58 protein-coding genes and 1 tRNA gene (2 of these 59 cut by a window edge) are annotated in these 54,578 nt (G+C 71.1%); 31 read left to right on the plus strand and 28 right to left on the minus strand.

The features are described 5' to 3' along the window. The 7 genes from eno to KE274_RS05330 all read left to right on the plus strand — a co-directional run. Positions 1-263, plus strand: partial view of a phosphopyruvate hydratase gene (gene eno / locus KE274_RS05300; protein WP_211541586.1) — the 3' end only. 1,018 nt of this gene lie to the left of the window's left edge; only the last 263 of its 1,281 coding nucleotides appear in the window; the start codon falls outside the window, past its left edge; the stop codon is at positions 261-263. A gap of 218 nt (positions 264-481) precedes the next feature. After that, positions 482-910, plus strand: coding sequence for an FtsB family cell division protein (locus tag KE274_RS05305; RefSeq protein ID WP_307872153.1), 429 nt, complete (start codon positions 482-484; stop codon positions 908-910). Between the two features lie 47 nt (positions 911-957). Then, positions 958-1,497, plus strand: a complete 540-nt coding sequence (locus tag KE274_RS05310; RefSeq protein ID WP_211541587.1) for a DUF501 domain-containing protein — start codon at positions 958-960, stop codon at positions 1,495-1,497. Beyond that, the gene (locus tag KE274_RS05315) at positions 1,494-2,810 is read left to right on the plus strand and encodes a S8 family serine peptidase (RefSeq protein ID WP_211541588.1); all 1,317 of its coding nucleotides are present in this window, start codon (positions 1,494-1,496) and stop codon (positions 2,808-2,810) included. The genes KE274_RS05310 and KE274_RS05315 overlap by 4 nt, the downstream gene beginning before the upstream one ends. 25 nt (positions 2,811-2,835) lie before the next feature. After that, positions 2,836-4,350, plus strand: coding sequence for an NAD(P)/FAD-dependent oxidoreductase (locus KE274_RS05320; protein ID WP_211541589.1), 1,515 nt, complete (start codon positions 2,836-2,838; stop codon positions 4,348-4,350). Between the two features lie 183 nt (positions 4,351-4,533). Continuing rightward, positions 4,534-5,607, plus strand: a complete 1,074-nt coding sequence (locus KE274_RS05325) for a hypothetical protein (protein WP_211541590.1) — start codon at positions 4,534-4,536, stop codon at positions 5,605-5,607. A gap of 224 nt (positions 5,608-5,831) precedes the next feature. Further along, positions 5,832-6,719 carry a cation-transporting ATPase gene (locus KE274_RS05330; protein ID WP_211541591.1) on the plus strand — a complete coding sequence of 296 codons (888 nt, stop codon included), beginning with the start codon at positions 5,832-5,834 and terminating at the stop codon, positions 6,717-6,719. Between the two features lie 12 nt (positions 6,720-6,731). Here KE274_RS05330 and KE274_RS05335 read toward each other — a convergent pair. After that, a tRNA-Leu gene (locus KE274_RS05335) sits at positions 6,732-6,804 on the minus strand. Positions 6,805-6,908: 104 nt separating this feature from the next. Here KE274_RS05335 and KE274_RS05340 point away from each other — a divergent pair. The 3 genes from KE274_RS05340 (at position 6,909) to KE274_RS05350 (ending at position 10,116) form a co-directional block, all read left to right on the plus strand. Continuing rightward, positions 6,909-8,156, plus strand: coding sequence for an alanine racemase (locus KE274_RS05340; protein WP_211541592.1), 1,248 nt, complete (start codon positions 6,909-6,911; stop codon positions 8,154-8,156). Next, positions 8,153-9,466 carry a D-arabinono-1,4-lactone oxidase gene (locus KE274_RS05345; RefSeq protein WP_211541593.1) on the plus strand — a complete coding sequence of 438 codons (1,314 nt, stop codon included), beginning with the start codon at positions 8,153-8,155 and terminating at the stop codon, positions 9,464-9,466. The genes KE274_RS05340 and KE274_RS05345 overlap by 4 nt, the downstream gene beginning before the upstream one ends. A gap of 83 nt (positions 9,467-9,549) precedes the next feature. Beyond that, a complete protein-coding gene (locus KE274_RS05350) occupies positions 9,550-10,116 on the plus strand; it encodes a LemA family protein (protein ID WP_211541594.1) in 567 nt (188 codons plus the stop codon). A gap of 9 nt (positions 10,117-10,125) precedes the next feature. Here KE274_RS05350 and KE274_RS05355 read toward each other — a convergent pair whose 3' ends face one another. Both KE274_RS05355 and KE274_RS05360 read right to left on the minus strand, forming a co-directional pair. Next, complete coding sequence (locus KE274_RS05355) at positions 10,126-11,025, minus strand: hypothetical protein (RefSeq protein ID WP_211541595.1); 900 nt, start codon at positions 11,023-11,025, stop codon at positions 10,126-10,128. Beyond that, positions 11,022-12,281, minus strand: coding sequence for a winged helix-turn-helix domain-containing protein (locus KE274_RS05360; RefSeq protein ID WP_211541596.1), 1,260 nt, complete (start codon positions 12,279-12,281; stop codon positions 11,022-11,024). The genes KE274_RS05355 and KE274_RS05360 overlap by 4 nt, the downstream gene beginning before the upstream one ends. A gap of 85 nt (positions 12,282-12,366) precedes the next feature. Here KE274_RS05360 and KE274_RS05365 point away from each other — a divergent pair, with 85 nt between their 5' ends. After that, entirely contained in the window at positions 12,367-13,563 is a 1,197-nt protein-coding gene (locus KE274_RS05365) for an AI-2E family transporter (protein WP_211541597.1), read from the plus strand. Further along, complete coding sequence (gene ilvA, locus KE274_RS05370) at positions 13,560-14,789, plus strand: threonine ammonia-lyase (RefSeq protein ID WP_211541598.1); 1,230 nt, start codon at positions 13,560-13,562, stop codon at positions 14,787-14,789. The genes KE274_RS05365 and ilvA overlap by 4 nt, the downstream gene beginning before the upstream one ends. Positions 14,790-14,851: 62 nt before the next feature. On the opposite strand, the gene greA is transcribed toward ilvA, so the two are convergent. Both greA and KE274_RS05380 read right to left on the minus strand, forming a co-directional pair. Next, a complete protein-coding gene (gene greA, locus KE274_RS05375; RefSeq protein WP_136033456.1) occupies positions 14,852-15,340 on the minus strand; it encodes a transcription elongation factor GreA in 489 nt (162 codons plus the stop codon). A gap of 96 nt (positions 15,341-15,436) precedes the next feature. Beyond that, positions 15,437-15,823, minus strand: coding sequence for a DUF4307 domain-containing protein (locus tag KE274_RS05380; protein ID WP_211541599.1), 387 nt, complete (start codon positions 15,821-15,823; stop codon positions 15,437-15,439). A gap of 92 nt (positions 15,824-15,915) precedes the next feature. Between KE274_RS05380 and KE274_RS05385 the strand changes: the two genes are divergently transcribed. Next, positions 15,916-16,185 carry a hypothetical protein gene (locus KE274_RS05385; protein WP_307872154.1) on the plus strand — a complete coding sequence of 90 codons (270 nt, stop codon included), beginning with the start codon at positions 15,916-15,918 and terminating at the stop codon, positions 16,183-16,185. A 4-nt stretch (positions 16,186-16,189) separates the two neighbouring features. On the opposite strand, the gene trhA is transcribed toward KE274_RS05385, so the two are convergent. Then, positions 16,190-16,921, minus strand: coding sequence for a PAQR family membrane homeostasis protein TrhA (gene trhA, locus KE274_RS05390; protein ID WP_211541601.1), 732 nt, complete (start codon positions 16,919-16,921; stop codon positions 16,190-16,192). A 98-nt stretch (positions 16,922-17,019) separates the two neighbouring features. Between trhA and KE274_RS05395 the strand changes: the two genes are divergently transcribed. The 3 genes from KE274_RS05395 (at position 17,020) to KE274_RS05405 (ending at position 20,504) form a co-directional block, all read left to right on the plus strand. Next, positions 17,020-17,799 (plus strand): isoprenyl transferase, encoded by a 780-nt coding sequence (locus KE274_RS05395; RefSeq protein WP_211541715.1) that lies wholly within the window; start codon positions 17,020-17,022, stop codon positions 17,797-17,799. A 33-nt stretch (positions 17,800-17,832) separates the two neighbouring features. Then, positions 17,833-18,963: an aminotransferase class V-fold PLP-dependent enzyme gene (locus KE274_RS05400; RefSeq protein ID WP_211541602.1), complete on the plus strand. Its 1,131-nt coding sequence runs from the start codon at positions 17,833-17,835 to the stop codon at positions 18,961-18,963. Between the two features lie 158 nt (positions 18,964-19,121). Continuing rightward, entirely contained in the window at positions 19,122-20,504 is a 1,383-nt protein-coding gene (locus KE274_RS05405; RefSeq protein ID WP_211541603.1) for a PhoH family protein, read from the plus strand. A gap of 69 nt (positions 20,505-20,573) precedes the next feature. Here KE274_RS05405 and KE274_RS05410 read toward each other — a convergent pair whose 3' ends face one another. The 5 genes from KE274_RS05410 to xseA are packed head-to-tail and all read right to left on the minus strand — an operon-like array spanning position 20,574 to position 24,830. Further along, on the minus strand, positions 20,574-21,968 hold the full coding sequence (locus KE274_RS05410; protein ID WP_211541604.1) for a class II fumarate hydratase: 1,395 nt from the start codon (positions 21,966-21,968) through the stop codon (positions 20,574-20,576). Beyond that, positions 21,965-22,639, minus strand: a complete 675-nt coding sequence (locus tag KE274_RS05415; RefSeq protein ID WP_211541605.1) for a carbonic anhydrase — start codon at positions 22,637-22,639, stop codon at positions 21,965-21,967. The genes KE274_RS05410 and KE274_RS05415 overlap by 4 nt, the downstream gene beginning before the upstream one ends. Continuing rightward, entirely contained in the window at positions 22,636-23,280 is a 645-nt protein-coding gene (locus KE274_RS05420) for a DUF4245 family protein (RefSeq protein WP_211541606.1), read from the minus strand. The genes KE274_RS05415 and KE274_RS05420 overlap by 4 nt, the downstream gene beginning before the upstream one ends. After that, positions 23,277-23,516: an exodeoxyribonuclease VII small subunit gene (locus tag KE274_RS05425; protein ID WP_211541607.1), complete on the minus strand. Its 240-nt coding sequence runs from the start codon at positions 23,514-23,516 to the stop codon at positions 23,277-23,279. The genes KE274_RS05420 and KE274_RS05425 overlap by 4 nt, the downstream gene beginning before the upstream one ends. Positions 23,517-23,552: 36 nt before the next feature. Further along, complete coding sequence (gene xseA / locus KE274_RS05430) at positions 23,553-24,830, minus strand: exodeoxyribonuclease VII large subunit (protein WP_211541608.1); 1,278 nt, start codon at positions 24,828-24,830, stop codon at positions 23,553-23,555. Positions 24,831-24,894: 64 nt separating this feature from the next. Here xseA and KE274_RS05435 point away from each other — a divergent pair, with 64 nt between their 5' ends. From KE274_RS05435 to KE274_RS05445, 3 genes are all read left to right on the plus strand, one after another. Further along, positions 24,895-25,977, plus strand: a complete 1,083-nt coding sequence (locus KE274_RS05435; RefSeq protein ID WP_211541609.1) for a 4-hydroxy-3-methylbut-2-enyl diphosphate reductase — start codon at positions 24,895-24,897, stop codon at positions 25,975-25,977. Positions 25,978-25,979: 2 nt separating this feature from the next. After that, positions 25,980-26,768, plus strand: a complete 789-nt coding sequence (locus KE274_RS05440; protein WP_211541610.1) for an IclR family transcriptional regulator — start codon at positions 25,980-25,982, stop codon at positions 26,766-26,768. Positions 26,769-27,003: 235 nt separating this feature from the next. After that, positions 27,004-27,543: a DUF6264 family protein gene (locus KE274_RS05445; RefSeq protein ID WP_211541611.1), complete on the plus strand. Its 540-nt coding sequence runs from the start codon at positions 27,004-27,006 to the stop codon at positions 27,541-27,543. A 64-nt stretch (positions 27,544-27,607) separates the two neighbouring features. Here the strand turns inward: KE274_RS05445 and fbaA are convergent, their stop codons facing one another. Next, on the minus strand, positions 27,608-28,636 hold the full coding sequence (gene fbaA, locus KE274_RS05450; RefSeq protein ID WP_211541612.1) for a class II fructose-bisphosphate aldolase: 1,029 nt from the start codon (positions 28,634-28,636) through the stop codon (positions 27,608-27,610). A 184-nt stretch (positions 28,637-28,820) separates the two neighbouring features. On the opposite strand from fbaA, the gene glpX reads away from it, so the two are divergent. Then, a complete protein-coding gene (gene glpX / locus KE274_RS05455; protein ID WP_211541613.1) occupies positions 28,821-29,807 on the plus strand; it encodes a class II fructose-bisphosphatase in 987 nt (328 codons plus the stop codon). A 193-nt stretch (positions 29,808-30,000) separates the two neighbouring features. Next, positions 30,001-30,288, plus strand: coding sequence for a hypothetical protein (locus KE274_RS05460; protein WP_211541614.1), 288 nt, complete (start codon positions 30,001-30,003; stop codon positions 30,286-30,288). A 31-nt stretch (positions 30,289-30,319) separates the two neighbouring features. Here KE274_RS05460 and KE274_RS05465 read toward each other — a convergent pair whose 3' ends face one another. Both KE274_RS05465 and KE274_RS05470 read right to left on the minus strand, forming a co-directional pair. Next, positions 30,320-31,579, minus strand: coding sequence for a DNA recombination protein RmuC (locus tag KE274_RS05465; protein WP_211541615.1), 1,260 nt, complete (start codon positions 31,577-31,579; stop codon positions 30,320-30,322). 51 nt (positions 31,580-31,630) lie between these two features. Further along, positions 31,631-32,224 carry a 3'-5' exonuclease gene (locus KE274_RS05470; RefSeq protein WP_211541616.1) on the minus strand — a complete coding sequence of 198 codons (594 nt, stop codon included), beginning with the start codon at positions 32,222-32,224 and terminating at the stop codon, positions 31,631-31,633. Between the two features lie 59 nt (positions 32,225-32,283). Here KE274_RS05470 and KE274_RS05475 point away from each other — a divergent pair, with 59 nt between their 5' ends. The 4 genes from KE274_RS05475 to KE274_RS05490 all read left to right on the plus strand — a co-directional run bounded on the left by KE274_RS05475 (position 32,284) and on the right by KE274_RS05490 (position 34,953). Next, positions 32,284-33,048: a class I SAM-dependent methyltransferase gene (locus tag KE274_RS05475; RefSeq protein WP_211541617.1), complete on the plus strand. Its 765-nt coding sequence runs from the start codon at positions 32,284-32,286 to the stop codon at positions 33,046-33,048. Then, a complete protein-coding gene (locus KE274_RS05480) occupies positions 33,045-33,440 on the plus strand; it encodes a hypothetical protein (protein ID WP_211541618.1) in 396 nt (131 codons plus the stop codon). The genes KE274_RS05475 and KE274_RS05480 overlap by 4 nt, the downstream gene beginning before the upstream one ends. A gap of 68 nt (positions 33,441-33,508) precedes the next feature. Further along, positions 33,509-34,582 carry a redox-regulated ATPase YchF gene (gene ychF, locus KE274_RS05485; RefSeq protein WP_211541619.1) on the plus strand — a complete coding sequence of 358 codons (1,074 nt, stop codon included), beginning with the start codon at positions 33,509-33,511 and terminating at the stop codon, positions 34,580-34,582. A gap of 62 nt (positions 34,583-34,644) precedes the next feature. After that, positions 34,645-34,953, plus strand: a complete 309-nt coding sequence (locus KE274_RS05490) for a DUF7882 family protein (RefSeq protein WP_211541620.1) — start codon at positions 34,645-34,647, stop codon at positions 34,951-34,953. 18 nt (positions 34,954-34,971) lie between these two features. Here KE274_RS05490 and KE274_RS05495 read toward each other — a convergent pair whose 3' ends face one another. Together KE274_RS05495 and KE274_RS05500 are read right to left on the minus strand one after the other, a co-directional pair. Beyond that, complete coding sequence (locus tag KE274_RS05495) at positions 34,972-37,329, minus strand: glycoside hydrolase family 65 protein (protein ID WP_211541621.1); 2,358 nt, start codon at positions 37,327-37,329, stop codon at positions 34,972-34,974. Positions 37,330-37,529: 200 nt separating this feature from the next. After that, positions 37,530-38,411, minus strand: a complete 882-nt coding sequence (locus KE274_RS05500; RefSeq protein WP_211541622.1) for a manganese catalase family protein — start codon at positions 38,409-38,411, stop codon at positions 37,530-37,532. A 194-nt stretch (positions 38,412-38,605) separates the two neighbouring features. Here KE274_RS05500 and KE274_RS05505 point away from each other — a divergent pair, with 194 nt between their 5' ends. Together KE274_RS05505 and KE274_RS05510 are read left to right on the plus strand one after the other, a co-directional pair. After that, positions 38,606-39,997, plus strand: a complete 1,392-nt coding sequence (locus KE274_RS05505; protein WP_211541623.1) for a M20/M25/M40 family metallo-hydrolase — start codon at positions 38,606-38,608, stop codon at positions 39,995-39,997. 143 nt (positions 39,998-40,140) lie between these two features. Continuing rightward, complete coding sequence (locus tag KE274_RS05510; protein WP_211541624.1) at positions 40,141-40,710, plus strand: alpha/beta fold hydrolase; 570 nt, start codon at positions 40,141-40,143, stop codon at positions 40,708-40,710. 49 nt (positions 40,711-40,759) lie between these two features. Here KE274_RS05510 and KE274_RS05515 read toward each other — a convergent pair whose 3' ends face one another. Both KE274_RS05515 and KE274_RS05520 read right to left on the minus strand, forming a co-directional pair. Next, the gene (locus KE274_RS05515) at positions 40,760-41,059 is read right to left on the minus strand and encodes a Fe-S cluster assembly protein HesB (RefSeq protein ID WP_211541625.1); all 300 of its coding nucleotides are present in this window, start codon (positions 41,057-41,059) and stop codon (positions 40,760-40,762) included. A gap of 105 nt (positions 41,060-41,164) precedes the next feature. Then, positions 41,165-41,653, minus strand: coding sequence for a GNAT family N-acetyltransferase (locus tag KE274_RS05520; protein WP_211541626.1), 489 nt, complete (start codon positions 41,651-41,653; stop codon positions 41,165-41,167). A gap of 120 nt (positions 41,654-41,773) precedes the next feature. On the opposite strand from KE274_RS05520, the gene KE274_RS05525 reads away from it, so the two are divergent. Then, a complete protein-coding gene (locus KE274_RS05525; RefSeq protein ID WP_211541627.1) occupies positions 41,774-42,322 on the plus strand; it encodes a Dps family protein in 549 nt (182 codons plus the stop codon). Positions 42,323-42,375: 53 nt separating this feature from the next. Here the strand turns inward: KE274_RS05525 and KE274_RS05530 are convergent, their stop codons facing one another. After that, a complete protein-coding gene (locus tag KE274_RS05530; protein ID WP_211541628.1) occupies positions 42,376-42,888 on the minus strand; it encodes a DUF6328 family protein in 513 nt (170 codons plus the stop codon). Positions 42,889-42,969: 81 nt separating this feature from the next. Between KE274_RS05530 and KE274_RS05535 the strand changes: the two genes are divergently transcribed. Further along, the gene (locus tag KE274_RS05535; RefSeq protein WP_211541629.1) at positions 42,970-43,173 is read left to right on the plus strand and encodes a hypothetical protein; all 204 of its coding nucleotides are present in this window, start codon (positions 42,970-42,972) and stop codon (positions 43,171-43,173) included. A gap of 22 nt (positions 43,174-43,195) precedes the next feature. Here KE274_RS05535 and KE274_RS05540 read toward each other — a convergent pair whose 3' ends face one another. Together KE274_RS05540 and KE274_RS05545 are read right to left on the minus strand one after the other, a co-directional pair. Continuing rightward, the gene (locus KE274_RS05540) at positions 43,196-43,771 is read right to left on the minus strand and encodes a 1-acyl-sn-glycerol-3-phosphate acyltransferase (protein WP_211541630.1); all 576 of its coding nucleotides are present in this window, start codon (positions 43,769-43,771) and stop codon (positions 43,196-43,198) included. Between the two features lie 23 nt (positions 43,772-43,794). Continuing rightward, positions 43,795-44,391, minus strand: a complete 597-nt coding sequence (locus KE274_RS05545) for a carboxymuconolactone decarboxylase family protein (RefSeq protein ID WP_211541631.1) — start codon at positions 44,389-44,391, stop codon at positions 43,795-43,797. A 128-nt stretch (positions 44,392-44,519) separates the two neighbouring features. Here KE274_RS05545 and KE274_RS05550 point away from each other — a divergent pair, with 128 nt between their 5' ends. Then, positions 44,520-44,666, plus strand: coding sequence for a hypothetical protein (locus KE274_RS05550; protein ID WP_211541632.1), 147 nt, complete (start codon positions 44,520-44,522; stop codon positions 44,664-44,666). 31 nt (positions 44,667-44,697) lie between these two features. On the opposite strand, the gene KE274_RS05555 is transcribed toward KE274_RS05550, so the two are convergent. Next, positions 44,698-46,173 carry an MDR family MFS transporter gene (locus KE274_RS05555; protein WP_211541633.1) on the minus strand — a complete coding sequence of 492 codons (1,476 nt, stop codon included), beginning with the start codon at positions 46,171-46,173 and terminating at the stop codon, positions 44,698-44,700. Between the two features lie 166 nt (positions 46,174-46,339). Between KE274_RS05555 and KE274_RS05560 the strand changes: the two genes are divergently transcribed. Further along, complete coding sequence (locus KE274_RS05560) at positions 46,340-48,439, plus strand: ABC transporter ATP-binding protein (RefSeq protein WP_211541717.1); 2,100 nt, start codon at positions 46,340-46,342, stop codon at positions 48,437-48,439. A 33-nt stretch (positions 48,440-48,472) separates the two neighbouring features. On the opposite strand, the gene KE274_RS05565 is transcribed toward KE274_RS05560, so the two are convergent. The 6 genes in view from KE274_RS05565 to nadA are tightly spaced (at most 28 nt apart) and all read right to left on the minus strand, a layout consistent with a single transcriptional unit that may run on beyond the window. Beyond that, complete coding sequence (locus tag KE274_RS05565; protein WP_211541634.1) at positions 48,473-49,246, minus strand: SDR family NAD(P)-dependent oxidoreductase; 774 nt, start codon at positions 49,244-49,246, stop codon at positions 48,473-48,475. Positions 49,247-49,274: 28 nt separating this feature from the next. Then, entirely contained in the window at positions 49,275-50,219 is a 945-nt protein-coding gene (locus KE274_RS05570) for a glycosyltransferase family 2 protein (protein ID WP_211541635.1), read from the minus strand. Positions 50,220-50,241: 22 nt separating this feature from the next. Then, complete coding sequence (locus KE274_RS05575; protein WP_211541636.1) at positions 50,242-51,378, minus strand: cysteine desulfurase family protein; 1,137 nt, start codon at positions 51,376-51,378, stop codon at positions 50,242-50,244. A 3-nt stretch (positions 51,379-51,381) separates the two neighbouring features. Further along, the gene (nadC, locus tag KE274_RS05580; RefSeq protein WP_211541637.1) at positions 51,382-52,233 is read right to left on the minus strand and encodes a carboxylating nicotinate-nucleotide diphosphorylase; all 852 of its coding nucleotides are present in this window, start codon (positions 52,231-52,233) and stop codon (positions 51,382-51,384) included. Further along, positions 52,233-53,759, minus strand: coding sequence for an L-aspartate oxidase (nadB, locus tag KE274_RS05585; RefSeq protein WP_211541638.1), 1,527 nt, complete (start codon positions 53,757-53,759; stop codon positions 52,233-52,235). The genes nadC and nadB overlap by 1 nt, the downstream gene beginning before the upstream one ends. Beyond that, a protein-coding gene (gene nadA / locus KE274_RS05590) for a quinolinate synthase NadA (protein ID WP_211541639.1) crosses the window boundary here: on the minus strand, positions 53,756-54,578 show its 3' portion. 512 nt of this gene lie beyond the right edge of the window; 823 of the gene's 1,335 nt are visible here — the last part of the coding sequence; the start codon falls outside the window, past its right edge — the gene reads right to left on this strand; the stop codon is at positions 53,756-53,758. The genes nadB and nadA overlap by 4 nt, the downstream gene beginning before the upstream one ends.

The following is a 54,578-nucleotide window of genomic DNA, read 5'->3' on the forward strand; positions in this document are numbered from 1 at the left end:
GCACGCTCACCGAGACCTTCGACGCGGTCAGCCTGGCGCAGCGCTCCGGCTACACGGCCATGCTGTCGCACCGCTCGGGCGAGACGGAAGACACCACGATCGCCGACCTCGTGGTCGCGACGAACGCGGGTCAGATCAAGGCGGGCGCCCCGGCGCGCAGCGAGCGCGTCGCGAAGTACAACCAGCTGCTGCGCATCGAGGAAGAGCTCGGCGACGCCGCGGTCTTCGCCGGCCGTTCCGCGTTCCCGCGCTACAAGGCCTGAGCGCACACACGCAGAGACAACGCCGCGCGAGCCGCGGCAGGACGACGCCGCCGAGGCGGCATGACGGAGGAGGAGCCGTGGTACGACGACCGGCTCCTCCTTCGCCGTCTTCGAGCGCGTCCGCACGACCCTCCGGCGCGAGTGCGGCGTCGCGGTCCGCGTCGTCTCCGAAGCCGGGTCGTCGTGCGCCGCGAGCGTCGCGGGAAGCGGCACCGCGCGTGGACGTGCGCGAGTGGGCGTCGGGAATCCGGCTGTCGGCGTTCTCGGCGATCATGCTCTCTCTCGTCGTGCTCGGCGCGTGGGTGCTGGTGCCCACACTCGGCACGTTCATCGACCAGCGCCAGAAGATCGCTGCGCTGGAGGCGTCGGTGAAGGTGAGCGAGGCCGAGATCGCCGCGCTGTCCGCCGAACGCGACCGGTGGGACGACCCGGCGTACATCACGACGCAGGCCAGGGAGCGCCTCTACTACGTCAAGCCCGGCGAGGTCGTGTATCTGATCGACAACGACCTCGACCCGTCCGCGCTTCCTCGGGAGCAGGAGCCGGTGAGCGACACGCTGGAGGAGCGTCCGGCGGACTGGATGCCGCAGCTGTTGCGCACGCTGGTGTCGGCGGGGCTCAGCGACACCGTCGCGGTCAGCCGCTGAGGCGGCCCTCTGAGCATCCTCCCGGTCACCTCCCCTACGCTGGTGGGGTGACGACGCCCCCGTTCCCTGCCCCCACGCCCGCCGAACTCGCTGTCGTGTCCGCGCAGCTCGGCCGTCCCGCGCGGGGTGTGGTGGGGATCGCGGCGCGCTGCTCGTGCGGCAACCCGACCGTGGTCGCCACGACGCCGCGCCTGCCGGATGGCACGCCGTTCCCCACGTTCTACTACCTCACGCATCCCGCGGCGACCGCGGCCATGTCGACGCTCGAGGCCACGCACGTGATGCCGGAGCTCGCGGCTCTGCTCGACGATGACCCGGAGGTCGCCGCGGCGTATCGCGCGGCCCACGAGGCGTATCTGGCTGACCGGGCGCAGTTCGGCGACGTCTCGGAGATCGACGGCATCTCGGCGGGGGGCATGCCCACGCGCGTGAAGTGCCTGCACGCACTGGCCGGGCACGCCCTTGCGGCGGGGCCCGGTGTGAATCCGATCGGTGACGCGGCGCTCGAGCGCTCGTCCTGGTCGCCCGACGTGTGCCGCTGCGAAGATCCCGGCGCGGCCGTCCGTGAGGCGGCGCGCTCGGCATGAGCCGTCGGCGGATGCTGCGCAGCGTCGTCGCCGCCGCCGCGGTGGCGACGACGGTGCTGCTGCTCGGCTCGAGCGCGACCACGGCGACGCCGCCGCCGATCCCTGACGATCCCGCCGATCCGGTCCGCGCGGCGGAGTACTGGCTCGACGGCGCGCGCATCCGGGAGGCGTGGCAGACGACGCGCGGCGAGGGCGTGACCATCGCCGTGATCGACACGGGCATCGGCAAGGTCCCGCAGACCTTCGGCGACGCGGTCGTTGGCGGCACGGACGTCTCGGGCACGGGGACGCCGGACGGACGAACGCCGCTCGGCGCGATCGATGGCAACCACGGGTCCTGGGTGGCCTCGCTGGCCGCGGGGCGCGGTGCCCCCGACGGCACGGGCATGATCGGGGTCGCTCCCGAGGCCAAGCTGCTCTCGGTCTCGGTGGGCTTCGGCGCGGCGGCCGCGGTGCCGTTCACGGAGCAGGTCGCCAAGGGGATGCGCTGGGCGGTCGACAACGGCGCCGACATCATCAACCTCTCCTTCACCACGAACACGCTCGACTGGGACGAGAGCTGGGACGACGCGTTCCTGTACGCGTTCGAGCACGATGTCGTGGTGGTGGTCGCCGCGGGCAACCGGGGCAACGGCACGAACATCATCGGAGCTCCCGCCACGATCCCCGGCGTGCTGACGGTCGGCGGCGTCGACCAGACGGGTACCGCGAGCCTCGAGGCATCGACGCAGGGCATCACGATCGGCATCTCGGCGCCGAGCGAGGGCTTGCTCGGAGTCTCGGCCGACGGCGAGGTCGTGGGGTGGAGCGGCACCAGCGGTGCGGCGCCGATCGTGGCCGGCGTGGCTGCGCTGATCCGGTCGGCGCACCCCGACATCTCGGCGAACGACGTGATCAACCGCATCATCAAGACGGCTATGCCGGTGCCGGATGCGCAGAAGCCGCGCGATCCGCTCTACGGTTTCGGCCTGGTGGATGCCGCCGCAGCGGTCTCCGCGAACATCCCGTCGGTCGACAAGAACCCGATGGGCGACCTCGCGGAATGGATCCGTCTGTTCCGCCGAGCCGACAGCGAGCCGATGCCGCAGCCCACCGTGACCCCGGTCGCGCTGCCGCCACTTCCGGACGCGGACCAGCCGAGCGAGGCCGGTTCACCGCTGCTTCCCAGCGCCGAATCGCTGCGCTACGGTACCCTGCCGCTCATCGCACTCACCGTGCCTGGTATCCTGATAGCGCTTGGCGTCACCGCAGCTGCCCGGCGCATCCGATCGGCGCGCGTTCCCGTACGCCACAATCCCGACTCCGAGGAGTAGTTCTTCTGTGCCTCAGAACAGCACTGTGCCCAAGATTCTGATCGTCGGCGGGGGCTACGCAGGTTTCTACACCGCGTGGAAGCTCGAGAAGCACCTGCGCAAGGGCGAGGCCGACGTGACCATGGTGGACCCGCTGCCGTACATGACGTACCAGCCGTTCCTTCCCGAGGTCGCCGCCGGTTCGATCGAGGCACGCCACTCCGTGGTCGCTCACCGCCGCCACCTCAAGCGCACCAACGTCGTCACCGCCAAGGTGACCAACATCAACCACGCGCAGAAGGTCGCGACGATCACGCCTCCCGTTGGCGAGCCGTACGAGTTCGCCTACGACCAGATCGTGGTCACGGCCGGTGCCGTCTCGCGCACCTTCCCGATCCCGGGCATCGCCGACAACGCGATCGGCCTCAAGACGATCGAGGAGGCCGTCGCGATCCGCGACAAGGTCATGTCGAACTTCGACAAGGCCGCCTCTCTTCCCGCCGGTCCCGAGCGCGACCGTCTGCTGACGGTGGTCGTGGTGGGTGGTGGCTTCGCGGGCATCGAGGTGTTCGCCGAGCTGCGCTCTCTCGCGTCCTCGCTCGTGAGCAAGTACCCCCAGATCCACTTCGAGGACACGCACTTCCACCTGATCGAGGCGATGGGGCGCATCATGCCCGAGGTCTCGCTCAAGACGAGCGAGTGGGTGCTGAAGGACCTGGCCAAGCGCGGTGCCAACGTGCACCTCGACACGCAGGTCACCGGGGCGATCGACGGCAACGTGGAGCTCTCCACGGGCGAGGTCATCCCGACCGACGTGATCGTCTGGACCGCGGGCGTCATGGCGAACCCGACCGTCGTGCGCGGCGGCGACCTGCCGGTGGAGGAGCGCGGCCGCATCCAGACCCGCGCCGACCTGCGCGTGGGTACCCCGGAGGCGTTCGTCGAGGGCGCCTGGGCCGCGGGTGACGTCTCGGCCGTTCCCGACCTGTCGGGCGGTGGTGTCGGTGGCTTCTGCGTGCCCAACGCGCAGCACGCCGTGCGCCAGGCCAAGCTGCTCGCGAAGAACCTGGTCGCCGTGCTCCGTGGCGAGAAGCCCAAGGACTACTTCCACAAGAACCTCGGCGCCGTGGCGGGTCTCGGCCTGTACAACGGTGTCTTCCAGTCCGGAAAGATCGCGCTCAAGGGCTTCATCGCGTGGCTCGCCCACCGCGGTTACCACGGTCTGGCGATGCCGACGTGGGAGCGCAAGTGGCGCGTGCTGTGGGGCTGGTGGAACAACCTGTGGCTGGGTCGCGACCTGGTGAACCTCGAGACCGTGCAGAACCCGCGCTACGTGTTCGAGGAGTTCGCGGCGCGCCCGCGTCCGGCGGCGCCGGCAGATGCGGCCCCGGCAGCCGCACCGGCGAAGACGGCTCCGTCCGCGACGGCTGCTCCTGCGGCTGAGACCCCGGCTGACGTGAAGGCGGCGGCGGAGAAGCCCGCGGCCAAGAAGCCCGCGGCGAAGAAGCCGGCAGCCAAGAAGGCTGCGCCCGCGTCGGCGGAGACTGCCGCCGTCAAGTGACGTCGACGACGAACGGCCCCGCACGCGAAAGCGTGCGGGGCCGTTCTCGTTACGTGCCGCACTTGCGAGGGCGCGAGGATGCGACAGAAGTTGGCGACGTAACATGTCACATTGTACGCTCTTCACAGTCGCAGGCAAGTGACGGTGCGGCCGGGCTGATCGTCCACGATGCGAGGAGAACAGGTGACGACGCAGAGCGGGGAGCCGACACCGACCCTGAGCGTTTCGGTCCGGGCGCTGCCCGGCGGGGCGTCACGGGCTGTCGCGCTGGCGGAAGCGCTCCGTCCTTTCCCGGTGCGAGTCGTCGCCGACGCCGTGGAGGAGCCGGAGCGTCGTGGCACTCCACGGCCCGCATGGCGCCCGTGGAGCCCCGGCGCGAGTCACCACCTGGTGCTGTCGGGGAGCGCGACGGTGCACCCGGCGTTCCTCGCGCAGATGCGGGATGCGGTAGCCCGTCAGCCCGATGCGCTGCTGAGCTTCTTCACGGCATGGGACAGTTACGCGTCCCACGCTGTGCGGATCGCCGCGTTCGCCGGTCGTGCGTGGGTCACGCCGCCGGGAAAGACGCTGTCGGCGGTCGCGACCGTGCTGCCCGTCGCGATGGCTGCGGAGTTCGCCGAGGGTGATGCACGCAGTCCCGCATCGGAGGGAGAAGCACTGTTCCGCTTCGCGCGGTCCCGGGGCCTGGCGTCGTACGCCAGCAATCCGAGCCTGGTGGAGTTCTGCTCCGCGTCCACGACGTCTCCCGAGCCGGAGCGGGCGACGGCCTTCCTTGCCGACACAGAGGCTCCGGCGTCCTGGTGGGGCCGGGACCCCCTGTCGGTCCCCACGCAGATTCCGGCGATCCATGTGCGCGACGGCGAACCGGTGTCCTACGAAGCGCCCAGGGAAGGCGACGACCGGTGGCGGATCCGCTCGCGCCGTCCGATCCCTGCGCCGCACTCACGTCGCCTGACCCGCATCGTCCGAGATCGTCTGCTGTGCACCGAGGTGGCGCGCAGCGATCTTCGGGCGGCGGCGTCCCTGCTGGGCGCGGCGTCGGTGCTGTGCGACCAACTCGTGCTCGCGGCGCGGATCGGGCCGCCGCCCGAAGGCTTCGGAGAGCTGAGTGCTCGTGAGGCGGCGGCATCGCTGCCGCTCGGCACCCTGTATCGAGTCATCGAGCAGCTGTCCCGTGAGGACGCGCGGGCAGAGGTCCGCACGGCGTTCATCGCGATCCGCGACGACGTGCTCGATGTGCTCGACGATCTCCTCTGAGTGAGTGACGGAGAGCCGATCCATAGGTGGCCCCGGTAAGCTCACGAGGGCAAGGGGAGTACTCCCGTCTGCAGCGGCGTCGTCATTACGGACACGAGATCGTGTCCCGGCCCGCTGGCCCCGTGGGGCGGAGGAGACCTTGGCACCTGCTCGCGGGTTGCCGGGATTCCCTGCCGACGTTGGACGTCGATCAGTCCGGTGGCCCGCCTCACGAAGGGACCACCATGGGAAAGCTCTCCCGACTGATCCGTCTCGCCTCCGATGCGCTCGACACCAACGGCGCCAGCGGCTCTCGACGCTCCGGCGAGGACGGCCGCGGCTCGACCGACTGGAGCGGCATGATCCGCGGAGCCGTGGAGTCCGTGCGCGGCGCGGGCGCCCCGTCCGAGTCGAGGGGAGCCCCTGCGTCATCGACGCCCCCGCCTGCGCCACACCGCGCCGCGCGCCCGCGCCCGGCGTCCGCATCCGGCGGGCCGTACAGCCCGCCCCCGGCGCCCGGCGGCGTCGGTGCGTCCGCGGTCGATCCGCGGGACCGCGCGGCGATCGCGCGCTACGACTACCTGATGCAGACCGCCGATCCTCACCGCATCGAGCAGATCCACCGTGAGGCGTTCGCGTCCCTCACCCCGCAGCAGCGCGAGCTGCTCGCGGCGCGCATGCGGCAGGAGCTGCCCGCGGGTGAGCGGCCGCGTTCGGCATCCGCGGACGACCTGGCCCGAGCCGCTGGGCGGGCCGAGGCGATGCGGCCCGGGCGCATGCGGGGGCTGCTGTCGAGGACTCGCGGAGTGGGCGGTGGGGCTGCTCTTGCGGCGGGCGGGGCAGCGTTCGGCCTGCTCGGCGTCGTGGCCGGTGGCGCCGTCGTGAGCGCTGTCGCGGCACCGCTGCTCGACCAGGCCGCGTCGCTCGGGGTCGACTTCGGGGCGCTCGCCGAGGGGCTGGACGTCGAGGCGCTGGCGTCGGGCGTCGACGTGGAGGCACTGACGGGCGGGGCCGGGGAGCTGCTCGGATCCGCGGGGGAGGCGGTGTCTGGTCTCGGTGAGACCGCGACCGGCTGGGGCGAGCGGCTGGGCGACCTGGGGGTTCCCGGGATCGGCGACCTGTTCGGACGCTGAGTCCGTGGCGGGTGCCCCCGCTGGGACTCGAACCCAGACTGAAGCGATTTTAAGTCGCCTGCCTCTGCCATTGGGCTACGGGGGCCGCGTCGCCAGCCTAGCGGCGGACGAACGTGAGCCCCCGCGTGGCCGTGCGACGCGGTGTCGCGAGGGGTGAACCCGAGTGCACTCAGGCCATAGGGTGGGGGAGTGCTCGACCTCACCGATGAACTGAGCCCCGTTCCGGGCGCCCCCGCGGTCGCCCCCGAGTGGAAAGACCCCGGCCGCTACTGGCCTCGTCTGTCGGCCGCCACGGGTCACCTCCCCGCCCCGGTGGCGGTGATCGATCGCGAAGCCCTGCGCTACAACGCGATGGACCTGCTGGTGCGTTCGGGCGGGCTGCCCATCCGCGTCGCGTCCAAGTCGGTGCGGGTGCGCGCCGTGCTGGATGCGGTCCTGCGGCTGCCGGGGTTCCGCGGCATCCTCGCGTTCACGCTGGAGGAGGCGCTCTGGCTCGCCGAGACCCACGACGACATCGTGCTCGGATACCCCACCGTCGATCGCGTCGCGCTCGAGAGGCTCTTCGCGGACGAGGAGGCGGCCCGGCGCATCACGCTCATGGTGGACGACCTCGTGCACCTCGACCTCATCGACAGCGTCGCGGCTCCCGGCGCACGCCCGGAGATCCGGGTGGCCATCGACGTGGATGCCTCGTGGCGCTCCCCACTGCTGGGGCACATCGGTGTGCGGCGCTCGGCGCTCTTCTCCGCGGGTGAGGTCGCCGCCTTCGCCAGGAAGGTCGCGGCACGTCCGGGCTTCCGACTCGTCGGACTGCAGATGTACGACGCGCAGATCGCCGGACAGGGGGACGACGCGGGGCCGGACGCCCCGCTCATCCGTCTCGTGCAGGCACGCTCTCGCGAGGAGTTGCGCGAACGCCGAGCCGCGATCGTGTCGGCCGTCACCGCTGTCGCGCCGCTGGAGTTCCTGAACGGCGGGGGCACCGGCTCGCTGGAGTTCACGGGCAGTGATGAATCGCTCACCGAGGCCAGCGCGGGCAGCGGGCTTCTCGGCGGACACCTGTTCGACGGCTATCGCTCGTTCCGTCCGGCCCCGGCTGCCGCGTTCGCGTTCGACGTCGTGCGGCGGCCGGCGGCCGACATCGCCACCGTGCTCGGTGGTGGCTGGATCGCCTCGGGCCCTGCCGTGGCCTCCCGGCAACCGCTTCCGGTGTGGCCGAGAGACCTGCGCACGCTGCCGCGGGAGGCGGCGGGTGAGGTGCAGACGCCGCTGCGCGGTCCGAACGCGGCGACGCTCGGCGTGGGCGATCGGGTCTGGTTCCGGCACGCCAAGAGCGGGGAACCGGCCGAGCGGATCGAGCGCTACCACCTGGTCTCCGGAGACGAGGTCATCGACGAACTGCCCACCTACCGCGGCGAGGGGAAGGCGTTCCTGTGACGCGCATCGGCGGCACGTGGCAGAACTGGGGGCGCTCCGCGTCGGTACGACCGATCCGCGTCGAGCGCCCGCGCAGCCCCGAGGGAGTGCAGCGCGCCGTGCGCGCCGCCGTGAAACAGGGGCTGCCGATCAAGGCGGTCGGCGCCGGGCACAGCTTCACCGGCATCGCGGTCGCGCCGGGCGTGCTGCTGGAGCTCGACGACCTGCAGGGGCTCGTGGCTGCGGATGCGTCTTCAGGGCGCGTCACGCTCCTCGCCGGCACGCGTCTGCACCGTATCCCCGGGCTGCTCGCTCCGTACGGACTGGCGATGCAGAACCTCGGCGACATCGACCGGCAGTCGATCTCCGGCGCCATCTCGACCGGAACCCACGGAACCGGCGCGGCCTTCGGCGGTCTCGCGACCCAGGTCGTCGGGGTCACGCTGATCACGGCAGACGGTGAGTTCCTCCGCATCGACGAGCAGAACCAGCCCGAGTTGCTTCCCGCGGTCGCCGTCGGGCTGGGTGCCCTCGGCATCATCGTCGAGGTGACGTTGCAGTGCGTTCCGTCGTTCGTCCTGCACGCGATCGACGAGCCCGTGCCCCTGGAGGACGTGCTGTCGTCGCTGGACGAGCGCGTCGCCGGGTCGGACCACTTCGAGTTCTACTGGTTCCCGCACACCGAGGTCGCGCTCACCAAGCGCCAGACGCGCCTGCCGGAGTCGACGGTTCGCAGGCCGCTGCCCGTCGTCGGCCGCTGGATCGACGAGACCCTCCTCTCCAACGGGGTGTATCGCGTGGTGTGCGCGGCCGGTCAGCTCGTTCCCTCGGTCACTCCGCCGTTCAGTCGTCTGGCGGTGCAGCTCACGGGCGATCGCGAGTACACCGATCTCTCGCATCGCGTGCTCACGCAGAGCCGGACGGTCCGCTTCCGCGAGATGGAGTACGCGATCCCGGCCGAGGCGGTGGTCCCGGCGTTCCGTGCGGTGCAGCAGCTGATCACGGATCGCGGCTGGCGCATCGAGTTCCCGATCGAGGTGCGCTTCGCCGCGGCGGACGACCGCTGGCTGTCCACCGCTCACGGCCGCGACAGCGCCTACATCGCGGTGCATCGCTACTGGCGAGCGAACCCGACGTCGTACTTCGAGGCGGTCGAGCAGATCATGCGGGAGCACGGGGGGCGTCCGCACTGGGGGAAGCTGCACACCCAGGATGCGCCGTCGCTGCGCGCGGTGTACCCGCGGTTCGACGATTTCGTGGCGTTGCGCGACCGACTCGATCCCGAGCGGCGCTTCACCAACCGGTACCTGGATCGCGTGCTCGGCGCCTGAGCGCTCGACGGGTGTGATGCGCCCAGTCCACGCGCAGGCTGCGCGTCTAGGATGAGAGAAACACGAGGAAGGGTGGGGCTCTGATGGAATGGCTCGTGCCGGTACTGATCGTCGTCGGGGTGATCCTGCTCGTCGGCATCTATCTCTGGGCCACGTACAACTCGCTGGTGCAGCTCAATGTGCGAGTGGACGAGGCATGGAGCGGCATCACCGTCCAGCTCAAGCGTCGAGCGGACCTCATCCCCAACCTGATCGAGACCGTCAAGGGCTACGCCTCGCACGAGAAGGCGGTGTTCGAGAACGTCACGCGTGCGCGCGCCGAGACGCTCACCGCGAGCGGCCCGGGCGAGGCGGGCATCGCCGAGGGGCACCTCCAGCAGGCGCTGCGCAGTCTGTTCGCGGTCGCGGAGGCCTACCCGCAGTTGCAGGCGAGCCAGAACTTCCTTCAGCTGCAGCAGTCGCTCGTCGACACGGAGGACAAGATCCAGGCGGCCCGGCGGTTCTACAACGGTGGTGTGCGCGAGCTGAACACCAAGATCAAGGTGTTCCCCAACAACCTCTTCGCCAAGGGCCTCGGGTTCACCGAGCGCGAGTTCTTCGAGGTCGCCGACAGCGGTGCGATCTCCGAGCCGCCGCGCGTGCAGTTCTGACGCGCGCGGTCACCAGGCCGTCAGCCGCAGCCCCTCGGCGGTGAATTCGACATCTCCGCGAAGACTCCAGTCGTCGCTGCGGTAGGTCGTCGTCCGCGGTGCTCCGTCCTGTCCTGTCCCGGTCACGGTGGCCACCAGCACGCCGCCGGCGGCATGGAAGCCGGGGGGCGTGAGCGACACAGTGGGCTGCTGGTCGATGCGGTAGCGAATCTCTGTCACGGCGCGGAAGTCGACGCCCCAGGGGAGTCGGATGCCGCAGCCCGGGGGAGGCGAGGGGGCAGGAGCCGTGCAGGTTTCGAGGTGTTCGTCGAGCTGTCGCTGCGCGGCCTTGACGGCGTCGGGACGCAGCACGGTCTGCAGCTCGACCGTCGTCGTCTCTCCCGGCAGCACGACGGCGTCGGCGGTGCCGTCGAGCAGCGCCACGGGGGCAGCCGCGACCCGGTAGCGGCCCGGGAGCAGCGCCGTCTGCTCACCGCCGGGGAGGGCCGCTTCGCCGATCGTGACCGCCGTGCCGATCGTCGTTTTCGGTTCGAGTGCACCGAGCCACGACGAATCCACCACCCAGCGGCCGTCCACGGCGCTCACCGACAGCTCGGCGTCGTGTTCCTCGCCGTCGAGGCGGAACGACACCTCCACCCGACGCGCCTCGCCGGTGCCCTGCACCGCGGTCACGGCGGGATGCTCGATCCTCGCGGTGGCTCCGTCCAGGGCCGCCAGAGCCGACGCCGGGACCTCCGCTCCCGTCGCCTTCACCGCCTGCGGGTCACCGTCCTCCAGGGCGCGCAGATACGCGAGCGCGGCGTCCTCCGGCGAGGGCGACCGCAGCGACGAGACAAGGAACCAGCCTCCGAGGGTGATCACGAGCACCACCACGGCGATCGTCACCGCCACCCGGAGGCGCCTGTTCACGCCGCGCCCTCCCGCTCGTGCACGTGTCGCCGCACGGGGGCGCCGTCGCCCGCCGCGAGGGCGTCGTGCAGCGCGGTCGTGGCGTCGCCCCATCCCGACACCGACACGTGTTCGAGTCCCTGCCATGCCGCGGCCAGACGCAGCTCCGTCGCGATCGCCTCCGCGTCGCCGGGGCGGGCCTGCGGTTCCCACCACGCCGACTGCACCTGCAGCGTGGAGGCCGCACGGTCGGCCTTGAGGTCGACGCGGGCGACGATCCGGTCGCCGACCAGCACCGGGAGCGAGTAGTAGCCATAGCGCCGCTTGGCAGCCGGCACGTAGATCTCGATGCGGTAGTCGAGTTCGAAAGCACGGAGCGCGCGCTCGCGGAACCACACCACGGGATCGAAGGGCGTGAGAATCGCCGCGGCGTCGACACGACGGGGGAGCGCGGCGTCGCGGTGCCGCCACGCGGGCAGCGGGCGGCCGGCGCGCTCCCACCCACGTACACGGACGGGAAGCAGCTCGCCCGCGTCCTGCAGATCGGCGATCGCGCGGCCGATCGTGGCGCGATCGCGGATGCGGTAGTAGTCGGCGAGGTCGGACGTGGTCGCGACTCCGCTCGAGCGGGCAGCCCGACGGATGAGCTCGCGGATGGCCTCCTCGCGCGGCACCTCGCGCGCACGGATGTGCTCGGGGATCACGTGCTCCGCCAGGGCGTACGTGCGCTCGAAGCCGCGTCGACCGCTGACGGCCACGTCTCCGATGCGCCACAGATGCTCCAGTGCGAGCTTGACCTCGTCCCAGTCCCACCACGTGCCGCGCTCACGCGGGGCATCCGCGCGCAGGTCTGCCGGGCGCAGGGGGCCTCGGTCGCGCAGCTCTGCGTGCACCCACTCGACCGTGCGGGCGTTGGTGCTGAGCCACGAGTCCTCCCCGGCCCACCGCCGCCGGAACGCATCCATGCGGAACTGCCAGAGCGGCCAGTCCTCGACCGGGATGAACGTGGCCTCGTGCGCGAGGTACTCCACATAGTGCGTGGTGCGCGACAGGAACAGGCGGTCGAGCAGCGCGGGGTCGTAGGCGCCGAGTCGGGAGAACAGGGGGAGGTAATGCGAACGCGCGAACACGTTGACCGAGTCGATCTGCAGCACGCCGAGGCGCTCCATCACACGGTGCACATGCCGGCTCGAGACGGTTGCGGGTCGCGCGCGAGTGAACCCCTGAGCGGCGAGAGCCATGCGGCGCGCCTGCGCGGAGCTGAGGGAGTCGGTCACGCGGCCAGCGTAGCGCCGGCGTCGGACATCGCCGCCGATGTCAAGATGCGCCGAGCGGCATACCGCATGACCGTAGACTGAGGCGATGAGCGAGGACCAGCGACCCCGGCTGCGCGATCTGTTCCGTCCGCGCCCCGTGTCGACCGATCGGACCGTGACCACCGAGGCCGACGAGGCCGTGCCCCTGCCGCTGCGCATCACCGCGAGTTACGCGTGGCGGCTGCTTCTCATCGCGGCGGCGGTCGGCGTCTTCATCTGGCTGGTGATGCTGCTGAAGCTGCTCGTCATCCCGCTCATGGTCGCGATTCTCATCACCGCTCTGCTGTGGCCGGCCTTCTCGTGGATGCTGCGGCGCGGGGTGCCGCGATGGCTCGCGATCGCGATCTCCTTGATCGGCACGATCGCGATCGTCACCGGTCTCATGTGGCTCGTGGTGTGGCAGGTCAGGGCTCAGCTGCCCGATGTGCAGGAGCGCACGACGGAGGCGTTCGACCAGTTCCAGGTCTGGCTGCACGACGGCCCGCTCAACCTGTCCGACACCCAGATCGCGGACTACCTGCAGCAGGGTCTCGACCTGATCTCCGAGCAGGCCCAGCTGCTGTGGACCGGGGCGCTCGCGATCGGCACGACCGTCGGTCACGTCGCCACCGGCGCGCTGCTGGCGCTGTTCATCCTGATCTGCCTGCTGGCCGACGGCGCGGGCATCTGGCGGTGGACGGTCAAGATCTTCCCGCGCCGGGCGCGTCCCGCGGTCGACGGGGCCGCCCGCAACGGCTGGGCGACCATCGTCAACTACGCGCGCACTCAGCTGTTCGTCGCGACCATCGATGCGATCGGCATCGGCCTCGGAGCGTTCCTGCTCCAGGTGCCGCTCGCCCTTCCGGTCGCCGTCCTCGTCTTCCTCGGATCGTTCATCCCGATCGTCGGTGCGGTCGTCACCGGCGCGGTCGCGGTGTTCCTCGCCCTCGTGTACAACGGCCCGTGGATCGCGCTGTGGATGCTCGTGGTCGTCCTTGCGGTGCAGCAGATCGAGGGGCACATCCTTCAGCCGATCATGATGGGCTCGGCCGTCAAGGTGCACCCGCTCGCGGTCGTCCTCGTGGTGGCGGGCGGCGCGATGATCGCGGGCATCCCCGGTGCCCTCTTCGCCGTACCGCTGGCGGCGTTCGTGAACGTCGCCGCGGTCACCATCAGTTCGGGCTCCTGGCGCACCGGCGTCGGCCCGAGCGGAGACCTGATCTGGAGCACAGTCCCGCGACAGCGGACACGGAGGAATCGATGAGCCAAGTCCCCAGCCTGACCGAGTTCGAGCACGCCGCTCAGAGTCTGGCTGAGGTGATTTCGCACACGCCGACCCTGCCCTCTCGGGCGCTCTCCGACGCGCTCGGTGCACCCGTGCTGCTGAAGATGGAGAACCTGCAGCGGACTGGCTCGTTCAAGATCCGGGGCGCCGCGTACCGGCTGTCACGGCTGAGCGCGGAGGAGCGCTCGCGCGGCGTCGTCGCCGCCTCGGCGGGCAACCACGCCCAGGGGGTCGCCCTGGCGGCGCAGGCGCTCGGCATCCCCGCCACCATCTTCATGCCGCTGGGCGTCCCCGTGCCGAAGCTCCTCGCCACGCGTGGCTACGGCGCCGAGGTCGTGCTCGAGGGCGAGACGGTGGCGACCTCGCTCCGGCTGGCGGCCGAGTTCGCCGAGCGCACCGGCGCGGTGCTGATCCACCCGTTCGATCATCGCGATGTCGTGATCGGTCAGGGCACGCTCGGGCTCGAGCTGCTGGCCGATGCCCCGGAGGTCGACACGGTCGTGCTGGGCATCGGCGGCGGCGGCCTCATCGCGGGCGTCGCGGCGGCGGTCAAGGCCCGTGCGGCCGAGCTGGGGCGCAGCGTGCGCGTGATCGGCGTTCAGGCGGAGAACGCCGCAGCGGTGCCGCCGTCGCTCGAGGCGGGGGAGCCGGTGGACATCGTCACGCGGCCGACCATCGCCGACGGCATCCTGGTGGCCCGTCCGGGCGACGTGCCCTTCGAGATCATCAAGGATCTCGTGGACGAGGTCGTGACGGTGTCGGACGACGACCTGGCCCGCGCGATCGTGCTGCTGCTCGAGCAGGCCAAGGTGGTCGTCGAGCCGGCGGGTGCGGCGGGCGTCGCGGCGATCCTGTCCGGCAAGGTGACCCCGAGCGGCACCACCATGGCCGTGCTGTCCGGCGGCAACATCGACCCCCTCCTGCTGCAGCGGGTGGTCGCCCACGGTCTTGCGGCTTCGGGGCGCTACCTCACGATCCGCATCCCGTTGCCCGACCGTCCCGGCCAGCTCGCGCGCGTCTCCGAGCTCATCGCGGAGGCGGGAGCGAACGTCATCGAGGCGATGCACACCCGGCACGGTCACGGGCTCCAGATCAGCGACGTGATCCTCGAGCTGAGCGTCGAGACGCGAGGGCCGGAGCACTCGGAGCACACGCTCGACACGCTGCGGCGCGCGGGCTTCGCCCCGATCGTCGTGCCCGACTGAGTCGACCTACGACGGCGCCCCTCGTCCGCATGGACGAGGGGCGCCGCGTGGTTCGCGGTCGATCAGCCCGTGTAGGTCTCGACGTTGACGATCTCGACGCTGATGGCACGACCGTTCGGGGCTTCGTAGGACGACTTCTCGCCCACCTTGAGGCCGAGGATGGCCTGGCCGAGCGGGCTCGCCTCGCTGTAGACGTCGAGGTCGCTTCCTGCCGCGATCTCGCGGCTGCCGAGCAGGAACACCTCTTCGCCGCCCGCGACGACCGCGGTGACGACCGTGCCGGGCTCGACGATGCCGCGGCTGGCCGGTGCCTCGCCGACCTTCGCGGTCTTCAGCAGGCTCTCGAGCGTGCGGATGCGGGCCTCCTGCTTGCCCTGCTCGTCCTTCGCGGCGTGGTAGCCGCCGTTCTCCTTGAGGTCGCCCTCTTCACGCGCGGCCTCGATGCGCTTGGCGATCTCGTCGCGGCCGACCGTGGAGAGGTGCTCCAGCTCGGCGACGAGCCGGTCATACGCTTCCTGCGTGAGGAACGGAACCTGAGCGTCCGTGGACATGACGAAGCTCCTTCTATCGGGATCCCGCCGACTCACCGCGGGGGATATGCCAAGACGCCCCGGCACGGGCCGGGGCGTCGTCTGTCTGCCCTCAGTCTAGGCGACCCAGCAGGTGTTCACCAAACCTGTGGTGGCCTCCGCGACCGTGGGGATGCGCTCCGAGCGCGTCTGCGAGTGGCGGTCCGACGCGGGGAGCTCGACCACCTTCCAGCCCACGACTCCGAACTCCTCGTCGAGCGCTTCCAGCACGCACACCACATCCTTGCCCTGCACCCCGGTCACCTGGAACCGGACGTCGACCGCGTGCTCGTCCACGAGCTCGAATCCCAGGTCGTCGGCATCGACCGAGGTCATCGACTGGGCGACCGTCATCCACGCGAGGGCGCCCAGCAGAAGGAGAGCGATCGACCCGCCGATGATCCAGGGGAGCCGCCGCCGTCGGGTACGGCCGTAGCGTTCATCGAGCTCGGTGGCGGTCGTCACAGGGAGGGTCTTCCGGTCGTTAGGCTGGTGATACCAGGTTATGCGACCTGCGTACGAAAGGCCGATTCATGCGTGCTCTGTCCGAGACTCCGATGCCCACGCCCTCGATGACCGTGGCGCCGGAGGCCGTGACCCCCGGCTTCATCGGCTTCGCCGTGATCGTCGTGGTGGTCGTCGCAGTCATCCTGCTCATCTGGGACATGAACCGTCGCATCCGCCGCGTGCGATACCGCGAGGAAGTGCGCGAGGAGCTCGACGCGGAGCAGGCAGCGCAGGCCGAGCGGTCCCGTTCGGAGGCCGGGGACGCGCCCTCCGGCCAGGACGCCGACCAGAGCGACGACGGGCGTCCGGACGCGCGCTGACGCGTCACGGCGCGCCGAGTGACGGCGTGAGCGGCGCGAGCGCGATCAGCAGGCACGCGGTCCAGTGGCACAGGAACGCGAGCACCGTGCACACGTGGAAGATCTCGTGGAAGCCGAAGTGGCCGGGCCACGGATTGGGCTTCTTCAGTGCGTACACGATCGCCCCGCCGGTGTAGAGCAGTCCGCCGACGATCACGAGCACCATCATGGCGACGTTGGCGTTGAGCAGATCGACGATGTACATCACAGCCGCCCAGCCCAGCAGCAGATAGAGCGCGACGTATAGCCACCGCGGTGCATGGATCCAGAACACGCGGAACAGGATGCCCAGGAGCGCGCCGCTCCAGACCAGGATCAGCAGCAGAGTGCCCTTCTCCGGCGGGAGCGCGAGCGTGGCGATCGGCGTGTAGGTGCCCGCGATGAGCAGCAGGATGTTCGCGTGGTCGATGCGCTTGAGGATCACCTTGACCCGCGGGCGCCAGTTGAACCGGTGGTACATCGCCGAGTTGCCGAACAGCAGCAGGGACGTGGCCATGAATACCGCCGCCGCCCACTTCGCCGGCGCACCATGCGACAGGACGATCAGCACCACCCCGGCCGCGATCGCCACGGGGAAGGTCGCCGCGTGGATCCAGCCGCGCCAGGTGGGCTTGATCTCCGTCGCCGCGTCGGCTGCAGCCGCCTCGAGGAGCGGCAGCTTGGGGACGTCGGTGCCGGGCTCGTCGGAAGTGCTCACGTCCTCACTCTAGGCCGCGCGGTATGCCGGCGATGGCACATGTCCTCCGGCATCCGCACACCGCGCCGAAGCCCGGGGCAGGGTAGCGTAGGTGGGTGATGTCACGCGAGAGCCCGGGCCGCGGGCCGCTGTACCGGCTGTACACCAGCCGGCTGCGTCGTCACCTCGATCCGGAGTCGGTCCCGCACCACGTGGCCATGATGATCGACGGCAACCGGCGCTGGGCCCGGCAGCTCGGCTTCGACACTCCTGCGGAGGGGCATCGGGCGGGCGCCGCCAAGATGCACGAGTTCCTCGGCTGGTGCGACGAGCTCGGTGTCCGCGTCGTCTCCCTCTACCTGCTCTCCAGCGACAACCTGCGCAAGCGCGACTCGGGCGAGCTCGCCGATCTGATCGAGATCATCGCGGAGCTCGCGGAGGCGCTCTCGCAGGAGGGCAACTGGCGAGTCCAGCACGTGGGCCGCTCCGACATCCTGCCCGCGGAGCTTGCCGCCGTGCTCGCCGCCGCCGAAGAGCGCACCAAGGATCACACCGGTCTCCACGTGAACCTCGCGGTGGGCTACGGCGGTCGCAATGAGATCGTCGACGCCGTGCGCAGCATCATCACGAAGCACGAGGCGTCCGGCGGCACGATGGAGGATCTCGCCGCGCAGCTCACGCCCGAGATGATCGGCGAGCACCTCTACACCGGCGGACAGCCGGACCCGGACCTCGTGATCCGTACCAGCGGAGAGCAGCGTCTGAGCGACTTCCTGCTGTGGCAGAGCGCGCACAGCGAGTTCTATTTCGTAGAGGCGCTCGGGCCCGACCTGCGCCAGGTCGACTTCCTCCGCGCGATCCGCGACTACGCCGATCGGGACCGTCGCTTCGGGCGGTGAGGCGGGCCCGCGGCGCCATGCCACAATGACGACGTGAGTGCACTCGAGGACTACGTCGGCACGTTCGACACCGAACCCGGCTACCTGAACTGGGCGGCGTTCGGCCCCCTATCGCCATCCGTGCGCGAGGAGGTGTTCGCGGACGCGGATCTGCTGGCGAGCGGGCGGCCGTCCTCGCTGGCCCTGGTCGCGGAGCGCATCGGACAGGCGCAGGAGCTCGTCGCGGAGCTGCTCGGCGCCGAGGCCGCAGACGTCACGCTGCAGCCCTCCTCCACGCACGGCCTCATGCATGCGCTGTATGGCCTGAGCGGCGCGGTCGTCGCGTCCACCGCGGAGTTCCCCAGCGTCAGCCTCACGCTCGAGCGCGCATCGACCGCCGCGGACCGCGCCCTGACCCCCCGGTGGATCACGCCGGCGGACGGCAGGGTGACCCCGGAGGCTGTCGCCGAGGTGCTGGACGACGAGGTGACCGCGCTCGCCGTGAGCCACGTCGACTTCCGCACCGGCTACCGCGTGGACCTGGGGGCGATGCGCGACGTCCTCGGATCCCACCGGTTGCTCATCGTGGACGCGGTCCAGTCGTTCGGCGTGATCGACGTGGACTTCACCGCCGCCGACGTGGTGATCGGCCACGGCTACAAGTGGCTCAGGGCGGCACGCGGGACCGGTTTCGCCTGGTTCTCCCCGCGCGCCAGAGAGCGCATCACGCCCGTCCTGTCCGGCATCACGGGCACGACGACCCAGGGGCTGGTGATCGACGAGCTGCCGGGACCCGCTGCGTCGGCGCGCGCCTACACCGTCAGCACACCGGACACCCTGGCCGCCGGCCGTCTCGCGATCGGGGCACGCGACGTGCGCGACGCCGGAGTCTCGGCGATCGAGGCGCGGCTCGCCGAGCACGTCGACACCGTGATCGAGATCGCCGACCGCCACGGCATCCGTGTCGTTTCGCCGCGCGAGCGCGAGCACCGCGCCGGGATCGTCGCCCTCGCGCCGGACGAGCCCGCCCGCCTCGCGGCCGCGCTCGCGAATGCCGGGATCGTCGTGACGGCCCGTGGGGCAGCGGTCCGGATCGCCCCGCACGCCGGGACCGACGCCGAGACGCTCCGCCTGCTCGACGACACCCTGCGGGCATTCGGCCAGGAGACGTTCATCAGCGCTTAACAAATCGCTGGCGTGTCGAGCCCGTGTTAATCACGGGCGCGGTCGTACCTTCGAGGCATCGGGCAAGGCGCCCGGTCGGGTCGGCCTCAGGTTCGCGACTCGTGACCCCCTGGTCGACTCGTTCGAACAACCGGGAATCCCCGGGTCGGGAGTGGGTCGTGACCACACGTTCAGCGCAGCAGACCACCAGCACCGCGCAGCAGTCCACCCGTCAGTCGTCGAGAAGCACCTCGGCCGCGCAGCCCGATCAGGACCTGCGCACCTACGTGCTCGACACGTCGGTGCTGTTGAGCGATCCGCAGGCCTTCTTCCGATTCGCCGAGCACTCGATCGTGCTGCCGGTCGTCGTCATCAGCGAGCTCGAGGGCAAGCGGCACGACCCGGAGATCGGCTACTTCGCCCGGCAGGCGCTCCGTCACCTGGACGACCTGCGGGTCGAGCACGGACGCCTCGACTTCCCGGTGGAGGTGGGTGAGGGCGGCACGCTCCGCGTCGAACTCGGCAACACCGACCTGTCCCTGCTGCCCGCCGGCATCCGCCTGAGCGACAACGACAGCCGCATCCTCTCCGTCGCGATGCACCTCGCGCAGGACGGGCAGGACGTGACGATCGTCTCGAAGGACCTCCCGATGCGCGTCAAGGCGGCCTCGCTCGGGCTCCGCGCCGAGGAGTACCTCGCCGAGCAGGCCGTGGACTCCGGCTGGACGGGCATCGCGAACCTCGACCTCTCCGGGGACGACATCAGCGACCTGTACGAGAGCGAGGTCGGGCTGAGCGAGGATGTCCGCGGCCTTCCGGTCAACACGGGCCTCATCATCCACTCCGAGCGTGGCTCCGCTCTCGGGCGCATCACCGGAGACGGCGAGTTCCGGCTGGTGCGCGGCGACCGCGACATCTTCGGCATGCACGGCCGGTCCGCCGAGCAGCGCATCGCCATCGACCTGCTGCTCGACCCCGAGGTGGGCATCGTCTCGCTCGGCGGACGCGCCGGCACCGGCAAGTCCGCCCTCGCCCTGTGCGCGGGTCTGGAGGCCGTGCTGGAGCGGCAGCAGCAGAAGAAGATCATCGTCTTCCGTCCGCTCTTCGCCGTGGGCGGGCAGGAGCTCGGGTACCTCCCCGGCGACCAGGGCGAGAAGATGAACCCCTGGGGTCAGGCCGTGTACGACACGCTCGGCTCCGTCGTCTCCGGCAACGTGATCGACGAGGTCGTCGAGCGCGGGATGCTCGAGGTGCTCCCGCTCACCCACATCCGCGGACGCTCGCTGCACGACGCGTTCGTGATCGTGGACGAGGCCCAGTCGCTGGAGCGCAACGTCCTGCTCACCGTGCTCAGCCGCATGGGGCAGAACTCCCGGGTGATCCTCACGCACGACGTCGGCCAGCGCGACAACCTCCGGGTCGGACGCCACGACGGCATCGCGAGCGTGATCGAGAAGCTCAAGGGGCACGACCTGTTCGGCCACGTCACCCTCACGCGCTCGGAGCGGTCGGCGATCGCGGCTCTGGTCACCGAGCTCCTGGAGGGCGGAGAGCTCAGCTGACCGGCGTACACAGACGGATGCCGCGGGGACCAGGTCTCCGCGGCATCCGTCGTCTCGGCAAGGGGCTGATCAACCGGGGTGCGTCATCGACAGCAGGTCGAGCTTCTCGTCCAGCTGCTCCAGCGTGAGCTCACCGCGCTCCACGTAGCCCAGGTCGATCACGGCGTCGCGCACCGTGATGCCCTTCGCGACCGAGTGCTTCGCGATCTTCGCGGCAGCCTCGTAGCCGATCAGCTTGTTCAGCGGCGTCACGATCGACGGGCTCATCCCCGCGAAGGCGGCGGCGCGGTCGAGGTTCGCCTGCAGGCCGTCGATCGTCTTGTCGGCGAGGACGCGCGAGGCGTTCGCCAGGAGGCGGATCGACTCCAGCAGGGCGGTGCCCATGACCGGGATGGCGACGTTCAGCTCAAACGCGCCGGAAGCGCCGGCCCAGGCCACGGTCGCGTCGTTTCCGATGACCCGCGCGCACACCATCAGCACGGCCTCGGGCACGACCGGGTTGACCTTGCCCGGCATGATCGACGACCCCGGCTGCAGGTCGGGGATGTGCAGCTCGCCGAGACCCGTGTTGGGGCCCGAGCCCATCCAGCGCAGGTCGTTGTTGATCTTCGTGAGCGACACCGCGATCGTGCGCAGTGCGCCGGAGGCCTCGACCAGCCCGTCGCGGTTGGCCTGCGCCTCGAAGTGATCCTTCGCCTCGGTGATCGGCAGCTCGGTCTCGGCGGCGAGCAGGGCGATGACCTTCTGCGGGAAGCCGAGCGGCGTGTTGATGCCGGTGCCGACCGCCGTGCCGCCCAGCGGGACCTCGGCCACGCGGGGGAGAGCGGACTGCACGCGCTCGATGCCCAGGCGGATCTGACGGGCGTAGCCGCCGAACTCCTGGCCGAGCGTGACCGGCGTCGCGTCCATGAGGTGGGTGCGACCGGACTTGACCGCGTCCTTCCACAGCTCCGCCTTGGCCTCGAGAGCCACGGCGAGGTGGTCCAGCGCGGGGATGAGCGTGTCGATCAGGGCCTGCGTGACGGCGATGTGCACGGAGGTGGGGAACACGTCGTTCGACGACTGCGAGGCGTTCACGTGGTCGTTCGGGTGCACGGTCGCACCGAGGATGCGCGTCGCCAGCGTGGCGAGCACCTCGTTCATGTTCATGTTCGACGAGGTGCCGGAGCCGGTCTGGTACGTGTCGACCGGGAACTCGCCGTCGTGCGCCCCCGAGGCCACCTGGTCGGCGGCCTGCGCGATCGCGTCGGCGATGCCGCCGTCGAGCGTGCCGAGCTCCTTGTTCGCGAGCGCCGCCGCCTTCTTGATCCGCGCGAGCGCGGCGATCTGCGCCGACTCGAGCCCCTTGCCCGAGATCGGGAAGTTCTCCACGGCACGCTGCGTCTGCGCGCCGTAGAGCGCGTTCACGGGCACGCGCACCTCACCCATCGTGTCGTGTTCGATGCGGTACTCGGTGTCGGTCATTCCGAACCCTCCTTGGTTGCGGGGTCGATCCCCTCGGCCTCGATGCCGACCGTGATGACGGGCACAGCCTCGCCCTCGGCCAGACGGTAGTTCGCGCCGACGATGCCGAGGCGGCCCTCGGCGACGGCGGTGCTGATGATCTCGGACGACTGCAGCAGGTCGTTGACCGTGTTGCGCAGGTGCTCACGGCCGACCAGCTCCGCGTCGATGTCGGCGACGGTCGCGCCGCCGGTCTCGGCGAGCACCTTGCGGGCCGCGGGCACGATCGGCGCGATCAGCTTCCAGATGTGCGGCGGGAGCGGCTCGGCGTCGATGGCGGTGCCGTCGATCGCGGCCCTGACGGCACCGCACGAGTCGTGCGCGAGCACCACGATGAGCGGCACCTCCAGCACGGCGACCGCGTACTCCAGGCTCGCCACGATCGACTCGCCCATGACCTGCCCGGCATTGCGCACCACGAACAGGTCGCCCAGACCGAGGTCGAAGATGATCTCCGCCGCCAGGCGCGAGTCGGCGCATCCGAACAGCGTCGCCACCGGATGCTGGGCCGCCGCGAGATCCTTGCGTCGCGCCACGTTCTGGTTCGGGTGCTGCGGCTCGTCGAGCACGAAGCGACGGTTGCCGTCCTGCATCTGCTTCCAGGCGGCGGCGGGGGTCAGCGGGTGGGTCATCGGGCCTCCGAGACGGTGCGGATCTGAGGGATGAGCGACTCGGCGAGTTCGGCGGTCGAGTCCGCCGAACGGGAGCCGTAGAGAAGCACGTAGTCGTCGCCGGCCTGCGTGCCGATCGCGTAGGTGACGTTGGCGTCGGCGCCCGCGTTCCCCGGCTTGTACACGTCCCACTCCAGCCCGCCGATGCGGACGGTGTCGGTGGGGGCGACGCCGCTGAGACGCTGCGGCGCCCACGACGAATCGGCGTCGAACGCCTGTGCGAGCTTGATGAAGCCGCGCTCGTCGTCGGCAGCCGGAGCCATCGTGACCTCCCACACGACCGTGGCACCGCTCTGCAGCTCGGCCGCGTTCACGCGCCAGAAGTCGCCGAGCTCCGGGACGATCACGGGGCTGCCCATGGTGGACTCCACGCCCTCCGCGATGCCGGCCACGTCGATCGGCTTCTGCGCCACGGGCTCGCCCCGCGGGACGACCGCGACGATGACGAAGACGACCAGCAGGGTGACGAGCAGCGCGGCGACCAGGTTGCGGACGGTCTGACTCGATCGGTACGCCTTGCTGGACGCGGCCTTGCGCGCCGCGGTCTCCTCCGGCGTCTCCGGGCGACCGAGGTCGGCGTTGATCGCGGGACCCTTGCTCATGAGGCGCCGTCCGTCGCGGTGTCGCCGGCGGCGGCACGGGCGGCCTCCAGGCGGCGCTTGGCTCCGAGCAGCCACTCCTCGCAGCGGGCGGCCAGAGCCTCTCCGCGCTCCCACAGCGCCAGCGACTGCTCGAGGGTGGGAGCGCCCTGCTCGAGCTCGGCGACCACGCGGACGAGCTCATCCCGGGCGGCCTCGAACGACAGCGTGTCCACAGGGGTGTCGTTCAGCGCGCTCACTCCTCCATCCTACGTCGTGGCACGGACGGCCCTCGCTCAGCCGTCCTCTGCGATCTCGCCCTCCGAGCGCGCCGCCACCGAGCCGCGGTCGACCGTGATCGTCAGGGCGCTGCCGGCCGGGGCGTCCGCCGCGTCGCGCAGGATCACGCCGCCCTCCAGGTGGGCGATGGCGTAGCCGCGTGCCAGCGTGGCCGCGGGGGAGAGGGCTCGGAGGGAGGCGCGCAGTTCGCTCGTGCGGCGGGCGGCGTCATCGAGCTGACGGTTCACGGCATCGCGACCGCGGGACACCAGCAGCCAGGCCTCCTGTGCGCGTCCCTCGATGATCGGATCGGGTGAGCGCAGCACCGGACGGGAACGGAGCTGCTCGAGCTGGGCGATGTCGTGGGTCAGTCGCTGCGTGACACGCGTGGTGGCGCGGGAGCGCAACTGTGCGATCAGGGCGCGCTGCTCGCCGACATCGGGCACCACGCGCTTGGCCGCATCCGTCGGCGTGGAGGCGCGGAGGTCGGCCACGTCGTCGAGCAGCGGGTGGTCGTTCTCATGACCGATCGCGCTCACCACGGGGGTTCTGGCCGCCGCGACCGCGCGGACCAGGCGTTCGTCGCTGAACCCGAGGAGCGTCTGCGGGTCGCCGCCACCCCGGGCGATGATGATCACGTCCACGTCGGGGTCCGCGTCAAGCCTGGCGAGCGCGGCCAGCGTGTCCGGCACGCAGCGGTCGCCCTGCACGGCCGCGTACTCGGTGCGGAAGCGCACCTGCGGCCATCGCAGTTCGGCGTTGCGGTGCACGTCCTTCTCGGCGTCGGACCGCTCGCCCGTGATGAGTCCGATCACGTGCGGGAGGAACGGCAGCCGCTGCTTGCGGGCGGGATCGAACAGGCCCTCCTGGCGCAGTTGCGCGCGCAACCGCTCGAGACGCTCGAGCTGGTCGCCCAACCCGACGTGCTTCATGGCCGACACCGCGAAGCTGAAGTCGCCCGACTTCACGAAGTAGTCCGCCTTGACGGCCGCGACCACGTGGTCGCCGACGCCGAGATCGGCGGGGATGCGACCGCGCACGCTCGACCAGATGCGGATCGAGATCTGCGCGTCGGAGCGGGTGTCCTTCAGCCGCGCGAACACGTTGCCGGCGCGCACGTTCCACGATGTGATCTCGCCCTCGACCCACACCGTGTTCCAGCGGGCGACGAAGTCGCGGATCGTCGCGTTCAGCCGCGCGACCGAGGTGGGGGCCTGGGCCGTGGAGTCGCGCGGTGCGACGGCGTCGGCGGGCGGCGTCTCACCCGGACCGGTCGTCGCTTCGAAGACTGTCATCTGCTCCCGTTCCCGCTCGGGCTCTCCCCGGCCTCGCACAGCTGTACGGCGATAGAATTCCGGTGTGACCTCGACAGCCGTGCATCTTCCCGTCCCCCGCCTTCCTCGCGTGCGTGCGGCGGCAGGGCGGCTTCAGGATAACCCGGTGCCCGGACGCAAGCGCGTGCTGCTCGCGGCGCCGCGCGGCTACTGCGCCGGGGTGGACCGTGCGGTCGTCGCAGTGGAGAAGGCGCTCGAGCGCTACGGTGCCCCGGTGTACGTGCGCAAGCAGATCGTGCACAACATCCATGTGGTCACCGAGCTCGAGGCGAAGGGGGCGATCTTCGTCGAGGAGGTCGACGAGGTCCCCGAGGGTGCCCACGTCGTCTTCAGCGCGCACGGTGTCTCTCCGGCAGTCGTGAACGCCGCGTCCGACCGAGGCCTGCACGCGATCGATGCGACCTGTCCGCTCGTGACCAAGGTGCACCGCGAGGCCGTGCGGTTCGCGCGCGACGACTTCGAGATCCTCCTGATCGGTCACGACGGGCACGAGGAGGTCGAGGGCACGGCGGGCGAGGCTCCCGAGCACGTCACGGTCGTGAACTCTCCGGAGGAAGCCGACACGGTCCAGGTGAAGGACCCGTCGAAGGTCGTGTGGCTGTCGCAGACGACGCTGTCGGTCGACGAGACCATGGAGACGGTGAACCGCCTCCGCACCCGCTTCCCGGAACTGCACAACCCGCCGTCCGACGACATCTGCTACGCGACGCAGAACCGTCAGGTCGCCATCAAGAAGGTCGCCGCGGGAGCCGACCTGGTCATCGTGGTCGGCTCCGCCAACTCGTCCAACAGCGTGCGGCTGGTCGAGGTCGCGCTGGAGTACGGCGCCAAGGCGGCGTATCGCGTCGACTACGCCGAGGAGATCCAGCAGGAGTGGCTCGACGGCGTGGAGACCGTCGGGATCACGAGCGGCGCGTCCGTGCCGGAGGTGCTGGTGCGCGAGGTGCTCGAGGCGATCGGCGACGCCGGCTACCGCGACGTGGAGGAGGTGCGCACTGCGGAGGAGGATCTGATGTTCTCGCTGCCGAAGGAACTGCGCCAGGACTCGTCCGGTCAGCGCGATGCCCGCGCTCTCGGTGGCCGTGCGTCCGCCGGAGGAGGCGCATAGCGTTGAGCGCGGCGGAGGCGGAGCCCACCCTCATCGGGTCGGTGCAGCGCGCACTCCGCCTGGTCGACATCGTCGCGAACTCGCCGCGGCCGCTGCCGACCAAGATGCTCGCGGCGATCACGGGGCTCACGCCGGGCACCACCTACAACCTGGTGCGCACGCTGGTGCACGAGGGGTACCTGAGTTCCGAGCCGGACGGGCTCGTGCTCGGTTCGCGCTTCCCGGCGTTCCAGCAGCAGGTCGATTCCCGCGGCGTGTTCCTGGCGCGGGTGCGCTCCGCGCTGCGGAAGGTCACCGAGGATCTCGGCGCCACAGCCTACCTGTCGCGGTTCGCCGACGGCGAGCTGCACCTCGTCGACATCGTGGACGCCGAGCGCAACCCCCGCGTCGAGCTGTGGGTGGGCCTGCACTCCAGCGCCCACGCGACGGCGCTCGGCAAGCAGATCCTGGCCGACCTCCCGGATGAGGACCGGCTCGACTACCTGTCCCGGCACCGCCTGGAGGAGCTCACCCCGCGCACGATCAGCGACCGGCGGACGCTGCTCACCCAGCTGGAGCAGTCGCCGGGGTGGGCGGTCGATCAGGAGGAGTACGCGATCGGCGCGACCTGCGTGGCGGTCCCGGTGATTGCGCCCGGCGTGACGGCGTCTCTCGCGATCTCGCTCCCCGCGGATCAGGCCGTCGTGGACCGTCGGCTCGTCTCTCGCCTCCAGCGCTCAGCGCGCAATCTGTCGTTGCAGCTCGGCGCGGACGCCCTCGGGGGCGGCGAGGGCGGGGAGTTCACTATCTGAATTCCGCGCCCTGGTCCTCGCGCTCGGGGTTTCCTACCATGGGAAGAGCAGTGCGATACAGAGCGCTGCCGATCGCGACAGGCGTCCCCAGCGCCGGCGACCGACCTGGATGAGGAGCGTCCCCAGTGCTCCTCTTCCGCGGCCCCCGAGGAGTCCCCACTTCTCCGGGGCCGCCACTGTTTCCGCGACCGCTTGGCTGGGAGCCGGTCATCGACACGCGCGTTAGCATGGCGACATGACAGATCAGCGCCCCCGCTACGGCGAGATCGCAACGCCGGAGGAGCAGCGGCTGGCGCGCGGTCTGCCGCTCGTGGACGAGCCTGCGCCGCCGGCCGCGGTCCCGCCTTCCGCGCCCGTCGCCCCCGCTCCCGCTTCGACGGCCGCCGCGCCCCGCCGCCACCCGGTCGACCGGATCGTCACCATCGCGCTGCTCGCGTACGGCCTCGTCAATGTCGTGGTGACCGGCCTGTCGTACCTCGACATCGGCCGCGTCATGAACGAGACCATGGCGATCCTCGGCATCGAGGGGGAGTTCACCAACTACGCCATGGGTCGTCCCTGGGGCACCGTCGCGGCCATCGTGCTCGCGCTGGGCTGGTGCATCACTGCGGCGCTGTCGCTGCGACGGCTCCGCCGCGGCCGGCTCACGTGGTGGCTTCCCGTGGTCGGCGCGATCGCCACGGTGATCGTCGTGTCGCTGTGCCTCGCCGTGCCGATGATGAACGACCCGGCCTTCATCGCCTACCTGGAGCAGACGGCGGGCTCCGTCCGCTGATCCCTCCTGGACGCGAGAAGGGGCCCGGCGCAGTGCCGGGCCCCTTCTCGTTCGTGCGAAGCGATCAGCTCTGGGACTGACCGTACGAGCCGAGCTGACGCGTCGACTCGACCACGCGGGCGGCCATCGCCGACTCGGCGATCTTGCCCCAGGCGCGCGGGTCGTACTGCTTCTTGTTGCCGACCTCGCCGTCGACCTTCAGCACGCCGTCGTAGTTCTTGAACATGTAGTCGGCGATCGCGCGGGTGTAGGCGTACTGCGTGTCGGTGTCGATGTTCATCTTGACGACGCCGTTGGCGACCGCGAGCGCGATCTCCTCGTCGGTCGAGCCGGACCCGCCGTGGAACACGAGGTCGAGCGGCTTGGGGCCGGTGTTGTACTTCGCGGCGACCTCCGCCTGGATCTCGCCCAGCAGCTCGGGGCGCAGCTTCACGCCGCCCGGCTTGTAGACGCCGTGCACGTTGCCGAACGTGAGTGCGGCGATGTAGCGGCCCTGCTCGCCGAGGCCCAGTGCCTGCACGGCCTGGTCGACGTCGCCGAACGTGGTGTAGAGGGCCTCGTTGGAGCCTTCGTGCGCGACGCCGTCCTCCTCGCCGCCCACGACGCCGATCTCGACCTCGAGGATCGCGTTGATCGCCTTCATGCGGGGCAGGAGCTCCTTGGCGATCTCGATGTTCTCCGCGAGCGGCACGGCCGAGCCGTCCCACATGTGCGACTGGAAGATCGGGTTGCGACCGGCCTTGACCTCTTCTTCGGAGGCGGCGATCAGCGGCTCGACGAATCCGGCGAGGGCGTCCTTGGGGCAGTGGTCGGTGTGCAGCGCGACCGTGATCGGGTAGTTCTTGGCGACCTCGGTGGCGTACCGCGCGAAGGCGAGGGCGCCGGTCGCGCGGGCCTTCACGGTGTGGCCGGCGAAGTAGTCGGCACCGCCCGTGGTCACCTGGATGATGCCGTCGGAACCGGCTTCGGTGAGTCCCTGCAGGACGGCGTTGATGGTCTGCGAGCTGGACACGTTGAACGCGGGGTACGCGAAGCCGCCGGCCTTCGCGCGGTCGAGCATTTCGGCGTACTGATCCGGGGTGGCGACGGGCATGAGAACTCCTGCGGTAGATGAAGGCGGGACGGTGCCACTCTATCGGGGCGCTTCCGGCGCCCGTGCAGGTGAGCGCGGGCGCCGGACGGCCGCGATCTGCTCCTCGGTTAAGAAGTGGGATTCCTTCGCGAGATAACGCCGGAAAGGAGGGCTGTTCGCGCGTGTGCGTAGCTAGGCTGGCCGCATGGTGAGTCTGACTGCCGACCTGAGCCCGCTTCGTCCCGACCGCAACCTGGCGATGGAGCTCGTCCGCGCCACCGAGGCGGCAGCGATCCGCGCCGTGCCCTTCATCGGTCGTGGCGCGAAGGAGGCAGCCGACGGCGCCGCGGTGGATGCGATGCGCGCGTTCCTCGGCACGGTCGACTTCCAGGGCCGCGTGGTGATCGGCGAGGGGGAGAAGGACAACGCCCCGATGCTGTTCAACGGCGAAGTCGTCGGCACCGGGCAGGGTCCCCTGTGCGACATCGCGGTCGACCCTATCGACGGCACCTCTCTCACCGCAGCCGGACGGCAGAACGCCCTCTCGGTGATCGCCGTGTCCGACCGCGACACCATGCTCGACGCGTCCAGCGTCTTCTACATGGACAAGCTCGTGACGGGCCCGGCCGGTGTGGGCGTGGTCGACATCCGGCTGCCCATCGGGGAGAACATCCGCAGGCTCGCGGGTGCGCTCGACAAGCCGGTCGACGAGATCGTGGTCTCGGTGCTGAACCGTCCACGGCACGAGCAGCTCATCCAGGAGATCCGCGATGCCGGTGCCGGAACACGGTTGATGAGCGACGGCGACGTCGCCGGGGGCATCAATGCGGCCCGCCACGACGCGCGCACCGACATGTGTGTCGGCGTGGGTGGCAGCCCCGAGGGCATCGTCACCGCGTGTGCCATCAAGGCGCTGGGTGGACACATCCAGGGGCGGTTGTGGCCCCGCGACGACGATGAGCGCCAGCGCGGAATCGACGGCGGACTCGACATGGACAAGGTGTACGAGGCGGACGACCTCGTGCGCGGCAACAACACGATCTTCGTCGCGACGGGTGTCACGGACGGGCAGCTCGTCGCGGGAGTCCGGCGTGAGCGCGGGTACGTGTACACGGAGAGCGTCGTGCTCCGGGGAGCTTCGGGTACCTTGCGCCGCATCGCCTCGGAGCACCTCGTCTCGAAGTGGCTCTGACGCGCTCGCCGCGCGGCTGACGCTCTCGGCACGCTGCGAAGACACCGGCGGTTCACGACCTCATCGTTATCGAGCCGGTACCGGCGCGCGCGGATGGTGGCCGCGGTCGCGTGAGGCGCCGTGTCACAATTGTCACTGGGTTTGTCGCCGTCGACGGAGCCGCCAGGCACCGCAGGCACAGGAGGGCGAACGCATGACAACGCAGCAGACGAGTGGCTCGAAGAGCGCCGCACCGACCAAGATCATCACCACCAACACGGGGCGTATCCTCCGGGTCAGTGCCGACGCCGAGGTCGTCGCCGCGACCCCGCCGGCCGCTCCCGCGAAGCCCCCGATCGACCCGGCCCGTCGCGCCGATGTGCTCTTCCGTGTGCGCCGAGACGAAGGGCACGAGATCAGTGCCTGGTGGATGATCGGCGCGTTCCTTGCCACGAGCGGTCTCGTCATCCTGCTGCTCAGCGGCGTTCCCGGCGTCGCCTGACCCCTCGCCGCAGCTCCTTCGCGAGCGGCGTTCAATCGCCGTTCGACGCTCGTACCTCCTCGACGCGCGCACGCACCTCGCCCACATCCGCGATGAGGCCGCCCGACGACTCTGGCTCGGTGGCGGCGATGAGCTCCGGGGCAGTGAAGCGCCGACCGTCCGCCGTGATCACCGGCGGCGCCAAGAGACCGGACGCGTCGACCCCGGGGAACTGGCGTGCGGTCACCAGCACCCGCGACTCCAACGATCCCGCGAACCGGTTGTAGCTGTCGACCGTGCGCTCGAGCGCTCGCCGGAGGTCATCGGCGTGCCCGGCGAGCGTGCCGAGGCGATCGTAGAGCTGCGTTCCCAGAGCGAGCAGGGTGCGCGCCTCGGTCGACACCTCCTGCTGCGTCCAGGTGTACGCAACGGTCTTGAGCACCGTCCACAGATTGACGGGGGAGGCCAGCGCCACGCGGCGGCTGAAGGCGTAGTCGAGCAGGGTCGGGTCTTCATCGATCGCGGACGCCAGCAGTGACTCGCTCGGCAGGAAGCAGATCACGAACTCGGGGCTGGCGTCGAGGCCGGACCAGTACGCCTTCTTCGCCAGAGCATCGACGTGCGCTCTGACGGCCTTCACATGCTTCTGCAGAAGCGCGCGCCGCTGCGCCTCGTGCGCATCGCCGAGCGGGAGGGCCGTGGCCTCGAGGTAGGCGTCGAGCGGAACCTTCGCGTCGACCGCGATCGACGTGCCTCCCGCGAGCCGCACGACCATGTCGGGGCGGCCCTGCCCGCGATCGGACGAGATCGTGGTCTGGAGGTCGAAGTCGACGTGCCGCGTGAGCCCCGCCGCCTCCACGACCCTTCGCAGCTGCGCCTCGCCCCACACACCGCGGGTCGCGGTGGATTTCAGGGCGCCGGCGAGCGACTCGGTGGTCGCGCGGAGTGCCTCATCGGACTCCTGGGCACGGCGCAGCTGCTCCGCGAGCGTGCCGAACTGCGCCTGCCGCTCGTGCTCGATGGCCGCGACCTTGGACTGCATCTGCTGCAGGCTCTCACGCACCGGGGCGAGCGCCTGGAGCACCGCGTTCTGCTGTTGCACGCGCAGGGCCTCGGCACGCTGCTCCGCGCGGGCGTGCTCGACCGCGTCGCGATACAGGTCGTACTGCCGGTCGCGGTCGTCGCGGGCCGCGGCCAGCTCGGCCTCGGCGCGGGCGAGGTCTGCGGCGCCACGGCCGGCGCGAAGGAACCAGCCCAGGGCGGCCCCGGCGGCCAGGGCCACGAGCAGCACAACGATCGTCAGCGCATCCATGGAGACATCGTGCCCGAGGCATCGGACATTCGATGCACCGCCGCAACGGTCTCAGGCGACGGCGCGCTCCAGGGCGGGGACAGCGGGCTCGGTCACGCGGAGGCTCAGCGCGTCGGCGAGCGCGAAGACGTCTGCTGCACCCGCGCGCCGCGCGGCATCGACCACGATATGCGCGCAGGCGCGGGCATCGGCGAGGGCGTCGTGATGCGAGAACTCGGCGTACCCGGCTGCCGCGGCGGCCAGCGGGAGGCGGTACGAGTCGAGCTGATAGGTCTTGCGCGCGACCTGCAGGCTGCACAGCGAGCGGTACGGCGGGCAGTCCTGCCCCGTCGCCTCCGCGGCGCGTCGCAGCACGTTGAGGTCGAAACCGGCGTTGTGGGCCACCAGCACGTCGGCGCCGGCGAACTCGCACAGGCGGTCGAACTGATCCACCCATCGTGCGGCCGACGCCACGTGCTCCGGACGGATGCCGTGGATCCGGACGTTCCACTCCATGAACTCGTCGTGACCCGGGGGCGGCTGGATGAGCCAGCCCGCGGTGGCGACGACTTCGCCCCCGCGTACGCGCACGAGTCCGACGGCGCAGGCGGAGGCCGGACTGGAGTTCGCGGTCTCGAAGTCGATCGCAGTGAAGTCCAGTGGCACCTCTTCACTCTCTCCCGGGCCTCGGACGTCGGGGGGCAGACTCGCCGTAGGCTGACGACATGAGCGACGAGATGGCCACGTCCTTCGGCACCCAGGCAGGCAGTTACGAGGTCGGTCGCCCGGAGTACCCCTTCGAGGCCGTCGCGTGGATGCTCGAACGCATGCCGGAGGGATCCCGCCGCATCGCCGACGTCGGCGCGGGCACCGGCAAGCTCACCCGCGCACTGGTCGCGGGGGAGGCGGTGGAGGTCGTCGCGGTCGATCCCGACCCCGCCATGCTCGCCACCCTGCGGGACGCCGTGCCGGGTGTGCCCACGTTCGTCGGCACGGCCGAGCGCCTCCCCCTGCCGGACGCGAGTGTCGACGGAGTCGTGCTCGGACAGGCATGGCACTGGGTCGACCCCGTGGCGGCGTCCGCAGAGATCGGCCGTGTCGTGCGCAGCGGCGGCGTGCTCGGTCTGATCTGGAACCTGCGCGATGAGCGGGCGGAATGGGTGCGCCGCCTGACCGAGATCATGCACGGCAGCAACGCCGAGCTCATGCTCGCCGCCGGAGACCCCGTGGTGTCGGAGCCGTTCGGCGGTCTCGAGCAGGAGCGGTGGGAGTGGGCGAGACCGGTGACACGCGACGTGATGCATCGCATGGCGGCATCGCGGAGCTACGTCATCACGGCCGACGAGGCGGAGCGGTCGCGCATCCGCCGCGACATGGACGCGCTGTTCGACGAGCTCGGCCTGCACGACGACGCTACGATCGAGCTGCCCTATGTGACGCGGGCGTTCCGTGCCGTGCGCGATTCGTATTCCAGTCAGGAGATGACGTGACCCGACTCCGCCCGTCCACGATTCTGGCCGCAACGAGTCTCGGTGTTCTGAGCCTTGGTCTCGCCGCAGCAGCGGTTCAGCCCCCCGACGTTGGACGACACGTCGTGGCGCGTGCAAGCGAAGGGCAATACGGTACGACCGCACACGCCGCGCCTCTGGGAACGCCTTTTGACATTGCGGCCGACATCGCCGAGAACGCGGATCAGTGGTCTTCGCTGTTCGGCGGAGAGATCGGCGTGATCGCGCCGCAGCATGACGGGTCCGTCCTCATCCAGCTCGTCGATGGAGCGACGAGTGAGATCTCGCTTGAGATCGACGGCGTGACGATCATCGTCAACGCACGCCCCGCGTCCGGCGGAGCACTCCCCGCGCCGCGCGTACCCGCGTTCTGACGGCGTGCCGTGCGCGGCGAGCAGCGCGGGGATCGGGCGTCGGCACCGCGCGGGTAGACTCGTACCCCGTGGCTCTCACTATCGGTATCGTCGGCCTGCCCAACGTCGGCAAGTCCACCCTCTTCAACGCTCTCACCAAGAACGACGTGCTCGCGGCGAACTACCCGTTCGCGACGATCGAGCCCAACGTCGGCGTGGTGAACCTGCCCGATCCGCGGCTGGAGAAGCTGGCCGAGATCTTCGGCAGTGAGCGCATCCTGCCGGCTGCCGTGTCGTTCGTCGACATCGCCGGTATCGTCCGCGGCGCCAGCGAGGGGGAGGGGCTCGGCAACCAGTTCCTCGCCAACATCCGCGAGGCGGACGCGATCGCACAGGTCGTGCGCGGGTTCTCCGACGACGACGTGGTGCACGTCGACGGCGCGGTCAATCCGGCGTCCGACATGGAGACCATCAACGCGGAGCTCATGCTCGCCGACCTGCAGACCGTCGAGAAGGCGATCACACGGTACGAGAAGGAGGTGCGCGGCAAGAAGACCGACCCTTCCGTGCTCGAGGCCGCGAAGGCGGCGAAGGACGCGCTGGAGCGCGGCGTGCTGCTGTCCACCAGCGGGCTCGACCTCGACCCGATCCGCGAGCTCGGGCTGCTGACCGTCAAGCCCGTCATCTTCGTCTTCAACGTCGACGAGGCCGTGCTCACGGACGACGCCCGCAAGGCGGAGCTCGCCGCCCTGGTCGCCCCGGCGCAGGCCATCTTCCTCGACGCGAAGATCGAGTCGGAGCTCAAGGACCTCGACCCGGAGGACGCGGCGGAGCTGCTCGCCTCGACCGGCCAGGAGGAGTCGGGACTCGACCAGCTCGCGCGCATCGGCTTCGACACTCTCGGCCTGCAGACCTATCTCACGGCCGGGCCGAAGGAGGCGCGCGCCTGGACGATCGGCAAGGGCTGGAAGGCCCCGCAGGCCGCCGGTGTGATCCACACCGACTTCGAGAAGGGCTTCATCAAGGCCGAGATCGTGTCGTTCGACGACCTCGTCGAGACCGGTTCCGTGCAGGAGGCCCGCGCGAAGGGCAAGGCGCGGCTCGAAGGCAAGGACTACGTGATGCAGGACGGCGACGTCGTGGAGTTCCGCTTCAACAACTGACGCGAACTCGCTCCGCAGTCAAGGGCCATCGGCATGTCCGTGCGAACACGTAGGGTTCGAGCATGGGAAAGCTGGAGTACAACAGCTCGCGTCCGCCGATCGAGGTCGAGGATGACGTTCTGGCGCATCTGAAGATCGTGATCTCGACGAAGCTCCGCCGCCAGGAGAGCTTCATGATGACGTGGCCCTCGGGCGAGAAGCGCCCCGGGCGTCTCTCCGCGTGGATGCACCCGAGCATCCCGTTGGTGCTGGAGTTCGACCAGGAGCCGCCGCCGAAGATCGACCCGGCCCGCCTCGAGCGGATGATGGAGCGACTGAACTCCCGCGGCGAGCTGGTGCTCGACGAGCTCAGCGACGAGCGTCGCACCTGACTCTTCGCGCGCGAGCGCTCACCCGTCCTCGCGGGCGACGCCCGGCTCCCGCCACCGCGGCTGCGCGGGCTCGGGAGTGAGCGGAGCCTCGGATGCCGGCGTCGGAAGGGTCACGGGCTCGCCCGGGATGAGTTCCACCGGCTGCCCGGCATGTCGCACGGTCACAGGTTCCCCGGCGCTCAGCCGGTAGGTGGTGGCGTCCCGAGCGATGTCGACGCGGAGGATGTGACCGTGCAGCCGCACGCCGAAGCCGAGCCGTGTCACGCGTGCGGGCAGCCGCGGGTGGAACGACAGCCCGTCTTCGCCCTCACGCATCCCGCCGAAACCCGCCGTGACCGCGGTCCAGATGCCCGCGAGCGCGGCGATGTGTAGCCCCTCCGCCGTGTTGCCGTGCAGGTCGTCGAGGTCGAGGCGGGCGAGCTCTTCGACGTAGGTGGCCGCGAGCTCGACGTGGCCCACCTCGGCCGCGATCACCGCCTGCGCCATCGCGGACAGCGACGAATCGCGCACCGTGAGGGCGTCGTAGTACGCGAACGCCCTCGCCTTCTCCTCCCACGTGAACTCCTCGTGCGACGTGTACAGCGCGAGCACGAGATCGGCTTGCTTCGCGACCTGCTTGCGGTACAGGTCGAAGTAGGGGAAGTGGCTGTGCAGGGGGTACTGGTCGGGGCGCGTCGCGTCGAAGTCCCACACCGCGTGCCGCGTCGAGCCCGCGAACTGCTCGTGCACGCCGTGCTTCTCATCGAACGGCACCGCCACCGCGGCCGCGGCGGCTTCCCAGCGCGCGCGCTCCGCGTCGTCGACGCCCAGCGCCTGTGCGACCTGCGGGTTCCTGCGGGCCGCGGCCGCCGCGCCGCGCAGGTTCCGCCGTGCGGACAGATTCGTGTAGGTGTTGTCGTCGACGATCGCGGAGTACTCGTCCGGTCCCGTGACCCCGTCGAGGTGGAAGGCCCCCTCGTCGTCCCACCGGCCGAGCGAGAGCCAGAGTCGCGCCGTTTCGATCAGGATCTCCGCGCCTGCCTCGCGCTCGAACTCTCGGTCGCCGGTCGCCCGCACATAGTGCAGCACGGCGCCGGCGACGGCCGCGTTGAGGTGGAACGCGGCCGTGCTCGCCGGCCAGTAGCCCGAGCTCTCGCGGCCGTCGACCGTACGCCATGCGAAGGCCGCTCCCGCCAGGTGCAGCGTGCGGGCGCGCTCCCGGGCGTGGTCGAGGGTCGCATGCCGCCATCGCAGCGCCTGCCGTGCCGCCTCCGGCGCGGTCGAGGTGAGCACGGGCAGCACGAAGGCCTCGAAGTCCCAGAACGTGTGCCCCTCGTAGCCGGAGCCCGTCAGCCCCTTGCCCGGGACGGAGCGCACCTCGGCCCGCGCGGACGCCTGGAACACCTGGAATAGGGCGAAGCGCACCGCCTGCTGGAGGCGCGCGTCACCCTCGATGTGCACATCGCCGCAGGTCCAGTACGCGTCGAGAGCCTCCCGCTGCGCGGCCGTGATCGCCGCCCACCCGGCGCGCCGTGCTTCCGTCACGGCCTCCTCCGCCCGGTCGCGGACCGTCTGCGGTGACAGCGAGTCCGACCACTCGTGACCGACGAGCTTCACGACCTCCAGCTCCTCGCCCGCCGCGAGACGCACGTGCACGCGGGTGCGCGCCAGATCGCCCTCGGCCTCGGTCGTCACCTCCGGTGCGGTCGCGGCGGTGGACGACACGACGTGATCCGCGCACACCGCCACGTGGATGCCGCTGCGTCGCGTGCGGTGCACGAGCGTGCTGCGCGCCTCCCGCACGGCGGACGTCACCGGCTCGAGCGGCCGCGCCAGCAGCTCCTCCACGCGCGGATCCTCGTGCGGCGACGGCAGCGGCTCGTTGGCCAGCACCTCCGACAGCACGGTGACCGCGAGCGGCTCGAGCGCGACCACCCGGTACCGCACCGCGGCGATCGACCGGTGCCGCAGCGACACCAGCCGCGTGCTGCTCACCCTCACGCGCCGCCCCTCCGCGGACTCCCACTCCAGTTCGCGATGCAGCGTGCCCTCGCGGAGATCGAGACGCCGCACGTGGGCGTGCACCGTGCCGTGCTCCACGTCGAACGGCTCGTCCTCCACCAGCAGCCGCAGCAGCTGGCCGTTCGGCACGTTGATGACGCTCTGGCCGGTGTTGGGGTAGCCGTAGCCGTCCTCCGCGTACGGCATCGGATGCTCCTCGAACACACCGTTGAGATAGCTCCCGGCGACCCCGCGCGGATCGCCCTCGTCGAGGTTGCCGCGCCAGCCGATGTGGCCGTTGGACAGCCCGAACACGGACTCCTCCCGCGCCAGGTGGTCGGCGTCGAGGTCGCTGATGCTCACGGCCCACGGCTCGACGTGGAACTTCGCGGTCATGCGCGCTCCAGCCGTGATCCGCGCGAGCCCTCGGGGGGACGGAACCCGCGCGGATCACGGTGTCGGTGGCGGTGCATTGGCGTTCCCTTCGACGCAGCAGCAGGAGCGTGAGCACCGACGCTAGCCGCGGTCGCCGCCGCGGACGAGGGCGTTGCGTCAGGCCGAGGGCGTCGGGTAAGACGCCGCCCTCGGCCTCGCCGTCACTCCTTGTGCAGGGCGTCCTGGGCGGCCCCCGCAACCTTCTCCACGAGGTTCGGCAGCTCCGTGGTGCCGTAGAACCGCGCGTCCGGGTGAGTGGGCGGCGGCATCTCGGCCGTGGTCGTGGGTCCCTCGTGGTAGCTGAACTCCCCGTGACCGTCCGGCGTCGGACCCGAGGCCCAGGTTCCCTCGGCCGCGGCAGGACCGTCGCTGAAGTTGAGGTACTGATACGACACGTCGCGGTGCTCCTTCGACAGCGGGAAGTTGCTCGGCACCGGCAGCGCCTCGGCACCCTCCGCCTTCAACTCCTCCGCCGCGGCCAGCCACTGGTTCTGGTGCATCGTGTCTCGTGCCAGCAGGAAGCTCAGCAGGTCGCGCACACCGTGGTCGTCGGTCATGTGGTACAGCCGAGCCACCTGCACCCTGCCCTGCATCTCGGCGTTCGCATTGGCCATGAAGTCGGCCAGCAGGTTGCCGCTCGCGGTGATGTACGAGCCCTGCCACGGGTTTCCGTTGCTGTCGACCGGGCGGGCGCCCGCACCGGCCACGATGCCCTGCTGCACGTCGGTCCCGCCGACGATCGCTGCCACGGTCGGGTCGTCCTGCACGGCGTCCTCCGTGATCCCGAGCGGGGACTTCTCGAGCAGCTGGGCGATCATGACCGCGAGCATCTCGACGTGTCCCATCTCCTCCGCGCCGATGCCGAACACCAGGTCGCGGTACTTGCCGGGGACGTGCATGTTCCAGGCCTGGAACTGGTACTGCAGGGCGACGGTGATCTCGCCGTACTGCCCGCCGAGGACCTCCTGCAGCTTGCGCGCGTAGACCGCGTCCGGGGCCTCCGGCGTCGCCGAGAACTGGAGCTCCTGTCGATGGAAGAACATGTCCGCACCTTTTCCTCTTCTTTGTGGATGAGCGGGCCATGCAACGCCCCGATGTCAGATCGGGTCAGGGCCTTTCCAAACCGCGAAGCGGCTGGGACAATCGCGCGGCTCAGGGCGCGTCGCCCGTGATAGGCCCCCTTCACGCCGGCGTCAAGCCCGGCGACGAAAAGCGGGACACAGACCAGGGTGGCGATATGGCGGAGGAACAGGCGGGCGTGGACCGGATCTCGGCGTTCCTGCGCGGCAACCTCGACGACATCGTCGCCCGGCTCTCGACCGGTGTCGCGATCCCCTCGGTCTCGGCCGATCCGGAGCGGGCCGGCGACCTGGCGCGCTCGGCGCGATGGATCGCGGGGGAGCTGCGGGAGGTCGGTCTCACCACGACGCTGCTGCCGGCCGGCGACTCGGTCACCGTGTTCGCCGAGACCGAAGCCGTTCCTGGTGCGCCCACCGTGCTGGTCTACAGTCACCACGACGTGCGCGCCGCCAAGCCCGAGGAATGGGCGGAGACCGCGCCGTTCACCCCGGTGCGCCGCGACAACCGCCTGTACGGGCGTGGGGCATCGGACGCGAAAGGTCAGGTGCTCGCGCACGTGTGGGCGCTGCGGGCGCTCGCCGCGGTCGACGGGGCGCCAGGGCTCACCGTGAAACTGCTGATCGACGGCGAGGAGGAGATCGGTTCGCCGCACCTCCTGCGCCTTCTCGACGACGACCCCGAGCGCTTCGCGTGCGACCTCGTCGTGTTCTCCGACACGATCCAGTGGCGTGCCGACGCCCCGGCGCCGGTGACCTCGATGCGCGGCACCGTCACGGCCACGCTCACGGTGCACGGCCCCGCGCGCGACGTGCACAGCGGCGCAGCCTCCGGGGTGACACTCAACCCGGCGCTCGCCCTCGCTCGCGTGCTCGCCGGGATGCACGACGCGGCCGGGCGCATCGCGGTCCCCGGCCTGCTCGATCGGGTCGCGCCGACCTCCCCGCAACGCGCGGCCGAACTCGCCGCCCTGCCGTTCGACGAGGCGGACTGGCTGGAACGCACGGAGACCCGCGCGGTCGTGGGGGAGCCGGGCCACACCGTGCCGGAGCGTCTGTGGACGCGGCCGGCGATCGAGGTGATCTCCCTGCTGGCCGGTGATCCGGACGGCCTCGAGCGCTCGGTCATCCCGCGTGAGGCCACGGCGTCGCTGAGCGTGCGCACGGTTCCGGGCCAGCGCATCCCGGAGGTCGTGGAGCACCTGCGGGCGTACGTGGCCGCGGCGATGACCGACGGGGCGTCCTACACGTTCGAGGCCGACGAAGACATCGCACAGGAGCCGTATTCCTCGCCCGACGACGCCGTGCTCGACGCCCTGGAGCGCGCCCTCGCCCTCGGGTACGGACTCCCGGTGCGCGGACGCATGGGCAACGCGGGCGGCGGACCGGCGGAATGGTTGTCGGGTCGTCTCGGCGCGCCGGTGTACTTCCTCGGCACCGGGCTCCCCGAGGACCATTGGCACGCGAGTGACGAGAGCATCGACCTCGACATGCTCGTGCGGGGCGCGGCCACGATCGCCCACCTGTGGCGTGAGCTCCGACCACCGCGATGACTCCGCCGGGGGCCGTGAGGAGGAGCGGTCCCCGGCGGGATACGCTGGACAGAGGCGGCAACGGCCGCGGCGCGGGTCGCAGGAGCTCGGCGCGCTCGACCGCCTGCGTTCCAGACACCGACGCCACGAGGAGAGCGACGCCGATGACCGACACCCAGATCTTCGAGCCAGAGGGCCGCGCGATCCCCTTCGTGGACGAGGGTGACGGACCCGTCAAGCTCGTACTGATCCAGGAGCGCGACCTGGCTGCCGACGTGCTCGGTGTCGTCGGGCACTACCTCGCCGAGGAAGCCGGGTTCCACGTGCTGCGCATCGGGCATCGCGCGGACGGCGTCGACGCCTCGCTCGACGATCGAGTGGCCGACGCGCTCGCCGTGATCGACCACGTGGGTCTCGCTGACACCTGGATCGGCGGGCACGGCTTCGGCGGCACGGTCGCGCGTGCGTTCGCCCTCGCCCACCCCGACCGCGTCAACGGCATCGCCCTGCTCGGTGTGGAAGACGTGGACGTGCCGCTCGCGCCGGTCGTCCCGGTGCTGCTCATCCAGGGTACGGACGACACCGACACCCCGGCCGCGAACGCCGAGACCCTGCAGGCCGGCGCCCCTGAGCGTGCCAGCATCAAGACCATCGAGGGCGGGGGCCACCTCTTCCCGATGACCCACCCGATCGAGACCGCCGTGGTGCTCGAGGAGTACCTCGACTGGGACTGAACGCACGGATGCCGCGACCGTGTCGGCCGCGGCATCCGAAGTCCGTCGGTCAGGCGACCTGCGGGAGAACGGCGAAGGACACGGAGCCCTCGTCGTCGACACCCGCGTCCAGGACCTTGTCGTCGAGGGCGGCCGCGGCCGCATCGTCGAGGAAGAGACGCGTTCCCTGGATCTCCACGACCTGATCAGCCGGTTCCGGGTCGGCCGTGACGGCGACGGCGAGATGCGCTGCGCCCGAGGCGTCCTGCGCCGGGGCGGAGTGGATCCGCAGGCCCGCGTCCGGCGCGTCGTTCTGCCGACTCACGAGGGTCGACACGATGGCGGTGGCGTTGTCGGTGAGGGTGAGCACGAAGCTCTCCTTTCCGGTCGGGTCGTGCCGCGGTCGCGACACCTCCGCCACGATTCCGGCCTCCGCCGAGCGACTCCACCCCCTTGCGTCTGAGGAGCGTCGCGTTTACTCTCGCAGCCGCTTGCGGAGGAACACCTGCGCGGTGCCGTCGCCATCGGGCACCCGCTCGTGCTCCACGTAACCGCACGACGTGTACAGCCGGAGGTTGGCCTCGCTCAGGCTGCCCGTGAAGAGCTCCGCGACCGGCGCATGCGACGCCTGCTCCGCGGCCTCCAGCAGCCGACGCCCGATCCCCTCGCCCTGCATGTCCGGAGCGATCGCGATGCGGCCGATGAGCAGCAGGTCGTCCTTCTCCACATAGCGGATCGCCCCCACCAGTCGACCGTCCACGCGCGCCGTGAAGCCGGATTCCGACCGCAGCTCGGCCTCGAGCTCCGCGAGCGTCTGGGTGAGGGGCGGCATGTCCACGCTGCCGTAGATCGCGGCTTCCGAGACGAAGGCCGCCCGCTGCACGGTCAGCACCTCGCCCGCATCGGCATCGCTGATCGGGGAGATCACGATCTCCGGGCCCTCCTTGTGCTCGCTGCTGGTCACGCTTCCGCCTCTCTCGTGTCGTTCGGGGACTCCGCCACGTTCGACCGGGAGTCGGGTGGGTGTCAACCCCCTCGATCCGGGGCGGTCGTCGTGGTTAGCGTCGCGGCAGGAGGACACACCATGGCAGAGAACACGAAGAAGAACGGCGCCGCCAAGAGCGGAGGCAGCACCCGGGTTAAGACCACCCGTCAGCAGAACGCGGAGAAGGGCTTCACCGCCTCGTCCACTCTCGCGGCGAACCTGCAGGCCGTGCTGGTCGACCTGATCGAGCTCTCACTGCAGGGCAAGCAGGCGCACTGGAACGTCGTCGGCAGGAACTTCCGCGACACGCACCGCCAGCTCGACGAGATCATCGAGGATGCGCGCACCTTCAGCGACACGATCGCCGAGCGCATGCGCGCGCTGCACGCGGTGCCGGACGGCCGCAGCGCCACCATCGCGAAGACCACGACGCTTCCCGAGTTCCCCACGGGAGAGGTGTCGACCACGGAGACGATCGACCTCGTGACCGAGCGGCTCGAGGCCACCGTCGCGACCCTCCGCGGCGTGCACGACGACGTGGACGAGGAAGACCCCACCTCGGCCGATCTGCTGCACGCCGTGATCGAGCGCCTCGAGCAGTTCGCCTGGATGGTGAGCGCCGAGAACCGCAGCCCCGCCGGTCGCTGAGCGCGCCGTGCCATCGCCGTCGTCGTCGTGCCCTTCGCGCGAGACGGCGGCGATCACGTGTCGGCGCGGGCCCGGCGCAGGAAACCGGGCAGCGCCATCCACAGTCCCGTCACGAGGACGAGCGCCGCGACGAGCGCGACGAGCCCGGCCGTGCGGTTCACGGTGAAGTCGACGATGAGGGTGGTGACACCGATCGTCAGCGCCCCGATCACCACCAGATCGACCTTCACGATGCGCGCCGCGATCCGCACCAGCTCCGGCTTCTGCCGCGTGCCGAACAGCGCCCGGTGCATCCCGACCGGAGCGAGCGCGAGGATGGTGGCGATCGCGGCGAGCGCCACCAGCACCACGTACAGGTCGCGCTGCACCTCGTCCATGTCGGTGAACCGGGGCTGGAAGGCCACGGCCAGCAGGAACCCGGTGAGGATCTGCGTACCGGTCTGCATCACGCGGAGCTCCTGCAGCAGTTCGTCCCAGTTGCGGTCGGCGCGCTCGTTCGGGGTCTCGTCGCGCCCGTCGTCGCGGTCGTCCCGGTCTTCCGGTCCGCGGCGTGCTTCTGCTGTCATGGACACAGTCTCGTGGCGGAAATCCCGCCGTGTCCAGAAGGTTGCGCGGGAGCCCGCGAGCACTCTCGGAAAGGATCACGAATGACGCTTCCCCCGATCGACGAGTGGTGGCCGGAGCTGTCCGACGAGGCGCAACGTGCGGTCCTCGGCGGCGGCTCGCGGCACCTCGATGACGACGTGCGCGAGCAGATCCGGGAGATCACGGGAGCCGTGGTCGGGATGATCGAGTCGCTCTCCGACGACGACCTCGCCTACGCGCGGGAGCACGCACCGGCAGACGACTGAGCGCGGCGTCGGCCGAGGACGGTCAGGCCCGCTCGCCTTCCTCGCGCAGCCTCGGTTCGGTGCGCCGCTCCGGCCGGACACCGTGTTTGTCGGCGTAGAACGCGCGGATGCGGTCCATGTCGGCGGAGACGTCTCCGGTCAGGTCGATGGTCGGTCCGAGCCCCGTGGTCATGGTCGCGCGGTCGACGAAGCCCAGGGTCACGGGCATGCCCGTCTCACGCGCGATGCGGTAGAAGCCGGACTTCCAGTACGCGTTGCCGCCGCGGGTGCCGTCCGGTGTGACGACCAGACCGAACACGGTTCCCGCGTGCACCTGCGCCACCACATCGCCGACGACCCTGGCGGGGTCGGACCGATCGACCGGGATGCCGCCGAGTCTCCGCATGATCGGACCGCGCCAGCCGCGGAACAGGCTCTTCTTGCCCAGCCAGTGCACGTCGATGCCGAGGCGCCAGGCGATCGCGAGCATCAGCACGAAATCCCAGTTCGAGGTGTGCGGAGCGCCGACCAGCACGGTCGGGCGCGTCGGGGCGTCCTCGCCGGTGAGGGTCCAGCGGCTGAACGCCCAGAACACGCGGGCCAGCAGTCTTCTGAGCATCCGTCAACGCTAGGGGAGCGGGCCTATCGATCCGCTGGCGGTGCCGGGTCGACGCGCTCGCCTGTCAGCGCCGTCACCACCGCGGGCGGGAGACCGGGGACGGGATCGACGGGCACGGCCAGGGCCTGCAGGGCGCGACTGAAGTAGTTGCGCGCGGCGGCCGCGAGCGTGATGTCCACGATTTGCCGGTCGGTGAAGCCGGCGTCGCGCAGCTCCTGCGTGTCCCGGTCGGTCATGGCGGACGCGTCGCGCGACAGGCGGTCGGCATACCGCACCACCACCTGCTCCTGCGGGGTGAAGGCGCTGTCGTCGCCCTGACCGAACGCGGCGAGTCCGGCCTCGTCGAGCACGCCGACGCGGAGGGAGCGCCGGCCGTGGGCGAGCAGGCAGTGCGTCGATCCGATCGCGCGGGCGGCCCCGAGCGTCGCGGCCTCGTAGACGCGCACGCCGATGGAGGGCACGATCGCGTGCACCAGGGCTTCGAACGCGGCGTGCGCCTCCGGGTTGACCGCCATCGCCTGGGTGTGTGCGTACACGAACCCGTCGTCGGCGAGGTCGCCGTCGTACATGGCGGCGACGTGGCCCTCGGCTGTCGCGGCCAGCGGGGTCTGGATGATCATGTCGGCTCCTCGCGTTCGGGGCCGTGTCGCCGGGGCACGGCCCGCGTCACCCCGAACGATACGCCGCACCGCTGAGGCCGGAAAGAGCGTTCGGCGCCCATGGCTCGCAGCGGGCGTACGATCGAGGGATGACCGAGAAGACGCAGCAGGACGCGGGCCTGGAGACGCCGGCCGCGTTGCAGCCGCTCCCCGTCGCCCTCGAGCTGAACGACGCCGCCGCCGCGGGCTTCTGCGCCAACGGCGTCTGCCAGCTCCCCGCGCCGCCGACGCGGTAGGAGCGACAGACGCCGTCGCGATCCTGGGGTGTCAGTGGCCTCCGTGGGCCGCATCCCCCGCATCGTCGGCGGGCTTGCGCACGAACGGGCTCAGCGCCACCGCCGCAAGCGAGATGATCGCCGCGAGGAGGAAGGCCATGCGGGCGCCCGGTGCTCCCGCGGCTGCTCGCGACAGTCCGTCGTCTTCGCCCGCGTGCAGGATCGCCGAGTAGGTGACGGTGAGCAGCGCGACGCCGGCCGCCCCGCCCACCTGCTGCAGCGTGTTGAGCACCGCCGAGCCGTGCGAGTACAGCGAGCGGTGCAGCGACCCCAGCGACGACGAGAACAGCGGCGTGAACGACATCGCGAGCCCGACCGACATGGCCGCCTGCACGATGATCAGCAGCCACCACACGGTGTGCTCGCCCACGGTGGAGTAGAAGAACAGCGACGCCGACACCAGCACCGTGCCGGGGATCAGCAGCGGGCGCGTGCCACGGGCGTCGTACACCCGGCCCATGACCGGGCCGAGCAGGCCCATCAGCACCGAACCCGGGAGCAGGATGAGACCTGACTCGAGCGCCGTGAGTCCCGCCACGTTCTGCAGGTACTGCGGCAGCAGGGTGAGCGTGCCGAACATCGACAGCGCCAGGATGGTCATGATGATCACGGCGAGCGAGAAGTTGCCCACGCGGAACACCCGCAGGTCGAGCAGGGCGTCGTCCACGCGCTGCAGCACGAGCTGACGCCAGACGAACAGTCCGAGCGACACGGCGCCGACGGCCAGCGCGATCACGCCGGCCGTGCCACCGGAGCCGCCCTCACCGCCGAACTGGCTGAGGCCGTACACGATGCCGCCGAAGCCGAGCGCCGCGAGCGGGATCGACAGCACGTCGAGCGGCGCCTTGCGGGTCTCGCCCAGGTTGGTCATCCACTTCACGCCCATGAACAGCGAGACGAGGGCGATCGGCAGCACGATCGCGAACAGCGCGCGCCAGTTGAACGCGTCGAGCACGGCGCCCGCGAGCGTGGGGCCGATCGCCGGGGCGAGCGAGATCACCAGACCGACGCGGCCCATCATGCGACCGCGCGACTGCGGCGGCACCACGTTCATGATGGTGGTCATCAGCAACGGCATCATGATGCCGGTGCCCGCGGCCTGGATGACGCGGCCGACCAGCAGCACCGAGAAGCCGGGGGCGACCAGGGCGACGAGGGTGCCCAGCGAGAACGCGGTCATGGCGGCGATGAACACCTGCCGCGTGGTGAAGCGCTGCAGGATGAACCCGGTCGTCGGGATCACCACCGCCATGGTCAGCATGAACGCGCTCGTGAGCCACTGCCCGAGCTCGGGCGGGATCCCGAGGTCGGTGTTGAGGTGCGGGATCGCGATCCCCATCGTGGTCTCGTTGAGGATCGCGACGAAGGCCGCGACGAGCAGCAGCCAGATCACGCGCATGTCGCGGCGAGGGATCTCGCCGCCCTGCGCGGGAGGCGTCGTGATGGAGCCGGTATCGACGGCAGACATGGGCGGCCTCCAGGGCGTCGAGGGGGAAGAGGGCGCGAGAGTTCGCAGGAGTCACTCAGCGTAACGGGTGCCGCGGACATTTCATTCCGATCCCTGCCATATCCGCTCAGGGCGGAGCGCGACGGGCGGCGAGGTCGGTGGCCGTGGGTACGCTTGCGCCATGAGCATGGGTGGCATGGGCGGCGGACCGCGGGTTGGTTTCCGCGGGGTCGATGAGGAGGCCCAACGCCGCCTGAACGCCGAGGCCCCGCGCATCGAGGGCCTAGGCAGCCGTGTGGTCGCGCTGTTCAGCGCCTACCGATGGCGCATCCTCCTGACCGGCATCCTCGTGGTCGCGGGAGCGGGCATCGCCGTCATCCCGCCGCTGCTGGTGCAGCGCATCTTCGACGACGCGCTGTTCCCCGTCGACGGCGGCGGCCCGCAGCTGCAGCTGCTGGCGTGGCTCGTCGGCACCATGGTCGCGCTGTTCCTGCTCTCGGCCGGTCTCGGCGTCGTGCAGACGTGGCTCACCGCAACGGTGGGCAACAGCGTCACGGGCGACCTCCGGGTGCGCCTGTTCGAGCACCTGCAGGCCATGGAGCTCGGTTTCTTCACCCGCACGAAGACCGGGGTCATCCAATCTCGCCTGCAGAACGACGTCGGCGGCGTCTCCGGCGTGCTCACCAACACGGTCACGAGCATCCTCGGCAATGCCGTCACCGTGATCGCCTCGCTCGTCGCGATGATCCTGATCGACTGGCGCCTCACCCTGATCGCGGTCGTGTTGATGCCGTTCCTGGTGCTGGTGCAGCGCCGCGTCGGCCAGGTGCGGGCGCGCATAGCCGGGGAGACGCAGGAGTCCCTGTCGGAGCTCACCTCCATCACGCAGGAGACGCTGAGCGTGTCGGGCATGCTGCTCTCCAAGGCGTTCAACCGGCAGCGCACCGAGTCGGAGCGCTACCAGGCGGAGAACCGCAACCAGGTGGTGCTGCAGGTTCGCCGGGCCATGAGCGGCCAGGGCTTCTTCGCGGTCGTGCAGGTGATCATGGCCAGCGTCCCGGCGGTCATCTACCTCGTGTCCGGGTTCTTCATCGCGGGCGGCACCGGGGCCATCACGGCCGGCACGATCGTGGCGTTCACCACGGTGCAGGCACGGCTGCTCATGCCGTTGATGGGGCTCATGCGCGTCTCGCTCGACCTGCAGACCTCCTCCGCCCTGTTCGCGCGCATCTTCGAGTACCTCGACCTGGTGCCCGAGATCACCGATGCGCCGGACGCGATCACGGTCGACCGGGCACCGGGGCCACGGGGTCGCGTGGAGTTCGCCGACGTGGTGTTCCGCTATCCGGATGCCGCGCCCGACGCGCGGCCCACGCTGCACGGGGTGTCGTTCGTGGCGGAGCCGGGGCAGCACGTGGCTTTCGTGGGGCCGTCCGGTGCGGGCAAGACCACGATCATCTACCTCGCGCCGCGCCTGTACGAGGCCACGGCGGGCACCGTGCTGTTCGCCGGGGCCGATGTGCGCACGCTGCGCCAGGATTCGATCATCGACGACGTGGGCATCGTGTCGCAGGAGACGTACCTCTTCCACGCCACCATCCGGGAGAACCTGCTCTACGCCAAGCCCGACGCGACTGAGGACGAGCTGATCGCCGCGTGCACCGCGGCCAACATCCACCACATCATCAGCGGCTTCGAGAAGGGCTACGACACCGTGGTCGGTGAGCGCGGGTACCGGCTGTCGGGCGGGGAGAAGCAGCGGATCGCGATCGCTCGTGTGCTGCTGAAAGACCCGCCGGTGCTGCTGCTCGACGAGGCGACCTCGGCGCTGGACACGGTGTCCGAGCGGGTCGTGCAGGAAGCACTGGACGAGGCGGCCAAGGGGCGCACGACGCTCTCGATCGCCCACCGGCTGTCGACCGTGATGGGCGCCGATGTGATCCACGTGATCGACGCCGGACGCATCGTGGAGTCGGGAACGCACGCCGAGCTGTTGGCGCACGGGGGTCTCTACGCCGAGCTCGCCGCGCAGCAGGTCGCGGCGTCGCGCGTGCTCACGGTCGAGGCCGAGGTGGAGGCGGACGACGACCCCGCGCAGCCCGCGACCGGGGGAGTGCGCGCGGGCCTCGACGCCCGGCGGGCCGATCGTGCGCCCGACGACGCGGCCGCGGCGGATGCCGTCACCGCACTCGCGACCGCAGCCCCGCTCCTCACGCCGACCGCTCCTGCTTCGGCCGCCGCTGTCGCGTCGCCCGACCCCGACGACCCCGCGCTGCCCGAGGCGTGAGCGGCTCGCGCGGCCGAGCCCGGGGCGTGTGCGTCAGTGCACCGACAAGCCGCCGTCGACGAACAGCGAGTGACCCGTGACGTAGGCCGAGCCCGCGCCGGCGAGGAACACCGCCGCTCCGGCGAAGTCACTCGGCAGGCCGTTGCGCCCGATCATGGTGCGCGCGGCGAGGGCCGCGATCGTGTCGGGGTCTTCCTGCAGCCGCGCATTGAGCGGGGTGAGCACGAAGCCCGGTACCAGCGTGTTGCTCGTGACCCCGGTGCCGCCCCAGGCCTCGGCCTCCGAGCGCATGAGCGACTCGACCGCACCCTTCGAGGCGCCGTACACCCCGCTGCCCACGAAGGCGCGGTGCGCCTGCTGCGAGCTGATGTGGATGAGGCGTCCATAGCCGCGGGCCGCCATACCGCTGGCGTAGCGCTGGCCGAGCAGGAACGGGGCGAGCGCGTTGACCGTCATGGTCGCGTCCCAGTCGTCCTGCGTGATCTCGGGGTAGGGCGGCCGCAGGTTGATGCCTGCCGAGTTCACCAGGATGTCCGGCTCGCCGAACGGCTCCGTCGCGGCGGCCGCCACCGCCTGGATGCCCTCGCGCGTGCCGAGGTCGCCGACGACGCCGGCCGCGCGGGCGCCATACCCGCGCAGCTCCTCGACGGTCTCGCGGATGCGCTCCTCACCGCGAGCGACGATCACGGTCGCGGCACCCGCCCGGGCCAGGGCGGTGGCGATGCCGCGGCCGATGCCGGAGCTGCCGCCGGTCACGACGGCCGTGCGTCCGTCGAGCGAGAAGAGCGAATCGAGGTAGGCGTTCATGCGGGGCGGCCTTTCGGGCGGGCGGGGCTCACCAGCTCAGGGCGCGGGCGAGCGTGGGATCGGGGGCGGCGTCGGCGTACTCGGGCAGGGCCCGGAGCTCCGTCAGGAACGCGTCCACCTCGGCGGCGTACGCGGGGTCGGGGTGCGTGCGGGCGATGTCGAGCAGGGGAGGGACGTCCATCGCCAGGATGAGGTCGAGACGTGCCGTGACAGCCGCCCGCGCCCCCGCGGCGTGCAGCACGGCGATCCCCCCGCGGAGCGCTGTCAGGTAGTCGCGCAGCACCGGGAGCTCGGCCTTGCTCTGCGTGATGGAGGTGCCGTCGGCCCTGACCCGCCACTGCACCACGACGTCGGGGATCACGTCGAACGCGGTGGCCCGGGTGTACAGCGTCTGCGCCACGACCTGGTCCTCGTACGCGACGCCCTCGGGGAAGCGGAGGTCGTCCCACAGGGGCGTCCTGCTCACCTTCGACCACGCGACGATGTTCGATACGGCCGCGGGGTGCTCGGCCAGCGTCGTGCCGCGGCGCTCCGGGGCGGTGGCGGCGGCCACCCACGGCTGCACGCGCCCGGCCACGTACCGGTCGCCCTGCCACCGGGACCGCACGTAGGCGCCGGCGGCGAAGTCGCTGCCGGTCTGCTCGAGCGTGCCGAGCAGGCGGGACAGGGCCGCGGGGCGCAACTCGTCGTCGGCGTCGAGGAAGCCGGTGTAGGGGGTGTCGACGAGCGCGAGCCCCACGTTGCGCGCGGCACCGAGGCCGCGCGAGGCGGCGTGACGCACGACCGTGAACCGGGGGTCGCCGGACGCGGCGTCGTCGAAGATCGCGCCGGTGTCGTCGGTCGAGCCGTCGTCGATCAGGATGGCCCGCCAGCGCTGCTCGGTCTGTGCGCGCAGCGAGTCGAGCGCGGCGGGGGCGAAGGCGGCGATGTCTCGTCCTGGCACGATCAGGGTCACGAGGGGGGCATCGGTCACGTGCCGAGTCTAGGGCCGCAGCTCAGCCCCTCACGGCGTCGACGGCGGCGGCCACGAGCGCGGCGAGGCGTTCCGGCGCGTCGTCCGGGAGCGGGGCCCGCCCGAACGTGAAGCGCACCGCGGTCTGGGCCACCGCGGGGTCGACGCCGCACGCCAGCAGCACGTGCGAGGGCTCGTCACTCCCGGCCGCGCAGGCGGAGCCGCTGGAGGAGATCACGCCGCGGCGCTCCAGCTCCAACAGCACCGCTTCGCCGCTGACCCCCGCGAACGTGAAGCTGGCCGTGGCGGGCAGACGGTGCACGGGGTCGCCCGTGAGCGCCGCCTCGGGCACCCGCCGCCTCACCTCCGCGATGAAGCGTCCCGTCGCCGCGCCGATCCGTGTCACCACGGCCTCGCGCTCCTGTTCCGCGAGCTCGAGCGCGGTGGCGAGGCCGACGGCACCCGCGACGTCCGCCGTGCCAGAGCGGCGTCCGCGCTCCTGTCCGCCGCCGTGCAGGAGCGGCTCCAGGGGGAGGCGACCGCGCACCGCGAGGGCTCCGGTTCCCTTGGGGGCGCCGAGCTTGTGGCCCGCGATCGACACGGCGTCGGCGCCCACGCCCAGCAGCGGCAGCCAGCCGGCCGATTGCACGGCGTCGAGGTGCAACGGCACTCCGCGGGCGCGGGCGACCGAGGTCAGCGCTTCGACGTCCTGCACCGTGCCGATCTCGTTGTTCGCGTGGCCCAGCGCGATGAGCGCGGTATCGTCCCGGACCGCGGCACCGAGAGCGTCCGGCGGGATGCGGCCGTCCGCCCCGACCTCGACCCTCGTGACCTCGACGCCGTGGAACCGTGCGAGGTAGGCCGCGGACTCCAGGATCGACTCGTGCTCGATCGGCGACACCACGAGATGCCGCCGCCCCGCCTCCAGCGCGCCGAGCACGAGGCCCTTCACGGCGAGGTTGTTCGCCTCGGTGCCGCCGCTGGTGAACACCACGTCTCCGCGCCGCATCCCGAGCACGCGGGCGACCCTGCCCCTGGCGTCTTCCAGGGCATCCGCCGCCGCTTCGCCCGCCGTGTGGTGGCTGGCGGGGTTGCCGAACACCGACGTGAGGTACGGCTGCATGGCGGCAAGCACCTCCGGGCGCACGGGGGAGGTGGCGGCGTGGTCGAGGTACAGCACGGCTCAGTCGATCCGCAGGTCCAGCCCGAGGTCGAGCGCGCGGGCCGAGTGGGTCAGCGCACCGACGGAGATGACGTCCACCCCCGTGCGGGCGATCTCGGCGACCGTGTCGAGGCTGACGCCGCCCGAGGCCTCGACGGTCGCGCGGCCGTCCACCAGGGCGACCCCGGCCCGCAGGTCGTCCGGCGTGAAGTTGTCCAGCAGCACGGTGTGCGCGCCGCCGTCGAGCACCGCGGGCAGCTGGTCCAGGCGATCGACCTCGACCACGACGTGCGTGGTGTGCGGCAGACGCGACACGGCCTCGCGCAGCGCGGTCGCCAGGTCGAGGCCCGTGCGCTGCAGCACCGCGAGGTGGTTGTCCTTGGCCATGACCGCGTCGGACAGCGAGAAGCGGTGATTGCGTCCGCCGCCGCACGCGACCGCGTGGCGCTCGAACGCCCGCAGCCCCGGTGTGGTCTTCCTGGTGTCGGCGATGCGGGCTCCGGTGCCGTCGACCGCCGCGACGTAGGCGGCCGTGAGGGTCGCGATGCCCGACATCCGCTGGGTGAAGTTCAGCGCCACGCGCTCGGCGGTCAGCAGGCTGCGGGCGGCTCCGGTCACGGTGGCGAGCACGTCGCCCGCGGCGAACGCGTCGCCGTCGCCCACGTGCAGGTCCACCGTGACGTCGGGGTCGGTGAGGGTGAACGCCGCCGCGAAGACCTCGCCACCGCTGAACACTCCGGGTTCGCGGGCGACGAGGTCGGCGGTCGCGGTGGCGTCGGCGGGCAGCAGGGTCGCACTGGTCAGGTCGCCCCACGGAGCGTCCTCCTCCAGGGCGGCGCCGACCACGCGGGTGAGGGTGGCACGGGTGAGCATCAGACGGTCTCCAGGATCGAGGGGCGTGTGGTCGCGGTCGTGGCGGGTTCCGCGTCCGCGCGGTGGTGCGCGCCGACCGAGGCGCGGCGGGCGAGGGCGGCGGTGGCCGTGGCCTCCGCGACCCGGAGCAGGTGTGCGTCCTCGAGGTCGCGGGGGCTCTGCGGCGGCTGCTGCGCGGCGGTCCAGGCGCGGATCGTGTCGAGCGCGCGGGCGAGGCCCTGGCCCGTGCGGTGCAGCCCGACCTCGTCCCACATGAGCTGCTGCAGAGCGCGGCGCGTGAAGGGGGGAGTGGCGGCGGTCGCCGTCGCTGCGGCGGGGGACGTGGCCGGCCGGGGCGCGGTGGGGCCGGGGTGGACGACCGACGGCCAGGGCAGTGCGAGGGCCGCGGCGGCGCGCGCCCCGAACACCGCGCCCTCCAGGAGCGAGTTCGAGGCGAGGCGATTGGCGCCGTGCACGCCGGTGCGGGCCACCTCGCCCACGGCGAAGAGGCCGCGGACGGTGGTGCGTCCGTCGAGATCGGTCGTGACGCCGCCCATCAGGTAGTGCGCGGCCGGGGTGACCGGGAGCGGCTCGCGGCCCCAGTCGAAGCCGCGTTCGCGGGTGACGCGGTCGATCGTGGGGAAGCGGCGCGCCAGGGTCGCGGCGCCGAGCATCGTGGCGTCGAGCAGCACCGGCGAACCCTGTCGCGCAGCCTGCGCCGCGATCGCCCTGGCCACCACGTCGCGCGGGGCCAGCTCGCCGTCGGGGTGGCTGTCGAACGCGAAGCGCCGTCCGTGGGCGTCGAGTAGCACCGCGCCCTCGCCGCGCACGGCCTCGGAGATGAGGAACGCGGGGCCGGAGGCGAGCACGGTGGGGTGGAACTGGACGAACTCGAGGTCGGCGACCGCGGCCCCCGCCCGCAGGGCCGCGGCGATCCCGTCGCCCGTGACCCCGTCGGGGTTGGTGGTGTGGGCGTACAACTGCCCGGCGCCCCCGGTCGCGAGGATGACGGCGTCGGCGGTCACCACGGCGGGGTGCCCGTCGACGAGCAGCTCCACGCCGCGCACGGCACCGTCCGCCACGGTCAGCCCGGTGAGCATCGCGCCCTCGATGTGGGGGACACCCGCCCGGCGGACGGCCGCGGTGAGTGCGGTCGCGATGGCCGCTCCCGTGGCGTCGCCGCCCGCGTGCAGGATCCGCGCGTGGGAGTGGGCGGCTTCCCGTCCGCGCTGCAGCGTGCCGTCCGCGGCGCGGTCGAACGCCACGCCCCGGGCGGCGAGTTCCGCGATCCGGGCGGAGGTCGCGGCGACGAGGGTCTGCACGGCCGCGCGGTCGGAGAGTCCTGCGCCGGCGGTGAGGGTGTCGTCGGCGTGGGCGGCCGGGGAGTCGTCCGGCCCGTAGCCGCCCGCGATGCCGCCCTGGGCGAGCGGTGTGCAGCCCGCGCCGAGCGCGTCCTTCGTCACGAGCGTCACGGTGTGCCCGGCCTCGTGCGCGTGCAAGGCCGCGGTCAGCCCCGCGATCCCCGCGCCGACGACGACGACGTTCATCGCGCGCCGGCTGCCGGGGGCTTGGCCGCGAGCATGCGCTCGAGGGCGACCCTGGCCGGCTCGGCGACGTCGGCGGACACGGTGATGCGGTTCGGCGTCCGCCCGGCGACCAGTTCCTCCAGCGTCCAGGCGAGGTAGCCGGGGTGAATGCGGTACATGGTCGAGCACGGGCACACGACGGGGTCGAGGCAGAAGATGCGGTGCTGCGGGTACTGCGCGGCGAGGCGGCGCACCAGATTGATCTCCGTGCCGATCGCGAACGTGGTCGGGGTGGTGGCCTCGTCGATGGCCCGCCGGATGTACTCCGTCGACCCGGCCTCGTCCGCGGCGTCGACCACCTCCATCGGGCACTCGGGGTGCACGATCACGCGCACACCGGGGTGCTCGGCGCGCGCCTGGTCGATCTGCGCGACCGTGAAGCGGCGGTGAACCGAGCAGAACCCGTGCCACAGGATGACCCGGGCGTCTTCCAGCTCGTCGGAGGTGGAACCGCCGAGCGCTCGCCGCGGATTCCACAGCGGCATGCGCTCGAGCGGCACGCCCATGGCCTTGGCGGTGTTGCGGCCGAGGTGCTGGTCGGGGAAGAACAGCACGCGCTGTCCGCGCTCGAACGCCCACTCGAGCACCGTGTGCGCGTTGGAGGAGGTGCAGACGATGCCGCCGTGCCGCCCCACGAAGCCCTTGATCGCGGCGGAGGAGTTCATGTAGGTCACGGGGATGACGGGCACGCGGCCCTCCGCGTCCGGGGTGTCGAGGTCGCCGAGCACCTCGGCGAGCTGCTCCCAGCACTCCTCGACCTGGTCGATGTCGGCCATGTCG

Source organism: Microbacterium paraoxydans (assembly GCF_018224615.1).
In the GTDB taxonomy this organism is placed as follows: Bacteria; Actinomycetota; Actinomycetes; order Actinomycetales; family Microbacteriaceae; genus Microbacterium; species Microbacterium paraoxydans_B.

What these genes read in the sequence shown, in the direction of transcription:
- KE274_RS05420 (WP_211541606.1), bottom strand. Translation starts at nt 23,280, where the DNA reads ATGAGCAAGGGTCCCGCGATCAACGCCGACCTCGGTCGCCCGGAGACG.
- KE274_RS05510 (WP_211541624.1), top strand. Translation starts at nt 40,141, where the DNA reads ATGACCGACACCCAGATCTTCGAGCCAGAGGGCCGCGCGATCCCCTTC.
- KE274_RS05410 (WP_211541604.1), bottom strand. Translation starts at nt 21,968, where the DNA reads ATGACCGACACCGAGTACCGCATCGAACACGACACGATGGGTGAGGTG.
- greA (WP_136033456.1), bottom strand. Translation starts at nt 15,340, where the DNA reads ATGTCCACGGACGCTCAGGTTCCGTTCCTCACGCAGGAAGCGTATGAC.
- KE274_RS05415 (WP_211541605.1), bottom strand. Translation starts at nt 22,639, where the DNA reads ATGACCCACCCGCTGACCCCCGCCGCCGCCTGGAAGCAGATGCAGGAC.
- KE274_RS05385 (WP_307872154.1), top strand. Translation starts at nt 15,916, where the DNA reads ATGCCCACGCCCTCGATGACCGTGGCGCCGGAGGCCGTGACCCCCGGC.
- KE274_RS05505 (WP_211541623.1), top strand. Translation starts at nt 38,606, where the DNA reads ATGGCGGAGGAACAGGCGGGCGTGGACCGGATCTCGGCGTTCCTGCGC.
- KE274_RS05500 (WP_211541622.1), bottom strand. Translation starts at nt 38,411, where the DNA reads ATGTTCTTCCATCGACAGGAGCTCCAGTTCTCGGCGACGCCGGAGGCC.
- KE274_RS05365 (WP_211541597.1), top strand. Translation starts at nt 12,367, where the DNA reads ATGAGCGAGGACCAGCGACCCCGGCTGCGCGATCTGTTCCGTCCGCGC.
- KE274_RS05535 (WP_211541629.1), top strand. Translation starts at nt 42,970, where the DNA reads ATGACGCTTCCCCCGATCGACGAGTGGTGGCCGGAGCTGTCCGACGAG.
- KE274_RS05525 (WP_211541627.1), top strand. Translation starts at nt 41,774, where the DNA reads ATGGCAGAGAACACGAAGAAGAACGGCGCCGCCAAGAGCGGAGGCAGC.
- KE274_RS05550 (WP_211541632.1), top strand. Translation starts at nt 44,520, where the DNA reads ATGACCGAGAAGACGCAGCAGGACGCGGGCCTGGAGACGCCGGCCGCG.
- glpX (WP_211541613.1), top strand. Translation starts at nt 28,821, where the DNA reads ATGGTGAGTCTGACTGCCGACCTGAGCCCGCTTCGTCCCGACCGCAAC.
- xseA (WP_211541608.1), bottom strand. Translation starts at nt 24,830, where the DNA reads ATGACAGTCTTCGAAGCGACGACCGGTCCGGGTGAGACGCCGCCCGCC.
- nadC (WP_211541637.1), bottom strand. Translation starts at nt 52,233, where the DNA reads ATGCTCACCCGTGCCACCCTCACCCGCGTGGTCGGCGCCGCCCTGGAG.
- KE274_RS05395 (WP_211541715.1), top strand. Translation starts at nt 17,020, where the DNA reads ATGTCACGCGAGAGCCCGGGCCGCGGGCCGCTGTACCGGCTGTACACC.
- KE274_RS05490 (WP_211541620.1), top strand. Translation starts at nt 34,645, where the DNA reads ATGGGAAAGCTGGAGTACAACAGCTCGCGTCCGCCGATCGAGGTCGAG.
- KE274_RS05495 (WP_211541621.1), bottom strand. Translation starts at nt 37,329, where the DNA reads ATGACCGCGAAGTTCCACGTCGAGCCGTGGGCCGTGAGCATCAGCGAC.
- KE274_RS05330 (WP_211541591.1), top strand. Translation starts at nt 5,832, where the DNA reads ATGGGAAAGCTCTCCCGACTGATCCGTCTCGCCTCCGATGCGCTCGAC.
- KE274_RS05465 (WP_211541615.1), bottom strand. Translation starts at nt 31,579, where the DNA reads ATGGATGCGCTGACGATCGTTGTGCTGCTCGTGGCCCTGGCCGCCGGG.
- KE274_RS05540 (WP_211541630.1), bottom strand. Translation starts at nt 43,771, where the DNA reads ATGCTCAGAAGACTGCTGGCCCGCGTGTTCTGGGCGTTCAGCCGCTGG.
- KE274_RS05460 (WP_211541614.1), top strand. Translation starts at nt 30,001, where the DNA reads ATGACAACGCAGCAGACGAGTGGCTCGAAGAGCGCCGCACCGACCAAG.
- fbaA (WP_211541612.1), bottom strand. Translation starts at nt 28,636, where the DNA reads ATGCCCGTCGCCACCCCGGATCAGTACGCCGAAATGCTCGACCGCGCG.
- KE274_RS05545 (WP_211541631.1), bottom strand. Translation starts at nt 44,391, where the DNA reads ATGATCATCCAGACCCCGCTGGCCGCGACAGCCGAGGGCCACGTCGCC.
- KE274_RS05530 (WP_211541628.1), bottom strand. Translation starts at nt 42,888, where the DNA reads ATGACAGCAGAAGCACGCCGCGGACCGGAAGACCGGGACGACCGCGAC.
- ilvA (WP_211541598.1), top strand. Translation starts at nt 13,560, where the DNA reads ATGAGCCAAGTCCCCAGCCTGACCGAGTTCGAGCACGCCGCTCAGAGT.
- KE274_RS05560 (WP_211541717.1), top strand. Translation starts at nt 46,340, where the DNA reads ATGGGTGGCATGGGCGGCGGACCGCGGGTTGGTTTCCGCGGGGTCGAT.
- KE274_RS05445 (WP_211541611.1), top strand. Translation starts at nt 27,004, where the DNA reads ATGACAGATCAGCGCCCCCGCTACGGCGAGATCGCAACGCCGGAGGAG.
- KE274_RS05350 (WP_211541594.1), top strand. Translation starts at nt 9,550, where the DNA reads ATGGAATGGCTCGTGCCGGTACTGATCGTCGTCGGGGTGATCCTGCTC.
- KE274_RS05555 (WP_211541633.1), bottom strand. Translation starts at nt 46,173, where the DNA reads ATGTCTGCCGTCGATACCGGCTCCATCACGACGCCTCCCGCGCAGGGC.
- KE274_RS05565 (WP_211541634.1), bottom strand. Translation starts at nt 49,246, where the DNA reads ATGAACGCCTACCTCGATTCGCTCTTCTCGCTCGACGGACGCACGGCC.
- KE274_RS05475 (WP_211541617.1), top strand. Translation starts at nt 32,284, where the DNA reads ATGAGCGACGAGATGGCCACGTCCTTCGGCACCCAGGCAGGCAGTTAC.
- nadB (WP_211541638.1), bottom strand. Translation starts at nt 53,759, where the DNA reads ATGAACGTCGTCGTCGTCGGCGCGGGGATCGCGGGGCTGACCGCGGCC.
- KE274_RS05315 (WP_211541588.1), top strand. Translation starts at nt 1,494, where the DNA reads ATGAGCCGTCGGCGGATGCTGCGCAGCGTCGTCGCCGCCGCCGCGGTG.